The sequence below is a fragment of the Helicobacter felistomachi genome (assembly GCF_030296895.1).
Taxonomy (GTDB): domain Bacteria; phylum Campylobacterota; class Campylobacteria; order Campylobacterales; family Helicobacteraceae; genus Helicobacter; species Helicobacter felistomachi.
The window spans coordinates 519,045-576,133 of the sequence record NZ_AP028022.1 but is presented as its reverse complement, the minus strand read 5'-3'; the positions used below and the strand labels follow the sequence as shown (position 1 = coordinate 576,133).

Here is a 57,089-nt window from a genome sequence, read left to right as displayed (position 1 = left end):
ATCGCCTCTAGGTCTAGGTGGTTGGTGGGCTCATCTAACACTAAAAAATTGCCCTTTTCTAGCATGAGTTTACTTAGCACCATGCGGTGCTTTTCGCCCCCACTGAGTGCGCTCACGCTTTTTTCTTGCTCCGCGCCGCTAAAGAGCATGCGCCCTAAAGCGTTTCTCACCTCGCTACTCTCGATCTTTTTATTGAAGTTAAAGAGCCATTGGTACAGACTTTCCTCGCCTTGTATGCTCTCGCTCACATCTTGAGGGAAGTAGCCCCTTTGCACGGTCGCGCCCCATTGCACGCTCCCGCTATCTGGAGTCAACTCCTCGACTAGGATTTTACACAGCGTGCTCTTGCCCGCGCCATTAGGTCCAATGAGCGCGATCTTATCTTTGGGGGCGATTTTTAGACTGACATTTTTCAGCACCACCAAATCCCCATAGGCTTTAGAAATGTGGCTGCACTCTAAAGCCTCATTGCCGATCGTGCGGTTGGGTTTAAAAAGAATGCTCGGATCGCGCCTACTAGACACTTCGATACTTTGGATGTCTAGTTTTTCTAATTGCTTTTGGCGGCTGGTGGCCTGGCGTGCCTTGCTGGCATTGGCTGAAAAGCGCGCGATGAATCGTTCTAATTCCTCCTTTTCTTTAAGTTTTTTATTGCGCTCGGCTTCCTTTTGTTTAGCAATGAGCGTGGAGGCGATGTACCAATCATCGTAATTGCCGCTAAACTCTCTGAGTGTGTTAAAGTCTAAATCCAAAATATGGGTGCAAACGGCGTTTAAAAAGTGGCGATCGTGGCTGATGATGACCATCGTCCCCTCGTGGCGTTTTAAGTTTTCTTCTAACCACGCGATGGCGTTTAAATCTAAGTTATTGGTGGGCTCATCTAAGAGCAAAATATCGGGCTTAGGAAAGAGCACTTGGGCTAAAAGGATTTTAAATTTATCGCTGCTAGGCAGGCTTTTCATCAAGTCATTATGCCGCTGTGCGGGGATACCCAAATCCTCTAAGATTTTCTCCACGACCACTTCACACTCATAGAGTGGGTCTTCTTGCACACAGATCATCTCTAGCTCGGCTAGGCGGGCATTAACCCCATCATCGCTTAAATCCGCTTCTGTGTAGAGCTTTTCTTTTTCTTTGAGGGCGTTGTATAAAACTTTATTACCCATTAATACCGCGTCTTTGAGGCTAAACTCTTCAAAGGCGTATTGGTCTTGGCCTAACACTCCTAATTTTAGCCCCGCATTGACGCTCACCTCCCCACTGCTCGCCTCGATCTGTCCGGCTAAAATCTTTAAAAAGGTGCTCTTGCCCGCGCCATTTGCCCCGATGAGTCCATAGCGTTTGTGTGCGTCTAGTTTTAAATTGACATTTTCAAAGAGCTTTTTAGTGGCGTAGCGCATGCTAAGCTGGGTGGCTTGTAACATCACAAAATCCTATGAGTTTTTGCTTTAAGTATAGCTATTTTTGGTGAAAATAGGCTTTTTTAAGTCCAAAGCTTAAGAAACTAAAGGCACTTAAAGCAAACAGGGCGGCGCAAAGGCCGTTAAAATCAATGCTGATGTAATGTGCCACAAGCCCACCCATCAAAGACGCAAAGGTGATCCCCACATTAAACGAGGCCTCATTGAGTGCGATTGTGCTGTTTGGCGTGTTGGGCGTGAAGGTGCGGGCTAAATGGCCGCTAAGCATCTTTAGCGGGGCAATGCACGCAAAACCAAAGAAGCCAAAGGCCATGGCATTGAAGGCCACAAAGGGTTTAGGTAAATGGTAACTAAAACTCATGGCGGCTAGGGCTAAAATCTGCATGCTGAGTAAAAAGCGCAAAGCGCTAAACGAGCCCCTTAAGTCCGTGAGCTTGCCCCCAAAGAGATTGCCTAGCATGGCAGCAATGCCGTAGTAAAGGTAAATATTGGTGATGCTCTGCACGCTAAAGCCGTGCTCTTCTAGCAAGACGCGCAAGTAAATATAGACTACAAACATAGACCCGCACGAAAAGGCCGTAACTAAGAAACTCTGCCATAGGGGGGGGAAATGAAAGGCGATTCCTAAGTTTTTAAAGCTAGCGGGCTTGCTAGAAAATTTTGGCAAGACAAACAACGCCAAAAGAGCAGCTAAAGAAGCCAAAAAAGCCACCAACAAAAAAGGGGCTAAAAGCCCAAAGTGTTTTGCCACCAAAATCCCCAAAGGCACACCTGTAACAAGCGCCACGGTGAGGCCACTAGCCATAAGACTTCATGGCCATGCTGGTTTTAGACTTGGGGGCGGCCTTAAGACACACGAGCGTGGCGATGACAAAAAACAGGCCGTGCATGAGCCCCCCGATAAAGCGGGCAATGAGCGCGCTTAAAAAGCTGTGGCTAAAGAACATCAAAGCATTGGAGATGGCAAAAATCCCTAGCGTGAAAATGAGTTGGTTGCGGTAATTGAAGCGAGAAATCAGCACGCTCACGATGGGCGCGCCAATCACCACGCCCAAAGCATAAAGCGTGGCTAAATTGCCCGCCTCGCTCACAGACACTCCATAATACGCGCCAAGCTTAGGCAAAATCCCTGAAACCAAAAACTCCGCCACGCCCAAGCAAAAGCTAGACAGAGCCAACAAAGACACAATCCGTAAATAATGCCGCACAGGATACCTTTAAAAATGGCGCATTTTAACATGCTTTTTGCGCCGGACGTGTTTTTATCTAATGATGGGAGGGTGTAGCCTTGCTATTTTTTAGTAAAACAGACTTTTTAATGCCAAATGTCAGGATCAACAAAGCGCATAGGGCAAGAAGCGCAGCACAAATGCCGTTGAAATGGACACCCAAATAATGCACACTCAGCCCACCTACAAAAGAGCCAAGGGCAATCCCTTTAAACAAAGAGACTTCATGGAGCACGATGGTGCTGCTCATCGTAGTCGGGGTAAAAAGGCGGGCTAAATGCCCGCCTAGCATTTTAATCGGTGCGATGCAGGCATATCCAAAGAAACTATAGGCGATCACACTGGCGATTAAAAACATTTTGGACAGATGGTAACTAAAACTCATCGCACCTAAGGCTAAAATTTGCATGGTGAGTAAAAAACTCAAAGCAGCAAACAAGCCTTTTAAATCCGCGAGCTTGCCTCCAAAGAGAGCACCTAGCGTAGCAGCGATGCCGTGGCATAGATAAATGTTCGCGATGTTCTCTGGGCTAAAGTGGCATCGTTCTAACAAAACCCGCAAGTAAACATGCACGACAAACACAGACCCCCACGACAAAGCTGCCACAAAAAAGCCCTGCCACACGGGCGCAGAGCCAAAGGACACGCTTAGACTTTTAAACTTAGCGGGTTCGCTGGAGAATTTAGGCATGGTGAACAAAGTTAAAAGAGCCGCCAAAAAGGCTAAACAAGCCACCAAAAGAAAGGGCATTAAAAGCCCAAAACGCCTAGACACGAGAATGCCTAAGGGCACGCCCACCATCATAGCGGTGGTGAACCCAATAGACACTAAACTTAAAGCCATGCTCTTTTTTGCCTTAGGGGCGAATTTGAAGCAAATGATTGTGGCGATGACAAGGATCACACCGTGCATGAGCCCCCCGATAAAGCGGGCGATGAGTGCGCCCAAAAAGCTGTGACTAAAAAACATGAGGACATTAGAGAGGGCAAAGAGAGAAAGGGTTAGGGCAAGTTGGTTGCGGTAGTTCAAAGAGGAGATGAGCACATTGATCGTGGGCGCGCCCACCACCACTCCTAAAGCGTGGAGAGTTACTAAGTTACCCACTTGGCTGTCTGAAACGCCGTAAAACAGACTCAAGCGGGTTAAAACCCCAGAGACGAGAAACTCCGACACAGCCAAGCAAAAACTAGAAAGAGCGAGGATAAATACGATCCGCAAATAATGCCGCACACGACACTCCTAAAGTGGTGTATTCTAGCATGCTTTTTGTCCGCGTAGGTACATGATTTGTTTGCAAGACGTGTTTTTATCTAAAGGATGGGCGGTGTAGCCTTGCTATTTTGGATAAAAACGGGCTTTTTAATGCCTAGATGGAGGATCAATAAAGCACACAGGGCAAAAAGCGCGGCACAAATGCTGTTTAAATGGACATCGAAATGATGCACCATCAGCCCACCCACCATAGAACCAAGGGAGACTCCTTTAAAAAACGCGGCTTCGTTGAGCGTGATGGTGTCGTTTTTGGTGTAGGGCGTGAATACACGGGCTAATTGGAAACAGAACGTTTTAAACGGCACGATACTAGCAAAGCTAAAGAAACCATAGACGATCACGTGAGTGGCTAAAAAAACTTTGGGCAGATTGTAGCTAAAACTCATGGTGATCAAGACGGAAATCTGAATGATGAGCAAAAAGCTTAGGGCAGCAAACGAGCCTTTTAAATTTGTGAGTTTGACCCCAAAGAAATGTCCGAGCAGACCGGCAACACCGTAGTATAGATAAATACGCGTGATGCTCGCCGGGCTAAAGTGGTGCTGCTCTAATAAAACCCGCAGGTAAACGAAAACTGCAGATATGGACGCGCACGAAAAGGCGGTGATTAAAAAACCTTGCCACACAGGTCCAAAACTAAAGACCGCACCTAGATTTTTTAAACTAGCGGGCTTACTGAAGAATCTAGGCACGACAAATAGAGCCAAAAGAGCGGCTAAAAAGTCTACACACGCGATCAAAAGAAAGGGGGTCAAAAGCCCAAAGTGCTCGGACACCCAAATAGCTAAAGGCATCCCCACGGCTAATCCGGTGAGAAACCCGCTGACCACCAAGCTTAACGCCATGTGCTTTTTGATCTTAGATGCGGCCTTAAAGCAAATGATCGTGGCGACGATATCAAATCCACCGTGCATCAGCCCTCCAATGAATCGCGCGATGAGTGCACTTAAAAGGCTGTGGCTAAAAAACATGAGGACATTAGAGAGGGCAAAGAGAGTGGAAGTCAAAACCAGCTGGTTACGGTAGTTGAAGCGCGAGAAGAGCGTGCTCACAAAAGGGATGCCCACCGCCACGCCTAAAGTGTAAACGGTGACTAAGTTACCCACTTGGTCGTTTGAAACCCCGTAATACAGACTTAGGCTGGTTAAAATCCCAGAGATGAGGAAGTACGACACGGCTATGCAAAAGTTAGAAAGAGTGAGCACAAACACAACCCGCAAATAATGCCGCACACGACACCTCTAAAATAAGTGCATTTTAACATGTTTTTTTACATGTGTTGGTGTAAGTGTAGTTTTGATGCAGGAATACCTATGTCCTCAAATAGAATCTTTAATGCCCTAAATGATTTGATGGTGTGGTCTCACTATTTTTGGTGAAAATTGGCTTTTTTAATGCCAAACTTCAGGATCAATAAAGCACACAGGGCAAAGAGCGCAGCGCAAACGCTGTTCAAATGGACATCGAAATAATGCACCATCAGCCCACCCACAAAAGAACCAAGAGAGATTCCTTTAAAAAACGCGGCTTCGTTGAGCGCAATGGTGTTGTCTTTGGTGCTGGGCGTAAACACTCGGGCTAAGTGGACACAGAGTGTTTTAAACGGCACGACATTAGCAAAGCTAAAGAAAGCAAAGGCGATCACATTGGCGCTCAAAAACACTTTGGGCAGGTGGTAACTAAAACTCATCGCACCTAAGGCTAGAATCTCCATGGTGAGCGAAAAACTCAGGGCGGAAAACGAGCCTTTTAAATTCGTGAGTTTGACCCCAAAGAAATGCCCGAGCAGGCCGGCAACACCGTAGTATAGATAAATACGCATGATGCTCGCTGGGCTAAAGTGGTGTTGTTCGAGCAAAACCCGCAAATAAATATACACGATAGATAAAGATGCACACGAAAAGGCGGTGATTAAAAAACCTTGCCACACAGGCGCAAACCCAAAGGCCACGCCTAAGTTTTTTAAATTAGCGGGCTTACTGGAAAATTGAGGCACGATAAACACCGCCAAAAAAGCCGTCAAAAAGACCACGCACGCGACCAAAAGAAAGGGCACTAAAAGCCCAAAATGCCTAGAAACCCAAATAGCCAAAGGCACACCCACGGCAAAGCCAATAAGAAACCCACTGATCGCCAAGCCTAATGCCATGCTCTTTTTTGCTTTAGGTGCGGCTTTAAAGCAAATGACCGTGATGATGACAGAAAATACACCGTGTATGAGCCCGCCGATGAAGCGGGCAAAAAGCATGCCTAAAAAGCTGTGGCTAAAAAACATGAGGATATTAGCGAAAGTGAAGAGAAAAAGAGTCAAGATCAGCTGGTTGCGGTAGTTGGAGCGCGAGAAGAGCGTGCTCACAAAGGGCACACCTAGCATCACACCCAAAGTGTAAACGGTGGCTAAATTGCCTACTTGGCTGTCTGAAACCCCGTAATATAGGCTTAGCTTGCTTAAAATCCCCGAGACAGAAAATTCCGACACAGCTATGCAAAAGTTAGCAAGAGCGAGCACAAACACAATCCGCAAATAATGCCGCACACCGCGCCTTTGAATACTAAATGGTGTATTCTAACATGCTTTTTGCGCGCGTTGGTGTATCATTTAGTTTCTGTTAGAGAAACTTGATGTCTAATGATTTGGTGTTACAAGGTCCCTATCTTTGCCAAAAACGGGCTTTTTAATGCCAAAATGCAGGATCAATAAAGCACTCAAAGGGAAAAGCGCAGCACAAACGCCATTAAAATCGATGTCAAGATAATGTATCGTCAGCCCACCCACTATGGAGGCAAGGGCGACCCCTTTAAAAAACGAGGTTTCATTGAGTGTGATGGTGTCGTTTTGGGTGTGCGGCGTGAATATACGGGCTAAGTGGCTACAGAGCGTTTTAAGCGGTGCGGTGCAGGCAAACCCAAAAAATCCAAAGGCGATCACATTAGCGGTTACAAACACTTTGGGCAGGTAGTGGCTAAAACTCATAGCGCTTAAAGACAAAACCTGCATGGTGAGCAAAAAGCTTAGAGCAGTAAACGAGCCCTTTAAGTCCGTGAGCTTGCCTCCAAAGAGAATGCCTAGTGTGGCGGCAATGCCGAAGTATAAATACATGTCCGCGATGTTCTCTGGGCTAAAGTGGTGTTTTTCTAATAAAACCCGTAGATAGATATAAACCACAAACATGGATCCGAATGAAAGGGCGGTTACTAAAAAGCCTTGCCACACGGGCGCAAAGCCAAACGCCGTGCCTAGATTTTTAAGGTTAGTGGGTTTGCTGGAGAATTTAGGCATGGTGAGTAGAGCTAAAAGAGCAATCAAAGAGGCGACACAAGCAATTAAGAGAAAGGGTGTTAAAAGCCCCAAATACTTAGCTATCAAAATACCCAACGGCACGCCTGTAATTAAGGCGATGGTGATCCCACTGAGCACTAAACCTAGTGCCATGTTCATTTTTGTCTTAGGGGCAGCTTTAAGGCAAATGATCGTGGAGATCACGAAAAATAAACCGTGCATCAGCCCGCCGACAAAGCGGGCAGCGAGCACATTTGAGAAGCTATGACTAAAAAACATGAAGACATTGGAGAGGGTAAAGGTAGAAAGGGTGAAAACCAGTTGGTTGCGGTAGTTGAAGCGTGAAAGGAGCACATTCACAATAGGCATACTCATCACCATCCCTAAAGTGTAAAGGGTAACTAGACCGCCTACTTGACTGTTTGAAACGCCGTAATATCGGCTTAGCTTGGTGAGAATCCCGGAGATGAGAAACTCTGCCACACCTAAGCAAAAGTTAGACAGAGCGAGTAAAGACACAATCCAAAGATAATGCCGCACGCGACACCCTTAAAAAAAAGATAAACAGCGCATTTTAGCATGTTTTGTGGGTGCGTTGGTGTATAATCCAAATTTTGATGAAGGAGTGTGTTTGTCTATTAAACAGAAGATCAAGGCCATTTTAAAGGGATTTGTCCCTCATCGCTGACATCAATCTTACCGCTTACTTTGTCTATTTGTCAAAAATTTTCCCTCTTTTTGTATTTATCATCACCCCCAAAAATCAGAGGTCTTTGCCAAAATCGCATCTCTTAAAAACGAAGACTACATCCAAGCTAACCGCTTGTGCGGGGGGGTAACTCTTAAGCCCGATAGACACTAACTATTAATCCCCGATACGCCTTGACACAAGGGATATTTTGAGCACGACCCTAAGGCTAGCGATTCTAAAAGCCCGCTCAACCCTTGGGCATTTATCCATGTGAGAAACGAGATCGCCACTTTAGAGGCGTGTTTATCCTCCATTTTGTCCGCCATCCAGCGAGGCGTGATTGGCTATAACGATTGTGATGACGGGAGCGCAGAATACATCTTAGAGTTTTGCCAAAAGTTCCCCACTTTTATCCCCGTGGCTTACCCTTATGAAATTGTAACCCAAGATCCCCAAGATTTCCACAATCAATTTTACCATTATTGTAACTATGTCCTCTCTTTTATCCCCAAAAATGAATGGCTGGTTAAAATTGATGCAGATCATGTCCACGATGCCAAAAAGCTTTATCGGAGTTTTTATAGCGTGTAACACAGCCAGCAGGCCGTTGTTTATTCTAGAGTCCATTTTGCAATCAAAGATCAATAGCTTTATATTGAAAAATGCCATGATTTTGGTTTCCTTGAGAATTTTCATGATCACTGGCTGTTGCAAAACAAAGATGGTAAATTTGTAGAATGGCGCTATCAAGGCGGATCGTATGAAGCGGATTCTTAAATGCATTTCATACATAGGCGATCCAGAGTTGGCTTCATGGCATTTTCCCTATGTCAAAAAATCACGGACATGGGGATTTGCAGATCATGCAGAGTGGATCACGCTAGAAGAATTTAAAACCCACCACGCTAAATTACTAGGCCATAAGATTGATTTGGACATGTTAGACGAATCGCGTATCTTAGAGATTTATAGCCAGTTTAAACACCCTTAAATAAAATTTGCTACCATGCGCGAATCACTGCATAAGGATTTTTTCTCATGGACGCGCAAGGTTCTTCTAAGATAAATAGCGATAAGAGCCGTTATTTTAATCGATCTTTCCGCCTTAAACGCTATCTGATCTACATCGCCATCACTCTTTTTGCAATCACGCTGCCCTTTATCCACATGGGCGAGGGGCAAGTGTTTTTGCTCTCTTTCGAGCATAGACAAATCCACCTCTTTGGCAAGATTTACAGCGCTCAAGAAATGTATCTTCTGCCCTTCTTGGTGATCTTCCTCTTCATTTTTATTTTCTTCATCACCTCCATGCTCGGGCGGGTTTGGTGCGGGTGGGGCTGCCCGCAAACGATTTTTAGAGTGATCTATCGAGATTTGATCGAAACAAAGATTTTAGGCTTGCACGCCAAGATCAGCAACAAACAACGCCCCATACCCAAAACTTCAAGCAACCAACTTAAAAAGGTGATAGGTTTTTTGCTGTTTGCTCCCGTGCCCATCATGGCGATGGCGGTGTTGTTGTTCTACTTTGTCCCCCCCCATGAGTTTTTTAGCCACCTAGCGCACCCTGCCGATAACGCTTTACTCATTGGCATTTGGGCTACCCTTAGTGCGGTGGTGTTCTTTGATATTGTGGTGGTGAAAGAGCGTTTTTGCATTTACCTTTGTCCCTACGCAAGGGTGCAAAGTGTGCTGTTTGACGACAACACTCTAAATCCCATTTACGACACCGCAAGGGGTGGAGCAATTTACGATGAAAACAACGCTAAAATCCCCGGCTTACCCCAAAAACGCGACAAAGCCAACGAATGCGTGAGTTGCAACCATTGCGTGTTGGTTTGCCCTACACATATCGACATCAGAAAGGGTATGCAACTTGAGTGTATCAATTGTCTTGAGTGTGTGGATGCGTGTACGATCACAATGGGTAAGCTTAATAAACCTAGTTTGATTCAATGGTCTTCAACAAACGCCACGAACACGCACAGCAAGGTGAGATTGTGGCGGGCAAAAACGATCGCCTATGTGGGCGTGTTGCTCGTGGTGGTGGGGGCATTGGTGGTGGGATCGCTTAAAAAGGCCTCCATGCTTTTAGACATCACGCACGGGGGGCAACTTTACGCCATCCATAATGATTTTGTGGATAATAGCTATATCTTTTTGTTCCAAAACACGAGCAACAGCCCCCATGCCTACACTTTTAATGTGGACGATCCAAACATCAGCATTGTGCGCCCTAAAAACACTCTAAACATTGAGCCACAGGGCAAGCTTAAAGTTGTGGTGATCTTGCGCATGCCCTTAAAGATCGCCAAAGAAGCCTACGCAAAACACGATGTTACCCACGCTAAAAAAGAGATTTTGCCTATTGTGGTGAAAGCGTATAGTGTGGATGATCCTAAAATCTCTGTCAAGCAAGAGAGTATTTTTATTGTCCCCAGCAAAAAGACGCACTAAATCAAGGTGCATAAACTTGAGGGGGTGCGCTGATTTCATGGGGTGTTAGAGTGAAGACACCAACTTCAAAAGGCTGTGCTAGATCAAGGCTCGCGCGTTCACTCGCCTAAAGAGGTGCACGAAATCCTAAGTGAAAAGCCCTTAAGGTGGAGCTAACCTAAACCCCTTGCCCCCTTAAGCGGGGCCACCCACCTAGACTTAAGTTACTTTAAGCAAACTTAAGATTTATCCTCTTTTTCGCCCTCTAGGCCGTCTTTTAACGATTCTTTGGTGTCCCAAGGTAAGTTGGTGTTTTCAAATTGTTCCTGATAGCCTAAAATCAAATTACGTTGGCTTTGGATATGGTAGTTTTGTGCCTTGATGGTCTGCTCCAAGTAGGCAATGCGCTCTTGCAATTCTAAAAGATTGGGCGCACTGCCCCCCTCAACCTCCGCGCTTTCGCCCTCTAACTCTGTGTGTTTTAAACGGGCTTTGAGCTTCTCAATACATCTTTGTTGATTCTCTATGGCGGCTTTTAAACCCGCGACTTTGGGGCTCTCACGTCTTTGTTTCTCGTTGTTTTGTTGTTTGAGTTGCCCTAGCTCGGTTTTCACCGCCTTTAATTTGGTCGTGGTGTCAAAGAGGGCTTTCTGCTGGTTAGAGATTTTCTTGTCTTTCTCTTGCAACCTCGTGGCAAACTGCTTTTCAAGTTCAAGTCTTTCTTTTTCCAAGAGAGTGTTGAAATGGGCTTCAAAGCTAGAGGCTAGAACCTCTTTAATGTCGCTTAAAGCCTTCTCTAAGATCGCTTGTAACTGCTGTGTCTCTGGCATTTCACCCCTTTTGTTTTTAGGGGTATTCTAACATTAAAAGTTATAGCGGTAGCCCACATACAAGCTGTATTGACGGCGGTAGGTGAAAGACAAACCTTTTTTGTTGAAGTAATAGTCGTTGATGGTGGGGATTTTAATCCCGAAGTCAAATTCTTGGTGTTTGCCGATGGTGGTACGCATCCCTAAATTAAAGAGAAACTGGAACATGGCTGGGTCGATGGTGTTCTCAGCTGTGGCGGGGTAGTTGATTGTAATGAGCGGTCCGCCCGTGGTGTTGCCCCAGGAGTTGCCCGCAATCGCTGCACCTAAGAAAAACCCAAAGGTTACATCCTGCCTATTGATGACATCATAAAGGGTGTCGATGCCCCCACCGTAGGTGAACATGTCTGTCAAGTTGGCAAAAGTGCCTGCTCCGGGAACTAATTCATTCGCCCCAAAGACGGCATGCCCATAGTCCATAAAGCCGTAGTAACGCAGCCCAAACCATTTCTTTTTGCCAAAGAATTGTTTATACCCCGCACTAATGCCTAAACCCTGCATCACGGCTAAGTAGCTGTAACTGCCGGCGGGCAGTCTACTGAATTGGTATCTACCGCCCGTTACGGGGTTAATGGCAGCTTGATCGGGAGAGGGGTTTCTTACGGCCTGCCCCACTTGCCCGACTTCATAACTCGCGCCCACATACCACGCATTCCTCTCAGCCTGCAACCCTGTCGCGCCAAAAGCCAAGGCACTTGATAAAAAGGCATAAAGTTTTCTATTCATTGTGATCCTCTTTTAAGTTAAATGATTTGCGCTATTCTAGCATAATTTTTTTAACATGTGTTGTTATAAAAAAATAAAGCTAGACTCTGCTCAGACTTTTGTCTAAAAGTTCTAAAGGGTGCAAGAATTGCACGGGAGCGTCGATCTGTGCTAGAGCGTTGTTTAACTGCATCCGACACGCCGAGCACTCCGCACTCACCACCTGCGCTTTGGTGTTTACAATGTCTAGGGCTTTGGGCGCGCCCGCTTTTAAACTGAGTTTGTAATGTTCGCTTTGCATGGTAACCCCCCCAAAGCCACAGCAGCGGTCGCTCTCTTGCATTTCGATGATTTGGTGGTTGATGCTTAGCAAACTTCTAGGCTCTTTGTAGATGCCCAGCACCTTTTTGGCGTGGCATGGGTCGTGGTAAGTAACACCAATGGGGCTTTGGGAGCTTTTTTCTAAGTGCTTTGCTAGGGGTGTTTGTGTAGCTAGAAAATGCGATGCCATTTGCAATTTGGCTTGAATCTTCTCAAACTTTTCAGTCCAAAGGGCGCGCTCCTGGCTGTCCTTTAGACTCTCGATCAAGTGTTGGTAGTCCTTTTTAAGCATGCTGATACAGGTTGCCTCTGGGACTAAAATCGCCTCCACCTCAGCGGCGAGCGTGGCTAGGCTTTCAATATTTTGTTTCGCCAAAAACCAAGCGGTGTCAAAATCGCCTGTGAAATACGCCGGTGCGCCGCAACAAACCTGTTTAGGGATTGTAGTGCTAAAATTGAGCTTGTCTAGCAAGGACAAGAGGCTTTTACCCACCTGCGGGTAATTGTAATTGCCTAAACAACCGATGAAAAGCCCAACCTTTCTTAAAGGCTCTTTGGGCTCTAAAGGGGCTTTAGGGGCGATGGTGCCTTGATAAGTTTGTAAAAAACTCTTAGCCACAAAAGGAAAAAATGCCCTTTTTTGCCAAGAAAAAGAGCCTTTAAAACGCCACTTTAATTTATCCCCCTCTTGTTTAAAGGCACAGGGGGCTAGGGCATAGCAGAGCCTAAAGACCATATCCATGAGTCTAGGGTGTCTTAGCAAATAAAAATAGACCCTTTTATGCCAAGTGATGCCGTGCTTATGTGCGCTTGCTAGGCGGATTTTTTCAATCATGGAGTCGATGGGCAAGTGGAAGGGGCAGACTTGCACGCAAGTGGTGCATAAAAAACAGCTTTCAAAGATTTTTTTAAGGCTTTTGTCTAGCTCTAGGCTCTCTTGTTTGACCTGTGCCATCAGGTCTAAAAAGCCCCTAGGCGATGTGCTCTCGTCCTTATGTATCCTATAAATGGTGCAACTAGGCACGCATTTAGCGCACTTCACACATCTTTGCGCCACCTCCTGCAAAGAAGCATCAATGTCAAAAGGACTAGAGTGTTTGGCTAAATCGGCGTGCGCCACTTTGCGCCCCCAAATAGGCATCAAAGACCATGGCCAAATTACGCACAAGCATTGCCCCCGTGGGGCTGGTTGTGAGTCCCTCCTCGCTGATCGCCACCAAGCCCTCTTGTTCATAGGGTTTTAGGGCATCTAACGCGTCTTTAAAATGCGTTTTAAATTCAATGTTAAAGACCCTTTCAATGCTGCGAAAATCTAGCTCCAAATTATTCATTAGGTGCATGATCACCTCTTTTCTTAGGCAATCTTCTGCGCTAAGTTTAATCCCCCGCTCTACGGGCAAATGTCCGCTGTCTAGGGCTTGCTCGTAGCGTTTCAAGTCCTTAAAATTTTGCGTGTAGTAGTCTTGCCCCTCGCCAATGCTGGTAACGCCCACCCCGATGGTTTGGGAGAATTTTTTTGTGGTGTAACCTTGAAAGTTGCGCCTAAGTTGCTTGTTTTGTAAGGCCAAATACAGCTCATTGTCCTTTTTGGCAAAGTGGTCCATGCCAATCATCTCATAGCCATGCCCTTTTAAAAACCCGATCAAAAATTGCAACAACGCTAACTTTTCTTGCGGGCTAGGCAGGGTTTTGGGGTCAATTTTCATGGTGTGCTTGACCCAGGGGACATGGGCGTAATTAAAGACCGCCAAACGATCGGGGTTGAGCTTTAGCACCTCTAATAGGGTGGTTTCAAAGCTTTTAATGGTCTGCAAGGGCAGACCGTAGATCAAGTCAAAATTAATGGAGTTGATCCCAAAATCCCGGGCGATTTGCACCTTTTGGGCCACTAAATCCACACTTTGCAAACGATTCACCGCCACTTGCACCTGTGGGTCAAAGTCTTGCACCCCAAAGCTTAAGCGGTTAAAGCCGTGCTTTTTTAACACCTGCATCTGCTCTAGGCTGAAATGTCTCGGGTCAATCTCACAGCTAAGCTCCGCCTCTTTAGAAAAATTAGGAAAAGTTGCTTGAATGCTTGTGATGATGCAATCCAACTGCTCGGCGTTGTAAAAGGTGGGTGTGCCTCCGCCAAAGTGCAGTTGCACGACCTCCCTTTTTGTGTCTAAATGGGACTTTAACAGCTCAAGCTCTTTAGCCAAATACCCAATGTAGCGTTCCTTTTTGCTTTGGCTATTTGTGTAAATCACGCTGCAAGCGCAAAAATAGCACGCACTCTTGCAAAAGGGCAAATGGAAGTACAAAGACAAAGGGACCCTTTGATCCGCCCGCTCAAACGCCTCCAACAAGTCAGCTTCTTGAAAGCTCGGGTTAAACTCCACGGCAGTGGGGTAGCTCGTGTAGCGTGGACCGGGCTTAGAGTAAGAAGCGTATTTGTGAAAGTCTAACTCTTGCACGGCTAAAAGGGCAGAGCTAAATTATCAAGGTCCAGCTCTTGGCGTTTGCTCTCTAAAAACTCGGGCAGATTAAAAAACAAATTGGGGTGTTGCTTTTTAATTTGTTTGACAAAGTCAAGCGAGCTGATTTTTGGCAAACTCCCATCCTTGCCCCGCAAACCCTCTAACTTCTTAAACACCACCGCCATCGCATCTGCAAAGTCAATGGGTGTTAAAGTTGCCATGTCGCGCTCCAACTCCACCATCACTTTATCCTCATACGCCCTTTGGATCACCCGCACAATGTGTTGCAACAGCACTTCGGGGATCACCACGAACTTTTGATCCTGCTCGTCTTTGACAAACCATGCCTCTTTCGCATTAAAGCTCCCCTCTTCCAACTCTAAAAGCACTTGCTGGGCAGAAAGTTGTTTGGCTTGGATTTTATTTTGTCCGGATTCTAGACTTCTGTAAATGTCTTGCATGCCCGTCTCAGTGGTTTTTTTACTTCTTGCTCTTGCCATACACACCTCTCTTTTTTGGGCTATTCTAGCATAAAATCACATTTGCCGATAAAAAGCCCGCACACTGGCAAGCTTAACGGGCATATTTAAAAGCGCAAAATCCGCCACCACTAGAGCCAACAAGCTCTCACAAACCACACTCCCTCGAATGGCGATACACGGGTCGTGCCTGCCCTTTAGCTCCAAAGTGATGGGCTCGTGGGCGGTGTTGATGGTGCTTTGCGCCTTAGCAATGCTTGCCGTGGGCTTAAAATACACCCACACCACCAAATCCGCCCCACTGCCTATCCCGCCCAGCACCCCCCCGGAGTGGTTACTAGCAAAGCCTGTGGGGCTTAAAGGGTCGTTGTAGGCACTGCCATTTAGATGAGCCACGCTAGGATCGCCGATAAACACCCCCTTGACCCCATTTAAGCCCATAAACACGCTGGCTAACCGCGCATCTAATTTGTCATACAAGGGCTCACCAAGCCCCAGCAAATGCGCCCCACTGGCTTGCACCAAGACCACACCCCCCACGCTATCACCCTCAGCCTTTGCCTTTAAAATTGCCTCTTGTTGTTGTGACTCTATATTTTTGTCCAGGCTAAAAATGGGGCTTGTTTTGGCGTGCTTAAAGTCTATGTTTTGCGCTTCAATCCCAGCGACACTAAAAACCCCACTAAACACTTGTATGTCTAGCTCTTTTAAAAGCATTTTGGCAATCGCCCCTGCCGCAACCCGTGCCACGCTCTCTCTGGCCGAAGTGCGCCCTCCACCCCTAAAGTCGCGTACGCCATACTTTGCTAAAGTCGTAAAATCTGCATGCCCGGGCCTAAAGGCTTCTTTAATGTTGCTGTAATCCTTGCTTTTGACATTGCGGTTATAAACAAGTAAGCCGATGGGTGCGCCCGTGCTAACCCCCTCAAAGACCCCGCTTGCCACCTCCACAATGTCCTCTTCTTTTCTAGGCGTGGTGTAGGCGTTTGTGCTCTTGCGCCGATTCACCTCAGCTTGCAAAAACTCTAAATCAATTTTGAGTCCTGCGGGCACGCCCTCTAAAACGCCCCCAATCAGTACTCCGTGCGACTCGCCAAAGGTGCTTAAGCGCAAGCACCGCCCAAGCGTGTTCACTTAATGCCCCCCGTAAGCTGTGTGAGTGCCTCTTTAGCGCAGAGTTGTTGCGCCTCTTTCTTGCTCTTAGCCGTACAGGTGGCGTACAACTTGTCTAAAATGAAAATTTGCATCTCAAATTGTTTGGCGTGATCGGGTCCGCTCTCGCTCTTTAAGGTGTAGGTGGGGATGGTTTTAAAACGTTCTTGGGTGAGCTCTTGCAGGGCACTTTTATAATCTGTGAAAAGGGCTTGCAAGGATAAATCCGGGTAGGCTAAATCCAATAAATCCTGCATTAAGGCCTTCACCACTTCTAACCCACTTTCTAAATAAACCACCCCCATTAAAGCCTCAAAGGCACTTGAGAGGATGGAGGGCTTGCGCTGCCCATGGTTGTGCGCTTCAGCGGACGAAACGACAATGTGTTTTTGCAAGTCTAAGAGCAGAGCCAATTGATAAAACGCCTTTTCATTGACTAAAGATGCGCGTATTTTAGACAAGTCCCCCTCTTGCAGGTCTTTAAAGCGCTCGAAAAGGATCTCAGCCACCGCTAAATCCAAGACGGCATCGCCTAAAAACTCTAGCCTTTCGTTATTTGTGGGCGATTGCGTACTTCTGTGGGTCAGGGCTTGTTGCAACAAGCCCTCGTCCTTGAAGTGGTAGTTGAGGTTTGCAAACTTCAGCACGTTTGAGCCTTTTGTTTGTAGCTTAGGGCTTCTTCTTTGGCGAGTTTATCGCAACGCTCGTTTTCGGCGTGTCCGTCATGTCCCTTGATCCAATGCGTGGTGATGGTGTGTGCGCCTTTAAACTTTAAAAACTCTTGCCACAGGTCTACATTTTTCACTTTGACAAACTTTTTTGCTATCCATGTTTTCAGCCACTCGCTAATGCCCCGACAGACATAGATGGAATCGCTGTAAAGGTGTATGTTGCATGGCTCTTTTAGGACTTTGAGCGCTTCTATGACAGCGGTGAGCTCCATGCGGTTGTTCGTGGTGTAAAGCTCCCCACCTTTAATGATTTTCTCCACGCCCTTGTAGCGCAGAATGGAGCAATACCCCCCATAGCCCGGATTGCCTAAAGCCGACCCATCGCAAAAAATCTCAATGCTTTTCATGAAGCCTCCTAGTTTAAATTGCTCGCCTTGTGGTCGCTGGTGTGCTTATCTAGACTTAAAACCACCTCTTTGGGCCCGATTTTAGCGCACACCAAACAGCGGTAGCTCTCAAAGGGCGACACACTCTTACACGCCATGCACTGGTAGCTGAAGTTTAAATCCAAGTGGTAATCGGCGTGCAAGGTGCGAAACACCTCTAGCTCCAAGGTTTCACACCGCCCCCTAGTGTAGCCCTTTGCAATGAACGTCTCCAACACACTGGGGTGCAACTCGGTTAAATAAGGGGCAATTTCGTCCTCTTCAATGTCCCAAAGCAAATCCACCAACGCCTTGCCCTCTGTCGTCTCAGCGATTTCTTGCAAAAAAAGGGCTTTGTGGTGAGTCTTTAAATGCTTTAAGGCACTTTTATAAAGCTTGCTCTGCTCCTTGCCTAGCTTTAAAATCGCCCTGCTTTGATCTTTGAGCCCCAAATCTTCTTGCATGAGGATTTGCATTTGTAGGTAGTGGTAATTGTCTAACAAGCCGCTTTCGCCCAAAGCGTCCAAACACTCCAAAGTTTCTAGGGCTTTTTGCGGTTCACACATGGTTTCGTAGACTTGCACCATTGAGTGCAAGGCGTGGGTGTTGCGTGGGTCGATACGCAACACCTCGGTTAAAATGTCCCTGGCCTTTTGCACATAGCCTAGGTCAATGTACGCCTTTGCTAAGCTCTCAAGCAAAGCGATGCGCTCATTTTGGTATTTAGGCAACAGGGCTAGGTAAATTTTAATTGCCTGCTCGCTGCTGCCATGTTTGGCGTAGTGTTTGGCAAGAAAGAGCCAAGTTTTAAAGCCCAGCACCTCCAGAGGGTTTTCCTGCTCTTTTTGCAAGAGTTGTTGTACCTCAAAGGCAAGTTCGACTTGGGCGTAAGAGTGCGACAGCGCATTTAGGGCTCTTAAATTGCGCCTGTGGGCGAGGGTGGAGCGCAAATGGTCGATTAAAATCACCCCGCCGATGATGAACGCCAAAATGGCGACACTGAAGAGCGAATCCTTGTAGATAAAGGCTAATTGCTCCACAGCCCATAAGCCCTAGCGCAAAAATTTAATCTTGGCTTTGACGCGTAATTTTTCATAATATTCGGCAAGGATTTTGTCCTGTTGCTCCTCAATCAACTTATTGGCAATAAAACCACGAGCTTGGCTGAAAGACACCTCCTCTTTGCCGAGTTTTTGCTGGATGTAAAAGGACACATAATTGCCCCCGCCCGCATTGAGAATGGGCGTGAAGGTGTGTTCTTTGGTGGATAAGAACATTTGGGCGATTTGGGGGTTTAAGGATTTTAAGTTGATCTTTTCCTCACTCTTAGACACTCCGGGGATTTCAATGTTCCTATTCTCTAGGGCTTGCGTCAAGACTTTGGTGTCTTTGGCGGTGTAGCGGGTGGTCATAATCTCGCTAGGCACGCTAAATTCCTCTCTGTGGGCGTTGTAGTACTCACGCATTTTGGTTTCGCTATTCGTGTTGACATTAAACAGCAAGATGTTGCGCAAAAGCTCTCTAGTTTCTAGCTGTTTTTTAAGCTGTTTTCTATAATGTATGGGGTCGATCCCCTCATTGGCTAGAGTGCGCATAAAATCATTCACACCCATGCCATTGTGCTTGGCGATCTCTTCAATTTGGGCATCGATTTTATCGTCCTCAATGTCGATCTTCAAGCGTTTGATCTCTTGGGCTTGGATGCGCTGGATAATGAGGGAGTTGATCGCCTGTTGCCGATTCATGTGGTTTTCTTTTTCTAGCGTTTCAATTTGATAAAGCGTGATCGGGTCGTTGTTTACCGTTACGGCGATCCCACCCACAATGCCGTCTTTGCGCTCTTCGACCAAATCCTCAGGAGGGATTTTTTTAAAGGGCTGGACGGATTTGGATGTTTCTGGTTGTTTTTGCTCTTCGAGGGTTTTGGGGGCAGCTTGTGTGGCTTGACCGGGTTTTTTAAGAGCTTTTTTAATCTGTTCATCTAGGCTTTTGGCGTTGTGTTTAGCACCGCCAACCCCCCTGCCCGTTACTGACTCCACATTAGAGCCAGAGTCGGCATGTGCGTTTAAAAAGACAAGACATAGACAAATAAAAACCCGTTTTAAAAATTCAAGACTGCTATTCACGTGCACAGAGGTCAAATTTTTCTCTTTGTTTTTTTATGATAGGGCAAGTATAGTGCAGTGGGGCTAAGAGCAAGATTAAGTTTTGGGCGTAAAATTACACAAGGGCGTTATAATACCCCGTTTGAATTTAAGTTTAAAAGGAAAGACAGACATGCCCGCTAGTGTTTTTGAAAAACTCACCAACCATTTAAAAGAGAGTTTAGATCAAGCCCTCTCTTTAGCCCTGCACGCTAAAAATCCCGAGATTGAGCCGATCCATTTGTTTTGGGCACTGCTGGCCAACACCCACTCGCTCTTAAGCCAAGCCCTCTTAAAAATGGGTGTGGAGAAGTCCCCCCTAGAGCTAGAGGCCCGCAGTTTAGTCGACAAATTGCCCAAAAGTTCGAGCGTGAGTGCCCAGGGTTTAGGCGTGAGCAAGGCTCTGTTAGACGCACTACACGCAGGCCTAGGGCTTGCCGTGCAAAGGGGGGATAGTTATGTGGCGATCGACACTTTTATAGAGGCCAACCAAGAGCTGTTTAAAAACCACTTTGGCAAATTTGTCGATGTGCGTGAGCTCGTTAAGACCTTTGAGAGTTTGCGTAAGGGGGCAAAGATCGAGCAGCCAGGCGATGATGCCACCCTAGAAGCCCTTGAAACCTATGGGATTGATTTGACCGCTAAAGCCACTGACAATGCTCTAGACCCTGTGATTGGGCGTGATGAAGAGATTTTGCGCATGATGCAGATTTTAATTAGAAAGAGCAAGAACAACCCCATTTTGCTCGGCGAGCCGGGGGTGGGTAAAACCGCGGTGGTGGAGGGGCTAGCGCAAAGAATCGCTAAAAAGGAAGTCCCCCTATCCTTGCAACACAAACGGGTGGTGGTCTTAGACATGGGGATGCTCATTGCGGGGGCGAAGTATCGGGGGGAGTTTGAAGAACGTTTAAAAAAGGTGGTCGAAGAGGTCAAAAAAGCGGGTAATGTGATTTTATTCATCGATGAAATCCACACTTTAGTGGGGGCGGGCGCAAGCGAGGGGAGCATGGACGCGGCCAACATTTTAAAGCCCGCTTTGGCGCGGGGTGAGTTACACACCATCGGGGCGACCACGCTCAAAGAGTATAGAAAATATTTTGAAAAGGACAGCGCGCTTACAAGGCGCTTCCAGCCCATCCCCTTAAATGAGCCCAGCATCAACGAAACCTTACAAATTCTAAGGGGGCTTAAAGAAACTTTGGAGGCACACCACAATGTCAGCATCACCGACAGTGCTCTCGTGGCGAGCGCCAAACTCTCTAGCCGCTATATCCCCGATCGCTTTTTGCCCGACAAGGCGATCGACTTGATCGACGAGGCGGCGGCGGCACTGAAAATGCAAATCGAATCCGAGCCCTACGCCCTAGCCCACACGAAGAGATTAATCCAACAATTAAAGGTGGAAAAGCAAGCCCTTTTAATGGAGGAGAGCAGCGCAAATGCTGAGAGGCTTAAAGTGGTGGAAAAGGAATTGCAAAACGCCCTAGAGGAAAGACAACGCCTAGAGGTGCAATTTGGCAATGAACAAAAAGTCTTTAAGGACATTGCCGCGAGCAAGAACAGCATTGAGGGCTTAAAACGCGAGTCGCTCTTAGCCAAGCAGCAGGCGAACTTTAGGAAAGCCGCCGAGATCGACTACGACAAAATCCCCACCCTAGAAAAGGAAGTGGCGGCTTTGGAGCAAAAGCTCGCCCAAATGCAAGCCAATGGCAGCCTGTTGGAGTCGGCGGTTACCAAAGAAGGCATTGCGCGGGTGGTGAGCCAATGGACGCAAATCCCTGTGTCCAAAATGTTACAAGAGGAAAAGGAAAAGATTTTACACATCGAACAAGAATTGTCTAAAAGCGTGGTGGGGCAAGCAAATGCGATTAAAGCCATTGCAAGGGCGATCAAGCGCAACAAAGCGGGGCTTAGCGACCCTAACAAGCCCATCGGCAGCTTTTTATTCTTAGGGCCTACGGGGGTAGGCAAGACCGAGAGTGCCAAGACTCTAGCTAAGTTTTTGTTCGACAGCCAAAAAAATTTAATCCGTTTGGATATGAGCGAATACATGGAAAAACACGCGGCCAGCCGTTTAGTGGGCGCGCCCCCCGGGTATGTGGGCTATGAAGAGGGCGGGCAACTCACCGAAGCGGTGCGCCGCAGTCCTTATAGCGTGTTGCTCTTTGACGAGATTGAAAAAGCGCACCCAGAAGTGTTTAACATGCTCTTGCAAGTGCTCGATGAGGGGCGACTGACCGACAATAAGGGCGTGGTGGTGGATTTTAAAAACACCATCATTATCCTCACGAGCAACATTGCCAGCGATAAAATTTTAGAGCAACAGAGCGCGCACACCAAAAAGAAAGAGCAACAAGAGGCACTCAGGGCGAATGGCGTGGAGAGTGAGGGCATTTTAGAGCTGGGCGAGGCTTACGACCTGCAACAGGTGGTGCAAGAGGCGCTAAGAGTGTATTTTAAGCCCGAGTTTTTAAACCGCTTGGATGACATTGTGATCTTCAACCCCCTAGAAATGGCAAGTATCGTACAGATTGTAGATTTGCTCTTTGCCCAAATTGCCGATCGGCTCAAGGAAAAAGAGATTCATATTAGCCTAAGTGCTCAGGCAAGAGAGCACATTGCCCAAAGCGGGTTTGACCCCATTTATGGGGCGCGTCCGCTCAAAAGGGCGTTGTATGAGGAAGTGGAAGACAAGTTAGCGGCGTTTCTTTTAGAAACGGACACCCTGCATTTGGCAGGTAAAAGCCTTGAGTTTGTTGTGAAAAACGGCACAATTGTGGTTGAGGAACGTTAATGCGTTCGTTTTCTTTAGGCAAGCAAGTTGTTGCATTGTGGTTGCTAATGATTGTACTTATAATTGTAACCTTGCTGTTATTTGCTAGGAGCAATCACGAATCGGTCGAGCGAGTCAACATTTTGGTGAGCAGGGATTTGAAAGACTTTTTGGGTGAAAAGATTAAACTTGCCACGAATGTGACGGCGTATAATCTAGCCAGAGCCATTGAGGGTGCTAAAGACGATGCGACTAGACGCGCCATCGTCGCCCACATGTTAGGCAACTTCCGTTACGAACAAGACCATTCTGGTTATTTCTTTGTTTACCAAAAATACACCCCCTTTTATAGCCCCAACAACAAGGGAGGCTCGGGAGATTCCGATGAATATCTCAAGGATAAAAATGGGGTTTATTATATGCAAGAATTATACAAGGTACTAGATGAACGGTGGGGGTTTTGTGAGTTACATTTATCCAAAGCCCTTGCCCGGTGGAGGCACAAAAGACATGCTTAAAATCTCTTATGCGCAAAAAATCGATGGGGCTAAGGATTTGTGGATCAGCACGGGGCTGTATATAGACAATGTAACCGAACACACCAAAACCATTCGCCACAAGATCGAATCAGACATCAGGCACTCTTTCTATATCTATACTTTGATCGTGGGCTTGTTCATGTTCTTGGTTGTTGTGCCCCTTTATTACCTCTTTTACCGCAAGATCACGGGCAATATTGAGGCCTTAAATGGTGGATTGCAAGACTTCTTTACCTTTGTCAACTACGAGAGTCGAGAGGTGCCTAGGGTGATCGTGGTTAACTCTAAAGATGAGTTAGGGAAAATGACGCATGCTTTAAACACAAATGTTAAAAAGGTGTGCGACCATTTACAAGTGGATCAAAATTTTTCTCAAAACGCCTTAGAAATTTTAAACAATGTCCGTACGGGAGATTTCACACAAAACATCCAAACCGCCGCCTCAAACCCCCAGCTGCAGCATTTAGGAGGCAATCTCAATGCTTTCTTTAGCTTTTTAGACGACATCTTCCGCCAAATTTGCCAAACCATCCAAACCTACTCTAAAAATGACTTCACCAAGGGCATGGACACCACAAGCTTACAGGGGAGTTTCTTGCAGCTGGTGTGCGACATCAACACCTTGCAACAAAGCATCGTTACATCTTTAAAACACTCTTTGGGCTTTGCCCACGCCTTGAATACAGAAACACAGAGCCTCAACGAAACTGCCCACAAATTACAAGATGCCTCCAAACAACAAGCCCACTCTTTAGAGCAAGCCACACACACTTTAGAGCAGATCAGATATTCTATGCAGAGCATGAGCAGCAAGAGCCAAGAGGTGATCGAACAATCCAATGGGATTAAAAACATGGTGCTCATCATCAATGAAATCGCCGATCAAATTGGGCTTTTAGCCCTAAACGCCGCCATTGAGGCGGCTAGAGCCGGGGAGCACGGACGGGGGTTTGCCGTGGTGGCGGATGAAGTGAGAAAACTGGCTGAGCGCACCCAAAAGTCTTTGAGTGAGATTGAGGCGAACACACAATCGCTCACACAGGCGATCAACGAGTCGGCCAGTGCGGTTGAAGAGCAGGCCCAAAGCATCGCCCAAATCAATGAGGCGATGGAAAGTTTGGAAAAACCATGACACATAACATCCAAATCGCAACAACTTCCTTAGAAATCAGCGAAAATGTCCAAAGCATTGCACAAAATATTTTAAACGAGGCGAACAGTAAAAAATTTTGAGAGGTGTCCATGCGTTCATTTTCCTTAGGTAGACAAATTGTCGCGTTGTGGTTGTTGACGATTGCATTGATGGTCGTAACCTTGCTTCTATTTGCCAAAAGCAATCACGAATCGGTCGAGCGAGTTAACACTCTAGTGGGCAAGGATTTAAAACAATTGCTGGGTGAAAAGCTCCAACTAAGCATCGACTCGTTGGCCTATAGCCTCTCTAGTGCTCTTAAAAACGCCCACACCGACACAGAAAAACAGCAAGCCATCACAGACACGCTTAAGGGGTTGCGCTTTGAAAAAGATCGCTCGGGTTATTACTTCGTGTTTAAGAAATATGTTCTTATGTATACAGGCAATAAGGCGTACAAGATCGGCGTGGACGATGAAAATTTGCAAGATGTCAATGGGGTGCGCTACTTCAAAGAGCTGTATTTGCAGGCCATGAAAGGCGGCGGATTTGTGCAATACGTTTCGCCTAAACCTCTCCCTGGTGGGGGCAATAGGGACACGCCCAAAATCTCTTACGCCCAAAGGATCGAGGGGACAAATGATTGGTGGATCGGGGCTGGGTTGTATATGGACAATGTTACGAGGCGCACTTTTAAAATTGCCGATGAAATCGAATCAGGCATCAAGCACTCTTTTCACATTTACGCTTTGATCATATCCTTGTTCATGTTCTTGGTCGTTGTGCCTTCTTATTACCTTTTTTACAGCAGAATCACCCGCAATATCAACATCCTAAACAAAGGCCTCAACGATTTCTTTGCTTTTGTGAACTACAAAAATAAAAATGTCCCGCAAGTGGTGGCGCTGCACGCAAGAGATGAGTTAGGGCAAATGGCACATGCTTTAAAAAATAATGTGGACGAGGCGGTGGTGCACTTTCAGGCCGATCAAGTCTTTTCTAAGGACGCGCTTAAAATCTTAGAGAGCATGCAAACGGGGGATTTTAAACAGAGCATCCAAGCCAACGCGGCTAATCCAGAATTGCAGAATTTAGGCACACACCTCAACAACTTCATGCAATTCGTGGATAAAATCTTCCAACAAATCAGCATGGCGATTCAAACCTATTCTAAAAACGACTTCCAAGCAGGGGTTACTACAACGGGGCTACAAGGCGGGTTTTTGCAGCTGGCTAAAGACATCAACACCTTGCAACAAAGCATCGTTACATCTTTAAAGCACTCTTTGGAGATTGCCCATGCCCTAGACAAAGAGACAAACACCCTTAATGACACCACGCACCGTCTCCAAGAAGCGTCCAAACAACAAATGGAATCGATCGAGCAAACCGCCAGCGCACTAGAACAAATCAACGATTCGATGCAGAGCGTGAACACCAAGAGCCACGAGGTTACCGAGCAATCCGAAAGTATCCAAAAAATTGTCACCATCATCAATGAAATCGCCGATCAAATTGGGCTTTTAGCTCTAAACGCCGCTGTTGAGGCGGCCCGGGCGGGCGAGCACGGGCGGGGGTTTGCCGTGGTGGCTGATGAAGTGAGAAAACTGGCTGAGCGCACCCAAAAGTCTTTGAGTGAGATTGAGAGCAGCACACAGGCTTTGAGCCAAGCCATCAGCGAGTCGGCCAGCGCGATTGAAGATCAGACAAAGGGCATCACCAAAATCAGTCAAGCCATGGAAACTTTAGAGCAAACGATGGCGCATAACGCCGAGATCGCCACAACCTCTTTAAACATCAGTAAAAATGTCAAAGGCATCGCCCAAAACATCCTGAACGAAGCAAACAGTAAAAAGTTTTAAGCGTAATCTAGCAGATCTTGTGTGGTGCGCACATAAGCGGGCAAACAGCGCAAACACACTTCAAACACCCTTAAAGAGCCGAGTGCATCGGCGGCGGCGCGATGGGCTGTGGGGATGTTGATCCCCAAGAAGGTGTTTAAAAAGCCTAGCCCGTGTTTGGGGCTTAAAATGCTTTTGCGGCTCAGGCTCAAGGTGCAGAGTTTGGGATTTAATAGCCCCGCGCCCAAGTGGTGGGCGCAACACTCGCTCAAATAGGGGAAGTCAAAGTCGGCATTGTGCGCCACAAACACACTATCACCCAAAAATTCTCTAAATTTTTTAAGGACTTGTTTAAAGGGGGGGGCGTGGCGCAAGTGCCTTTCGCTAAGCCCTGTGAGCTCGACAATTTTAGGAGGGACATGCTCGCAGTAAATCAGGCTAGAAAAGCTTTTAACCACCGCGCCAGAGGCAAAGGGGTCAAGAGCGGGTTTGTAAAGCAGGGCGGCGATTTCTATGATTTGGGAGGTCTTGGGGTCGGGCCCGTTTGTTTCAATGTCGATGAAGCAGTAGAGGGATTGCTGGTAGGGGATTTTAGTGCTTAACTCTAATTGTGTGGTGTAGGCGATGGGGAAGCCACAAGCCTTGAGGTATTCGTAAGAGAGTAAGGGGTCTTCACAAAAGGGCAAATTCAAATCTTCTAGGGGGAGGGGGGCTTGTCTTAGGGCTTGATACAGGTCTTCGGGGCTCATACCTTTTTCAATTCTTGCAAAGCTAGGATGGGGTTTTTGTGGCCAAACAAAAAACTCCCCACCACCAATAAATTCGCCCCCACAGAGGCAAGTAAGGGTGCGTTGTCGGCGTTGATCCCCCCATCCACTTCAATTTTGCCGCTGTAAGTGGGGAATTTTTGTTTAAAATGGGCGATTTTATCCAGCACCAGGGGCAGGAACTTTTGCCCCCCAAATCCCGGATTCACGCTCATAAACAGCACTAAATCCACATCGGCAATGATGTACTCTAGCCCACTTAGGGGCGTAGCGGGGTTTAGGCTCACCCCAGCTTTAAAGCCCAAATTTTTAATGTGGTGGACGAGCTTATGCAGGTGGGGGGTGCTTTCTAGGTGGATGGTCATGTAGGCGGGGTTTAGGTCTTTAAACAATTCAATGGCAAAGAAGGGGTTGTCTGCCATAAAGTGTATGTCTAGAGGGGTGTTTGTGTGCTGGCTTAAGTTTTGCAACACACAGGGGCCAAAGGTGAGGTTAGGCACAAAATGCCCGTCCATGACATCTATGTGTAAAAAGTCCACGCCCGCCACTTGTGCGAGGCTATGCTTTAAATCCATGAAATCTGCGCTTAAAATGCTCGCTGCTATTTGCATAAAACCCTTCCGCCCCCAACAAATTTGGAGCAAACGCTAAGGCATTTGTTGCACCCCAACGGGGGGTATTCTAGTCGTTTCGGGCTTATTTGTCAAACATTTTGGGGCTTTGGGAGGTGGTGGATTCTGTAGGACTTGAACCTACGACCAATCGGTTATGAGCCGAATGCTCTAACCAGCTGAGCTAAGAATCCCCCTTTGCGGTAAGAAGGGGGATTATAACCAAATCCAAACTTAAATGCAAGTAAGTTTTCAAACACCGCAAAAAGGATGATGAAGGTGATGAAGCTGCTCCCCCCATAGCTAAAAAGGGGTAGGGGCAAGCCCACCACAGGCGCAAGCCCTAGGGTCATGGCGACATTCACACTCGTGTAGACAAAGAGCAAGATCGCAATGCCCCCCGTGATGGTCTGTAAAAAGCGATCGTGCGGATCACTATTGAAGTAAGAGAGAAAATGCAAGATAAAACCCATATAAAACGCCAAGAGAAAAAACGCCCCCAAAAATCCAAAGCGCTCCACAAAGTAAGCAAAGATAAAATCACTTGTAGCAATGGGGAGGAATTTTAACTTCGCTTGCGTGGACTCTTCTTTGGATTTTCCTAAAAGCCCGCCCGAGCCGATGGCGATGATGGATTGGCGGACATGGTAGTTGGGCTTTTCGGCGATGAAATCGTGCAGGCGTTTTTTTTGGTAATCGTGTAAAGAGCTGTAAATGAGTGGAGAAGCCACAGCAAAGACGAGCCCAATGGTGATCCAAATCTTAGGGTGCACGCCAACTAAGAACAACACCCCAAAGCCCATGATGAGCACCACGAGAGCCGTGCCTAAATCGGGTTGTTTTAAAATGAGTGCCGCAGGGATGGTGATGTATAAAGCAAGCTTGCCAAAGATCTTCCAGCCATAGCCCCCGGGGGGGATGGGGTGCGTGCTGATTAAATGAGCTAGGAGCAACAAAATGGCGATTTTGACCGGTTCACTAGGTTGCAAGGATAGAGAAGTCCCCGGGATGGTGAGCCAACGCTTAGCCCCCAGCTTGACAGAGCCAAAGAAAATCACCAACACCAACAAAAACACACAAAACCAATAGAAAAAGTGAAAAATGCGATCCAGCTGCCGAAAGGGAATGAAAAAAATCATCCAAAAGACCACAAACCCCACGCTGAAATAGAGGATTTGCTTGAAGCTTAGAGCGGTGTTGGCTTCGTAGATGAGAAAGAAGGACAGCCCCATTAGAGGAACAACAAAAAAAAGCAACAAGAAATCAAAGTGTGTTAAAATCTTTCTGTTAACCATAGGCTCGCTTCTTTGTATTTGGTTATTTTAGCATAAACTTAAAGGGTTAGAGATGGATTTCTTAAACCATGCTTTGTTTTTATTGCTCGGGGGTGTAACGGGGATCATGGCGGGGTTTTTTGGCATAGGGGGGGGGGATGGTGATTGTGCCCGCCATGCTTTTGTCGGGGTATGGCTACGACAGCGCGGTCGGCATTTCTATTTTACAAATGGCGTGCTCGTCTGTGGTGGGGAGTGTGGCGAACTTCAAAAAGGGGTTGTTGGACCTGCATGTGGGCTTTTGGGTGGGGCTTGGTGGGCTGGTGGGGGCGGGCTTTAGCGGCGCGATTTTAACCCACATCCCGCATAAAATCTTGCTCGGGCTGTTTATTTTAATGACCTTTTACTCCCTTTTGCGCTTTTTTCTCAAGTCTAAAAAATCCAAAGATACGGACAAACAAGCCAAGGGGTTTGTCCTCAATCTAAAAAGCAAGTGCATTTTAGTGGCGATTGGAGCATTGACGGGCATTTTTGCCATTTCTCTTGGCATCGGCGGGGGTGTGTTAATGGTGTCTCTTTTGTCTTATTATTTGGGTCTAAGCCCCAAACAAAGCGTGCCTTTGAGTCTGTTTTTTGTGGTGTTTTCCTCCATTAGCGGGGTGGCTTCGCTTTACCAAAGCCACATTTTGCAGTGGCAATACTTACAATGGGGGCTATTGGTGGGGATGGGCAGTGTGCTAGGTGTGCTTCTTGGTGTGAAGTTAGTCATCAAAGTGAGCGCACAATTACACCGCTATTTGCTCATCAGTGCCTACACCTTGTCCTTAGTCGTTTCGATCTATAAGTGGTTTTAGCTTAAAGCTGTGGCGGTGCTCTTTGGTGTAGCCGTACTTTTTTAAGGCCAAGATATGCCCCTTTGTGCCATAACCGCAGTTCTTGGCAAAACCATACTCGGGGTAGAGTTTATCTAGCTCTAGCATCTCTAAATCTTTTTGCGCTTTGGCTAAGATCGATGCCATGGCGATTTGGGGGATTTTATCATCGCCCTTGATCACCGCCTGAAAACTCTTTAAATGGGGGAAGTGCAATTTAAAAAGCGTGTTGCCATCCACACAAACGCTTAAGACTTGCGGCAAGCTTAAGACAATCTCTTGAATAGCCTCTTGCATGCATAAGCTCAAGCCCTTTGCGTCTATCTCTTGGGCGCTCTTGCCTACCACCACGTTTTGTATGTCCTTGTGGGCTTGGATTCTTTGCGCCCACTCAAAGCGTTTATTGCGGCTTAATTTCTTACTTTCTTTCAAGCCTTGTTTGCTAAATTCTTGGGCTAAAAGCTCCGGGCAGGCGACGCCTGCCGCAAACAACGCCCCACACCAGCACCCCCGCCCCGCTTCGTCAATGCCTAGCAACATAGCAAAACCCTTTTTAAACATGCTATCATAGCACTTTATGACAAGTAAGGATAGCCATGCAAAAACCTTTTAGAAAGATTTCGGACTATGCGATTGTGGGCGGGCTTAGTGCGCTTGTGGTGGTTACGCTGGTCGGGTGCAAAGGGGGGGACAACAACCAAGAGCAAAAACCCCAAAGCAACACCTCCACGCCCATTAAAAAAGGGGCGTTTGTGATTTTGCAAGAACAGGCAGACAAAAGCTACAAGGTCGCTGAAGAATACCCCAGCGATAAAACCCGTGTGGTGGTGCGCGACTTGCAGGGCAAGGAGCGGATGCTAAGCGATGAGGAGATTCAAAAACTCATCAAAGATGAAGAAGTTAAAATCGATAAAGGCACAAGCCAGCTCACCAAGCCCGCTGCTGAAGGTGGGGGTTCTGGGCTTGGCATCGGGGCGGCGATCTTAGGCAGCGCGGCCGGGGCGATCTTAGGCAGTTACATCGGCAACAAGCTCTTTAACAACCCCAACTACCACCAAAACGCCCAAAGAAACTACACTTCTCCGCAGGCCTACCAAAGAAGCCAAAACAGCTTTAGATCACCCCCCGCTAGCCCCACAAGGAGCGGGTTTTTTAGCCCCCAAAACCAAAGTGCGCCCGCCACCACAAGTCCTAGTTCTAGCCAAACTAGACCCCTAGCCACACACAGCACCCCCAACCCCTGCCAGCACGACCACACACGGGCAAAGCGGGTTTTTTGGCTCTCATCGTGGCTCTAACATCTCTTAAAGGACACCCATGCAAGTGAAAACTTTAAACCCCCTAAGCAAACAGGCCCTAGAAGAAATTGGGCTAGAGTGGCACACAGATCCGGACAACACGGATTACATCAGCACGGATTTAATCACCATCAACCAAGCGCAGGCGGACGCTTATTACGCGGCGTGCAACGAGCTTTACGACATGTGCGTTCAGACAGCGCAAATGGTGATCGAGCAAGAACGCTTTTTTGAGCTAGACATCCCCAATAGCATTGTGCCTATGATTAAGCAAAGCTGGGAAAACGATATCCACTGGCACATTTACGGCCGTTTTGATTTAGCGGGGGGGTTAGAGGGACAGCCCATTAAACTCTTAGAGTTCAATGCCGACACCCCGACCATGCTCTATGAAAGTGCCTTAGTGCAGTGGGCGTTACTCAAACACAATGGCTACAACGCCGAGTTGCAATTTAACAATATCTTTGAGGCTTTGGGGGAGAATTTTAAACGCTTGGTAACCTTGCAAGAGGACACGAGCGCGTTCGCCCAAGAATACGAAGGCTGGAAAATTTTATTCTCTTGCGTGCAGGGCAGCAGTGAAGAGGAGCGCACCACGCGGTTTTTACAAGAGTGTGCCAAAAGTGCCGGTTTTCACACACATTTTGCCTACATTGATAAAGTGGAGTTCAACGCCGAAACCGGGGTGTTTTATGAGGGCGTGAATTATGAGTTCCTTTTTAAATTAATCCCTTGGGAGAACATTGCCATTGATGAGCCCGAGCTAGCCATGCTCATGCAAGGCATGATGGAAAATCAAAACACCATTTTTTTAAATCCCGCCTACACCTTGATTTTCCAAAGCAAGCGGTTTTTAAAGTTACTTTGGGAGTGCTACCCCAACCACCCCCTGCTTTTGGAAACAAGCTACGAGCCTTTGCGCAACAAAAAACAAGTGCGTAAAGTTGCCTTTGGCAGAGAGGGGCAAACACGCAAATTTTGAACCCTGATTTGAGCGTGGTTTACGAAACCAAGGGGATTTATGGCAACCACAAGCCCATTTATCAAGAGTTCGCCCCACTCAATCAAGTCGGGGAGTTCTACTACCAACCCAATGTCTTTTACGCCTACGAGGCTTGTGGACTGGGCTTTAGAAAGGGTGGTTTGGTGATGGACAATTATTCTAAATTTGTAAGCCACATCATCCAGTGATGCGTCTTCGAACGATCTATAGATTCCACGCTTACACGAGCGTGTTTTTCCTGCCTTTGGCGTTGTTGTTTGCCTTAAGTGGCGTGGCGTTTTTGTTTGGGATTAACCCCAATAGCGGGGCCAAAATTCAAAAATGGCATGTCGACAACCCTATGAAAGATGATTTAGAATTTTTACTAGATTTTTTAAAAACACAGAAAATCCCTGTGCCTAGCCACTTAAATCCTAGAAGACATAAGGGGGATTTAATCGTAGGCACGCCTGTCTATGAAATTGAGTTTGACCCAAAACACGGTGTGGTGAGTGCCGTCCACCGCTCTTTTTTAGGCGTGCTGATGCAGATACATAAGGGCAGGGCGGGGGTGGCTTTGCAGACTATGGGAGTGGCCTTTGGGGTGTTTTTGTGTTTCTTTTACATCAGCGGGCTTTTGATGGGCTTTAGGCACAAAAACACCACCTCCATCATCAGCGCATTTTTGCTAGGCGCATCGGTGCTGGGCGGATTTTTAGCCATAGCTCTTTAGAGCCAACCCTTCTTTTTAAAGTAAATGATGGGCAAAATTGTAGAAACGATCATGGCAAGCACCGCCATCGGGTAGCCAAACTCCCAACGCAGTTCTGGCATCACTTCAAAGTTCATGCCATAAATGGTGCCAATCAAAGTGGGGGGCATCATCGCTAAGTTCGCCACGGTGAAAAGCTTGATGATTTTGTTTTGTTCGACATTAACCTGAGAGGTAAAGAGGTTTTGGATATTGTCTAGAGCGTTGAGGTTGGCGGTGCTAAACTCCACGAGCGAACTAAAATCCTTGATGATGATGTTAAAATCTTTTTTAGTTTCACTATCCACTTTATTGCTTTTAAGCAAGGCCGTGATGATCCGCCGTTTGTCAAAGAGCGAGTCGCGTAGTTCCATATTAAACTCTTGCAAAAAAGAGAGAGAGATTAAAGTTTCTTCGTGTGTGCAAGCTTCGAGATCAAAGACAATTTGCTTTCTAAGCACACTGGTTTCACGATTCACTTCTTCTAAACAATCCGCCCCCTTCTCAAAGTAAAGCTCCAAGATTTTTGCCAAAATGTCAAAGCCATCGTAGAATTTCTTGGGGCTAGCCAAGACTCGCCCTTGCACCTCTTTAAAAATAGGGAAATCCCCATAATAGAGTGTGAAAAGGATATTGTTAGCAATAAAATAGGTGATGGCTTCTGTGTGGAAGGCTAAAGGGGTGTCCTTGTAAATAAAATAGGTGTTGATGGTGATGGAAGTGCTGTTCTCCCAGTACTTCACCACCGCGCTTTTTTCGGGGTCTTCATAAAGGTTTAAGTCGTAATTGCGGGCAATGCAAGCAAGCTCGGTAAAGGTGGGATTAACCAACTCAAACCATAAAATATTTCTCTCTTCAAAGGGAAAGTTTTTAAAGTCTTGAAACGCAAAAATCTCGACAAGCTCGTTATTCTTGGTAAAGACATTGATCATGCCCACTCCTGCAACACGATGGGCATGGCGTGCCTGCTGTCATGGGCGGCGATCCAAGACTTCAAAGGCGACTAAAATTTTGCCCTCCAAAAGTTCTAAGCTCGCCCCTCCACCGGTGGAAATGAAGCTGACACTGTCTTTATAGCCTGCCCTTGTCAAAACATCGATGGTGTCCCCTCCGCCGATGAGTGAAAACGCATAGGTGTTAGAAATGCTGTGCGCAATTTGGCTAGACCCGCGGCTAAACAAAGGCACTTCATACACTCCAAGGGGGCCGTTCCAAATGATCGTTTGACTGCTTTGAATCACCAAAGAAAAGAGTTTAGAAGTGGCGGGGCCAATATCTACTGCCATATAATTTAGGGGAATGTCTTGAGCCGGGGTGATTTGGACTTGATCGGTGTGCTCGATATGCGGGCTACTCACCACATCCACGGGCAAGTAAACATGCACGCCCCTTTGTTTGGCTTTGTTTAAAATATCCAAAGCATCTTGGATCAAATCTTCTTCAACCAAAGACGCTTGCATGTTATAGCCCAAAGCCTTTAAAAAGGTGTTGCTCATCGCTCCACCGATGATGACCTTATCCACACGCTCTAGGATATTGTGTAAGAGCGTGAGTTTGGAGCTCACCTTTGACCCACCCACCACCAAGAGCACAGGGCGCAGGGGATTAGCTAGAGCCTTGGCAAAAGAGTTGATCTCTTTTTTCAGTAGAAAGCCGGCGACCTTTATAGGGACATAGCTCGCGATTCCATAGGTGCTGGCATGCTTTCTGTGGCTGGTGCCAAAGGCATCGTTGACATAAACATCGCACAAGTCAGCGAGGCACTTGGCAAACTCAGGATTGTTCTCCTTTTCGCCCTTATAAAAGCGCAAATTCTCCACTAAAATGATGGGGTTTTCTTGACTCTCTTGCAAACCTTTAGCCATTTCTGGGGAGCTGGCAAACAAGACTTCTTTATTTAAAAGCCTCTCTAACCTTTTTAACAAATGTCTAAAAGAGTATTTCTCTTCTCTTTGCCCCTCTATTTGGGGCTGTGGGCGGCCCAAATGCCCCACCAAAACCACAGACTTTGCCCCATTGTCAATGCAATAGTTGATTGTGGGGATGCTCTCACGCATGCGCGTGTCCTCGGTGATGTTAAAATCCTTGTCTAGGGGGACATTAAAATCCACGCGGATCAACACCCGCTTGTCTTTCACGCTGACATCTTGAATCCCCACGACCTCTTGCATGCGTTTAATCCCTGCTAGCATATCCATCCTTTTGGTAAATATAAACTGCCATATCCACCAAGCGGTGGCTATAGCCCATCTCGTTGTCATACCACGCAAGCACTTTGGCGTGGTGCTGGTCTAAAACCAAGCTTTGATCCTCAATGTAAATAGCGCTAAAGGGCGATCCAATGAAATCGCTAGACACCCGTTTTTCTTTATCTATGCCTAAAATCCCTTTGAGTCCTTGTTGGCTGGCTTGCTCCATGCCCATGTGCAGGGCTTCTAGGCTTAGGGGTTTTTGGGTGTCAAAACCCAAATCCACCAAACTCACATCAGGGGTGGGCACTCTTAGAGCTAAACCCGTGATTTTATGCGCCAAATGGGGCAGGACTAGAGCGATCGCCTTATTCACCCCCGTGCTTGTAGGGATTACATTGAGTGCGGCGGCTCTAGCGCGGCGCACATCTTTATGTTTGGAGTCTAGGAGATTTTGGTCATTGGTGTAGCTGTGGATGGTTGTCATCATTGCATGCTGCACGCCAAAGTTTTCATCGAGCACCTTTAAAAGCGGGGCTAGGGCGTTGGTGGTGCAAGAGGCGTTAGAGATCACCGCCTCGCCCCGATAGCTTGTATGATTCACCCCATAGACAAAGGTCGGGGTGTTTTTAGCGGGGGCGGAGATCACCACCTTTTGCACGCTCCCCTTGATGTGTGCTTGGGCTAAACGCGCCTCGTTAAACTTGCCCGTGCATTCTAACACCACCTGCGCAGGGCTTAAATCTAATTTATGTGGGTCGCGCTCACCAAGCACCCTAACCTTTGGACTATGCCCGATACGTAAATGCGCGCTGTCTAAAATTTCAATGGGCAGATCGTGTTTATGTAGGGAGTCGTGGCGCAAGAGATGCGCTAGGGTTTCTACCCCGTAAGTGGCGTTGATTGCCACCAACTCTAAATCTTCTCTTGCCCCCACAACCCGGCACGCACACAGCCCGATTCGCCCAGCTCCATTCACAGCGACACGCAACACAACCCCTTGATGACCAAAATAACTTTTTATCATACAAGTAGCTAGCTTGCATGGCTCTTAAGGGAGCATAAAATGGGGATTTTTTGTGAGGGCAAACGCAAAATAGGGCGCAGATTGTAGATTTTGTAGTATAATGACCGCCTTATGCGCCACATTTGGAGCAAAATTTGGAAAGGGTGCCTATGAAAAAAGCGGAATTTGTCGAGTTGATGAAGGAAGAGGGGGGCTTTGAAAGTCGCAAAGAGGCGGAGTTTGCCCTAGATGGCTTTGTTAAAGCTGTGCAAAAAGCTCTAAGTAAACACGAGAGCGTAGAGCTTGTGGGGTTTGGCAAATTTGAAGTGGCGTTGCAAAAGGGCAAGAGCGGCAAGGTGCCCGGCAGCGATAAAACCTACGCCACAGAGGATAAAATGGTGCCCAAGTTTAAACCCGGCAAGGTTTTAAAAGATATGGTGGTGAAAGACAAAATCAAAGGCAAAGCCGCCAAATCTAGCAAGAAAAAGTAGCTTAAGTTCTTTTTTCTTTGAGTTGTTCTAGACAACTCAAACCTTCCGGGTTTTAGTTTTTTCAGTGTCCTTGTAGCTCAGTTGGATAGAGCGCATGATTCCTAATCGTGAGGCCGTGGGTTCAAATCCCGCCAAGGACACCACGCTTTTTAAGCATTGGAGTTCTAACATGCGTTTTTCACAAAGGAAATTTTTTTTAGGAAGCTTAACACTTTTTTTGGGTTTTAATTTACAGGCTTTAGAGTTACAAGAATACGCCCCCGCCCCCGCTGACGATGATTTTAGCCTGAGTTTAAAGCGGCTAGAGCGTCTAGAAGACAAGGGCGAGACCACGCAAGGGCATGCCCTCGGGTTAGCCGACTTGATTAGGAACGCCGACAACAACTACTCTTTGCAGGCCGCCCGTTTGCAAGTGGCGCAGGCGTTAAAAAACCACAGCATTGCAAAGGCAAAGTTCCTACCTAGCTTAACGAGCAATTACACTTTTAACCGCAGGGATAGGGACACGCCCTTTTACCCCAACTACAACATGCAGTTGCTCAACACAAATTTAAAACTCAATCTCTTCAACGGCTTTAGCGATATCAATAATGTGCGCGAAAAAGCGGCGACTTACCGTTCCAACAGCGCCAACATGGAATACACCAAGCAAAACATCTACTTGCAAGTGGTGCAGCAGTATTACCAATACTTCAACAACATGGCGCAATTAGTCGCTTTGCAAAAGAAGCTGGCTGAACTACGCTCCAACATCAAGCGCATTCGCGACCTTTACAACGAGGGCCTGACCACGATTGATGATTTGGAGAGCGCAAAAGCCCAGGGGGCCCTGAGTGAAAACGACATCACGGACATGCAATTTTCCATTGAGCAAAACCGCTTGACTTTGGAGTATCTCACCAACTCTAAAATCCCCTCTTTGCGCCGTACAACCATACTTCCGCCCACGCTGTCTTTAAGAGAGCGGGCGGATTTAAGGGCACTCAGGGAGCAAATCACAGCGATTCACTACCAAAACAAAGCACTCAACTACTACCCCACGGTGGACATCAACGATGACTGGCAATACTACATCGAAAAACCTGCCTATGCAATGGGTAAGGATAATCGCCTTGCCAACCTCTATCCAGACCAACAAAACACTTTCGGGATTGCCGTGGGTTTAAACATTTTAAGCGACATTGGCCTTAATCTACAAAAGCAATATTTGCGTCTAAACCAACTCTCTCAAGAGAAAACCTTGATGTATAAAAAAATGGAGCAAGAAAAGGACGAGCAGCTTTACCGCAAGTCTTTAGACATGGCAAGGGCAAAAATTAGAAGCTCGGAGGCGAGTCTCAAATCGGCCACCATCTCTTACGAGAGCATTAAGAAAAAATACGCCGCTAACCTTGTGGATTTCACGACCTACCTGCGGGCACTAAGAACCCGCTTTGACGCGGAAGTGGTCTACAACCAATCGCTCAACAATTACGAAATGCAAAAGGCCAACTACATTTTTTACAGCGGACACCATATCCAAGACTATGTACGCTAAAGGACAATGATGAAATATTTTTTATGTGCCCTGCTCTTTGTGGCGGGGCTGTCGGCTAAGGAAGTCTATGCCATTTTCAATGTCAGGGCTTTACAAGACGCGAATTTGACTCTAGACTCGGCGGGGATTGTGGATGCGATCTATGTGGATGTAGGCAGTCAAGTTAAAAAGGGAGATGTCCTTTTAAGTCTTTACAACAAGGATAAAAAATCCCAAGTCGACTCCATCATCCAACAATACGACTTTATGCGCAAGCAATACGAGCGCTACAGCAAAATCGGGCGGGCGATCGATAGAAACACCCTAGACAAATACTACTCAGATTATAGGAAGCTAGAGTATGATCGTAATTACTCCCAAGCGGTGGTGGATAAAACCATTTTACGCGCCCCCTTTGATGGGGTGATTGCGAGCAAGAACATTGAGCTAGGCGATGGGATGAGCGCGAACAGCACGATTTTATTTCGGCTCGTGAGTAAGGGAAGAAAAATGGTGATCGAGTTTGACTCCAAATATCTGCCCGATGTGAAAGTAGGCGACACCTTCGTTTACAGCATTGATGGCAAACCTGAGAAACAAAAAGTTAAAATCACCAAAATTTACCCCACCATTGATGAGAACACCCGTAAGGTGAGCGCAGAAGCCTTGCTGCCCGCTAATAGCCCTCTAGTCCCCGGTGTATTCGGGGATGGCTTTATCCAGTAGGGAGTTTTCGTGTATAAGTTTGCGATCCAAAGGCCCATCACGACTTTAATGTTCGCGTGCATGATCGTTTTCTTTGGGACGATGGCGCTGAAAAAAATCAGCGTGGCGCTCTTTCCTAACATTGACTTCCCCATCATTGTGGTCAAAACCGCTTACCCCGGGGCGAGTGCCGACATCGTAGAGAGCAAGGTTACCGACAAGATCGAAGAAGCTGTGATGAGTGTGGATGGGATCAAAAAAGTAACCTCCAACAGCGCACGCAATGTCAGCATTGTGGTGGTGGAGTTTGTGCTTGAAAAGCCCATCATGACCGCTTTAAACGACATCATCAATAAGGTGTCTTCGGTGAGCTTTAACGACCCCAACATCCGCCGCCCCTCCATCGATAAGGTGGATACCAGCGGGCAGGCGATCCTCTCCATCTTTCTTGCCAGCAAAACCAAGACCCCGGCTGAGCTCAACGACCACGCGAAAAACATCATCAAGCCCATGTTGCAAAAGGTGGAGGGCGTGGGTAATGTCCAGTTGCAGGGCTATGAAGAAAAGCAAATCCGCATTTACGCCGACCCAAGCTTGATGAATAAATACGGCCTCACCTACAACGACCTTTACAACACCCTTAAAACCCAAAATCTCGAAATGGACGGGGGCAAGATCATCAGCCCTAAGAAAAACTATGCGATCTTGGTGGACGGCAACAGCTACACACTACAAGAGCTGGGCGACATCCAAATAGGTAACCATGTCCGCCTAAGAGACATTGCCACGATTGAAAAGGGCATCGACCCAGACATCACCTACGCCAGCTATGGGCACGATCAGGGCATTGTTTTAGAGGTACAAAAGATCGCCGGGGCTAATGAGATCAAAATTGTGGACGCGATCTATAAGGAATTAGATGCCATGCGCGCCGTGAGCCCGGGCTATGAGTTGCGCCCCTTTTTAGACACCACAGACTACACCCGCCACTCCATTAAAGATGTGCGTTTTGACTTGATCTTGGGGGGGATTTTGGCGGTGTCGGTCGTCTTTGTGTTTTTACGCAGTTTCTCCATCACCTTTGTGTCGGCGATGAGCATCCCCATCTCCATCATGGGGACTTTTGCGCTCATTAAGTGGATCGGCTTTTCTTTAAACATGATGACGATGGTCGCCCTCACTCTGTCCATCGGGATCATCATTGACGATGCGATTGTGGTGATCGAGAATATCCATAAAAAGCTAGAAGCCGGGATGGACAAAAGAACGGCCAGTTACGAGGGCGTGCACGAAATTGCCTTTGCGATCATCGCCATTTCTGCCATGCTCTTGTCTGTGTTTATCCCCGTAGGCAACATGAGCGGGGTGGTGGGGCGGTGGTTTCAGAGTTTTGGGATCACCGTCGCCCTTGCCATCACGATCTCTTATTTTGTGGTCGTTACGGTGGTCCCTATGCTTAGCTCGCTCATCGTATCCCCCGAGCAATCCGCCCTTTACAAGCGCACCGAGCCCTTTTTCCAAAAAATGGAGAAATCTTACGCTAAATTGCTCGGCTGGCTTTTAAACCATAAATTGCTCGTGGGGCTGGTGGTGGCGGGTATTTTTGCCGCCTCCTTGCATGTGGCTGGCAAGCTGGGGATGGAGTTTTTGCTCAAAGAAGATCGGGGCAAGTTCTATGTCTATGTCAAGGCACAAACCGACATCAGCTTGAAAGCGATGCTCGCCAAAATGAAGGCCTTACAAGCCGTGATTGAGAAAGATCCCGATGTGGAATTTGACTCCATGCAAGTGGGTTATGGCAATATCCAAAGCACTTTTAAGGGCAAATTTTATGTCAAGCTGAAAAAAGACCATAAAAAGAACCAATTTGTCATCATGGAAGAGATGCGCCAAAAACTAAGAGCCATCCCCGAAGCTAAGGACCTGCAATCCATCAACCTCGCCGAAGTGCCTTTAGTGGGTGGGGGGGACAGCTCGGCGTTTCAGGTGTTTGTCTATGCCCCCACGCAAAAACTTGTGGATGCTAGCGTGGCGAAGTTGCGACACTTCTTGCTTGAGAGCCCTGAGATGAAGGGCAAAGTTGCAGGCTACCACACCAACACCTCCGACTACCAAACGCAGTACCAACTACGCATTTTAAGGGCAGCCACGGTGAAATACGGGGTTACAGCACAGGATATCGCCAATGTGGTGAGCAACGCCTTTTCTGGGGAGAATCGGGTGAGCTACTTTAAGGAAGCTGGCAAAGAATACGACATCATCATCCGCGTTCCACCGGATAAAAAAATGTCTTTAGATGACATCAAACGCCTACAGATCAAGAACAAGAGTGGCAAGTTGATGTTTTTAGATGGACTGATCGAAGTGGTTGAGCGCAAAGTGGCTTCCAACATCACCCGCTACAACCGCCAAAGAAGCGTAACGGTTTTAGCGCGTCCAGCTAAGGGAGCAAGTTTGGGCGAGCTTTTAAGCCAAGTAGAAAAACACAAAGATCAGTGGCTTGCCAAAGGGGCGGCTTTCCGCTTTACAGGCGAGTCGGACCGACTTAAAGAAAGCAACCAAGCCTTTGGCGTGGCGATCGTGACCGCCTTTATCCTCATTTACATGATCCTAGCCGCCCTTTACGAGTCGCTCTTAGAGCCTTTGATCATCATGGTGACCATGCCCTTAAGCTTCTCCGGGGCGTTCTTTGCTCTGGGGATGGTGCACCAATCCATGAGCTTGTTCTCTTTAATGGGGCTGATTTTGCTCATCGGGATGGTGGGTAAGAACGCCACGCTCATCATCGACATTGCCAACGATAGGCGTAAAGAAGGGCACAGCATCGAAGAAGCCATCGTTTTAGCTGGCGAGTCACGCCTACGGCCCATTTTAATGACCACCATTGCGATGGTGTGTGGCATGTTGCCCTTAGCCATCGCCGTGGGGCAGGGCTCGGCGATGAAATCGCCCATCGGCATTGCCATGAGCGGGGGGCTTTTGGTGTCTATGGCACTTAGTCTGTTGGTTGTGCCCATCTTTTACCGCTTGCTTGCTCCCCTGGATGATAAATTAAAAAAATTCTATCAGGGCAATCGATGAAAAAATGGGTTTTAGGGGTGTTGGGGTTGGTGGGTGTGGTGGTGGCGCAACAGCAGGCGTTGCCTAAGAGTCAAATTTTTATCGGGGTGAGTACGGGTTTTTCAACCTACAATGTGGTGAAACAGCCCTACAACAACGCCTTTTTGTGGGGGCTGAAGGCGGGGTATCAATACAATGTTAACCGCTTCGTGGCCCTACGCGGACAGATGGATTACATCATGACTTTAAAACCCACCGCCTTTAACACCGATGTCTACTCATTCATGGATGTGCACCTAGACATGGTGAATGACTTTTACCACAGCAAGAAGTTCAATTTTGGCACCTTTGTGGGTGTGGGTTTTGGCTACTTCCAAAGCGCCATGACTTTACACAGCTACGTGGGCGATCGCTCTTTTATGGGCTATAACGGAGTGGTGAACTTTGGCGTGGGGGGCACCATTGCAAAAAAGCAGAGAGTGGAGCTAGGGGTCAAAATCCCTTTTGGCAAGATTCAATCTACACACCCTAAACCCCTTGCCATGGACTTTTATTATTGGCTCGTGTCTTACGCTTACTTGTTTTAGTTCTGTATGAACTCTAGACTTTGTTGTAAAAGTTGCGCCCCCTTGAGTGTTAAAATGCTCTCGGGGTGGAATTGGTAGGCGAGGGCTTTATCTTTGGCGTGGTAAATCCCCATTGCGATACTTTCACAATGGGCGATGACTTGTAGGCAAGGGGGTAAATTGATCGCCATTAAAGAATGGTAACGCCCCACCTGTAAAGAGTTGCCAAGCCCCCTAAAGGCTTCAAAGGGCTCTAGGGTGATGGTGGAGCTTTTGCCATGCACAATTTCAGGGCAGGGCACAACCTTAGCCCCATAACTTTGGGCTAGGGCTTGCAAACCCAAACACACCCCCAAAATGGGGTATTTGCCCTTAATAGCCTGTATTATCTCTAAGAGTTGCCCCGAGTGGGCGGGATCGCCTGGCCCTGGAGAGATAAACAACAAGGGTTTTTCACTCTCATCTTGCATGCGCTCTAAGAGCAAGGGGGCGGGGGTGGTGTTGCGTAAGACTAGGACAGAGTGTCCTAACCCTTCTAAGTCATAGACAAGGTTGTAGGTGAAAGAGTCAAAATTGTCAATGAAGTAAATTTTCATGCATGTGTCTTTAGTATGGCAGAAATCACAGCCTTAGATTTTGCCTTGGTTTCGGCGATCTCGGCTTCCACCACGCTATCTAACACAATCCCCGCCCCTGTTTGCACCACAGCCCGCCCCTCTTGCACGAACGCCGCGCGGATGATGATACAGCTATCCATCGAGCCATCGGCACATAAATAGCCCATAGAACCCCCATAAGAGCCTCGCCTCTTACCCTCTAGTGTGGCAATGAGCTTCAAGGCGGCGATTTTGGGCGCACCGCTTAAGGTCCCTGCATTCATAAAGCTTTGGTAGGCGTGCAATGCGTCTAAACCCTCCTTTAACTCCCCTTGCACGGCAGAGGTCAAATGCATCACATGGGCAAATTTCTCGACTTTTAAGAGTTTTGACACCACACGGCTTAAGGGTTTTGCCACCCGTGCAATGTCGTTACGGGCTAAATCCACCAACATGATATGCTCCGCCCGCTCTTTGGGGTCGTTTTGCAAGTCTAGCTCTAGGCGGTTATCTAAATCTAGGTTAATGCTCCCATCGGGGTTTTTACCCCTAGGGCGGGTGCCGGCAATGGGGTAAATTTGGGCTAAATTGGTGCTGGCATCATACTTTAAGGCACTCTCAGGGCTCGCGCCAAAGAGCGTAAAATCCTGTGTCTGCATGTAAAACATGTAGGGGCTGGGGTTTTGCTCTTTTAAGTGGTGGTAGGCACTTAAAGGCTCCTTGCACTCCAAATAAAAGCTTCGTGAGGGCACGGCTTGGAAAATCTCGCCTTGTTTGATTTGCTCTTTTGTGGCTAGAACAATTTGAGCAAAGTCTTCATCGGTGCAATTTGTGCCTAAATCGCTGTTTTGAGGGTGCGTCTTTGGGCTAAATGGGGGGGGATTTAGGCGGGCTAGGTGGTCTATCTCGGATTGGATTTGATCTTTAAGAGATAGATCAAAACAAGAGCCAAAAATTTGGGTTGTTTGGGCTTGGTGATCTATTAAAATCAAATTTTGCGCCACAAAAAAGATAAAATCGGGAGCGGTGTTGTCCTTTGCCTCTAGGTGGGGCAAGTCCTCAAACGCCCCAACAAACTCAAAGCCAAAATACCCCCCACAAAACAGCCCAAAGGGGGGTGTGTTGGAAGTATCCACGCTTTTAAACACAGCCCTTAAAGCATCTAGTGGGCTAGCACTTTTAAGCTTACTAAACTCATCGTTTAAGCTGGTGTCTTTAGGGTAGTGTTTTTCTAACACCCCTTCTTTGGGCTCTAGACCTAGCACTGGTGCCATTTTGCCGAGCAAGGCTTGCCCGTTAGTATTTAAAGCCTCTAGGCGTGTGTTTGCGTTTTGACAAGTCATTTTTAAACACGCTTTTGCCAAAATGATGGATTTGGTGTGCTTTTTATTTTCTACTTGTGCGCTCTCTAGTAAGAGCGTGTTCGCCCCCTGCAAGTGGGCGTAAAGGGCTAGGGGGTGTGGGGCGTAGGGGGCTTTTTGCTGTAGGCTTAACATGCCTTGCTGCTGTAATTGGCTAGGGCTTTTTTAAAGATTTCTTCTGCCTGTGCTTTGTCGCCAAAGTCCTTGACCTTGACCCATTTTTCGGGTTCTAAATCTTTGTAGGTTTCAAAGAAGTGTTTGATTTTTTGCAGCACAATGGGGGGCAAGTCGTGCAAGTCTTTAATGTTGTTGTAGCGGGGGTCAATCTTGTTTAAGGGCACGGCTAAAAGCTTTTCATCAAGTCCGCTTTCATCCTCCATGACAAGCACCCCGATCAAACGGCATTTAATGACACTGCCGGGCAACAAGGGGTCTTCGTTCAACACCAACACATCCGCAGGATCGCCATCCTCGCTTAAAGTGTGGGGCACAAAGCCGTAATTGGCCGGATAAACCATAGACGGGTAAAGCACTCGGTCGACCAGCACCGCCCCGCTGTCCTTATCCACTTCGTATTTCACCTTAGATTGGTAGGGGATTTCAATCACGGCATTTAGGGCTTGTGGTGTGCCGGCTTTGATTTTATTTAAGTCCATTGCTATCCTTTTAAGTGATTTTTGATGTAGCTTTCAATGTCGGCGACAATCTCTTCAATGCTGCGCTCGCCATTGATTTGTTGGTGCACCTCTAGGGCTTTGTAAAACTCTACAATGCTCTCTAGGGGCTTTAAATACACTTGCATGCGGTTGTTGAAAACTTCGATATTGTCATCATCGCCCCTTGAGCGCCCCAGCACCCGCTCTCTTGCCACCGCCTCGCTTACATGCACCTCAACCACGCCCCTTAACTTCACTTCTTCTTGGGCTTTGAGCACTCTATCTAAAGCGTGCATTTGCTCTAGGGAACGGGGGTAGCCGTCAATGATAATGACCTCTTTAGGGGCGTTTTTAATGGCGGTGATGATGGTGTCGATGACAATCTCTAAGGGGACTAACTCCCCCTTGCTCGTAAAACCCGCAATCAGTTGCCCCCGCTCACTTTGCTTGGCGATCTCGGCCCTTAGCAAATCCCCTGTAGAGTAATGCACCATGCGATCGCTGTTGCGCTCAGCAATGAGCTGTGCGTCCGTGGTCTTGCCACTCCCGGGCGCGCCGATGATTAAAAATAACGCTTTCATGTCTGTTTATGTCCTTTAGTGTTTTGGTTAATGCTTGGGGTTTCTTAAGCGGATATGTAGTTCCCTTAATTGCTCTTCGCTGGCGGGGCTGGGGGCTTTGCTTAACAAACAAGTCGCCTTTTGGGTTTTAGGAAAGGCAATGACTTCGCGAATGCTGGGGGCTTTGGCTAAGAGCATGATGAGTCGATCAAAGCCGATGGCAAAACCGCCATGGGGGGGTGCGCCATAACGCAAAGCCTCGAGCAAAAAGCCAAATTTTTCTTGGGCTTCTTGGTCGCTAATACCAAGTAGGGCAAAGACTTTTTTCTGCAAGGCTTCTTGGTGCATACGCAAACTCCCCCCGCCTAGCTCCACGCCATTTAATACAATGTCATAGGCGATGGATTGCATCTCTTCGGGGTCTGGGTTGTCGATGTCCTTTGGCATGGTGAAGGGGTGGTGCATGGCACTGAGTTTGCCCTCTACCCTCTCGAACATGGGAAAATCCACGACCCATAAGAAGTTATAGGCATCCGGGTCGATCAAATTTAAATCCTGCCCGAGTTTCAAGCGCAAACGCCCCATGTAATCTAAAACAACCGCCTTCTCGCCCGCTCCAAAAAAGAGCAAATCCCCCTCTTTAGCCTCTGTGCGTTCCAACAACTCCTTTAAAGCGTTAGGTTCCAAGAATTTCACTAAAGGCCCTTTAGGCCCCTCTGCCTTCATTTGGAGATAGGCAAGCCCCTTAGCCCCAAATTGGCGCACAAAAGCCTCTAGTTCGGCTAAATCTTTACGGCTAAGCAAGGTGTCGCCCTTCTCGACCTTCAATGCCTTAAAGCGGTTGTTCTTGGGATCGCTGGCAATGGTTTTAAAAATCTCATTGCTAGAACCCACAAACAAATCCCCCACCTCCACAAGGGGCATGCCAAAACGCAAATCGGGTTTATCGCTGCCATAGCTCTCTGTGGCTTCTTTGTAGGTCATGTGCCTAAAGGGGGGGTTAATGTCAATGCCCACGACCTTAAAGACGGCTTTTAGCAAGGTTTCGGCAACTTGCATCACATCCTCTTGGTTGCAAAAACTCATCTCCACATCGATTTGCGTGAACTCGGGTTGCCTATCTGCCCTCAAGTCCTCATCTCTAAAGCATTTGACAATTTGGTAATAGCGATCCATCCCTGCCACCATGAGGATTTGTTTAAAAATTTGGGGGCTTTGGGGCAAAGCGAAAAACTGCCCATCGTGAATGCGGCTGGGGATTAAAAAGTCGCGTGCCCCCTCGGGCGTGGTTTTAGAAAGCATGGGCGTTTCGATCTCTAAAAAGTCTAAGCCATCTAGGCAATCGCGCACCGCCTTAGCCACTTTGCTACGCATTTTAAAAATGCTGTAGGCTTTAGGGGCGCGTAAATCTAAAAAGCGGTATTGTAGGCGCAAATCCTCATTAACACTGGGATCGCCGATGGCAATGGGGGGCGTTAGGCTCTTATTCTCAAGGCGCAAATCTTCAAGCACCACCTCAATTGCCCCTGTGGCAAGTTTGGGGTTTTCTAGCCCCTCGCCCCTAGGACGCACCACCCCCTCAATGATCAACACATCCTCATGCCTAACAAGGCTTGCCTGCGTATAAGCCTTAGAAGTGGGATCACACACAAGCTGGATTAATCCACTTTTATCTCTCAAGTCAATGAAAATCACGCCCCCGTGGTCGCGGTAGTTATGACACCACCCACAGAGCTTCACCTTCTTTTTCACATCACACAGCCCCACCTTGGCACATAATTGCGTTCTTAACATGTTTTGCCCTTAGTGTTTTAAATATTCTTGTAAAAGTTCTTGGATTTCATTAGGGTGTGATTTGATCACAAACCCATCGGCATGCAAAGAGTCTGCTAATTGCTTGTTCGACTCGCTGCTCATGGAAGAATTGACGATCACGGGTAAATGCTTGGCCCTTGCGTCGGCTTTAATGCGCTTTAACACTTCAAAGCCAGACATAACGGGCATTTCCAAATCCGTGATCACCGCCCCGACTTGCTCGATCATGTTTTCGTTGAAAAGCCGCTTTAATAAGGCATCGCCATTGGGGAAAGCTTCGTATTTGAGCTTTAAACCTTCAATAATGCGCTCTAAATTGTGCATCGCCACTTGGGAGTCTTCAGCAATGAAGATCAATTTATCGCTTCGAATGGCATCCACAAATTGCTCCTTGAGTTGGTCTAACTCTTGCATGGTGGGGAAAGTGTCTACCAACATCCTTTCCACATCCAAAATTTGGATCACCCGATCCTGCTCGAATCTTGTGATCGCATTGACCTTGCCTCCCGTGCTAAAACCCTGTTTGCCCCCCACACTGATTTCGCCCCAGTTTTTATGCACGATTTGCTTAATGGCAAAAATCCTAAGCCCCACGACACAGCTCGAAAACTCACACACAATGACTAAATTCTGATCACTCTTGATAGAGGCTTTGCTCAAATCCTTATCGGGGTTATCAGGGTCAAAATAGATCCAGCGATTCACATCAATCAAAGGCACAGACTCGCCCCTAATGGTGAGAAAGCCTAGCATCATGCTGTCATTGCCCCCCACCGTTTCGGTAACATCGCCCTCATAGTGGATGATCTCGCGGATTTTAAAGATATTGATGCCATACAGCTCGGCATCGTTGTTCTCATCGCTACTCAAGGTGAAACACAAAAACTGCGCTTCGTTGTTAAGGTGTAAGGAAATGGTGCTGTCAATGTCGCTAATCAATCACGCCCCTTATCTTAAGCTCATTTAATCTAAAATCCGCAAGAAACCCCATTATAGCAAAGACTGGCTAATGATACAAACCCTACAAGACTACCACCGCTTGGTCGACAAGCTTTGCACTCTAGCCCACCACTACTATGTGTTGGCAAAACCCCTAGTGAGCGATGAGATTTACGATCAACTCTACCACGAAGCCCTAGCCTATGAAGAGGCGCACCCCGCCGACATTTTAGCCCACTCGCCCACCCAACGCGTGGGCGGCGAAGTTGTGCCCTTTTTACCCAAACAAGAACATAAGGTGCGTATGTGGAGCTTAGACAATGTCTTTAATTTCAAAGAGTTGCAAGAGTGGCTCAAACGCCTAAGCGACTTTGCCAAAGCCCCCCTAGAGTCCTTCGTCTGCTCACCCAAACTAGACGGGGCATCGCTCAATCTCTACTACGAAAACGGGCATTTGGTGAGCGCGAGCATGCGGGGTAATGGCGTGGTGGGTGAGCTCGTGACCCACAACGCCAAAACGATCCGCTCCATTCCGCTTAAAATCCCCTACACCAAGCCCATTGAAATTAGGGGCGAAGTGGTCTTATTAAAAGAAGACTTTAAAGCCTTAAACGCCCAAAGACTGGCGCAAAATTTAGCCCCCTTTGCCAACGCCCGCAATGCCAGCGTAGGCAGCTTGCGCCAATTAAACTCCCGTGTGAGCGCGCAAAGAAAACTCACCTTTTACCCATGGGGGCTGGGGCTTTGCGCTCAAGAATTTACAAGCTTTAAACAAGCCATGCAAGCTGTGTGTGAATGGGGCTTTTTGGGCTTAGACTTTGTAGCGTGTGAGAGTGCTGAAGAGATACAAAATACTTTTGAGTCTTTTTGTGCTAGCCGCGCTAGCGCTCCCTATGAAGCCGATGGCATGGTTGCCATGCTCGACAATCTAGCCTTACAAAATGCGCTGGGTTTTACCATCAAAGCCCCCCGTTTTGCCATCGCCTATAAATTCGCCACCGCCCAAAAATGCACCAAACTTTTAAAAGTGATCAACCAAGTGGGGCGCAGCGGGGCAATCACCCCCGTGGGCGTTTTAGAGCCCGTGTCCGTGCAAGGAGCGTTGGTGTCGCGTGCCACCCTAGACAATTACACCCAAATAGAGCAACAAGACTTACAGATCAACGACATTGTGGTGGTGGTGCGCAGTGGCGATGTGATTCCTAAAATTTTACGCCCCCTAAAAGAGTTGAGAGACCACACCCAAGCAAAAATCACCCCCCCACCCATTGCCCCAGCTGTGCCACCGCCTTGCAAGCCCAAGCTTTAAATGTCTGCCCCGCCTGCAATTTAGCTTTGCTTCTTAAAAACAAGCCCAATTTCTGCCCCAAGTGTGTGAAATTTTTAAAGGCCGCTTATTGCCCCGCCTGTGCCTCCCCCTTAAGCTCCCAACAGCAAAAATGCCCCAAATGCGCCCACAAAGTCGGCATGCCAAGCGTGTGTCTAGATTGTGGGGGGGATTTAATCTATCAAGAATATTGCACCCGCTGTGATTTGGACTTAAGTCATCGGGCTAGGGGGCTTGTTTGCCCCAATAGCGCATGCCCTGCAAGGGTGCAAGAGAGCCTTGTTTATTTTGCATCCAAGCAGGGGCTAGAGATCAAGGGGCTGGGTGATAAAGTCGTGGCACAACTCTTGCGAGTGGGGCTCATCAAGGGCGTGGCAGATTTATACACCCTGCAAAAGCAGGATTTATTAAAACTTGAGGGCTGGCAAGAAAAAAGGGCAGATAATCTCATTAAAGCGATCAATGACACCAAGCACACCCCCCTTTGGCGCTTTCTTTGCGCTCTAGGCATTGAGCATGTCGGCAAGGGGGCGAGCCAAATTCTAGCCAATGCCTTTGGTCTGCAAGTCTTTAACGCCACACAAGAGCAAATCACTAAACTTAAAGGCTTTGAAAGCACCATCGCTGCCGCCTTTATGGGCTTTTTGCAAGAAAACAAAGAGCTGATCAAGACGCTTTTAAGCCACATTGCCCCTACGCCCCCTACGCCTAACCTTAAAGAGCCAAGTACGGGCGGATTTTTTGCGGGTAAAAATGTCGTATTGACAGGGACCTTAAGCCAACCAAGAGCCACCATTTGCCAACAACTTGAGCAACAAGGCGCACACATCCAAACAAGTGTTACGAAGAACACCGACTGCCTAATCTGTGGCGACAACCCCGGTTCAAAACTCACAAAGGCGCAGAGTCTAGGGGTGCAAATTTTAGATGAAGAGGCACTTTTTAGCCACCTAGACTAGCTTAGAGTTTGGTGTTTTCTCTAAACTAACGGGACTAGGCTTAGGGCGCTAGGGCACGCTCTTTAAGTGAGCGTGGGCTTTTTGGACTATGGTTTGGCTAGCTTGCCCTAGTGCGCGCAACCGCACCCGCCGCCACAACATTGCTTGCTGGAAGGTTGCCCCTTCAACACTTCTTGTTCTGTGGCTTCTCTTAAGCCCAAAAGCGTGAATTGGAAACTGAGCTCTTTACCAGCTAGGGGGTGGTTGTAATCAAGCATCACCATTTGCTCGCTAAAGTCTTTTACACTCACTTGCACGCTCTCGTTGTTTTCACCCTGTCCAAATAAGGTCATGCCCCTTTTAAGTTCAATGCCTTCAAATTGATCCCTGGGCACTTCTTGGAGGTAGTCGGTGCGGTATTCGCCATAAGCGTCTTGGGGAGCAATGACGATATTTAGTGTCTGCCCCACTTGGGCTTGTTGCACCGCCTTTTCAAGCCCGACAATCACTTGCCCTGCCCCCACTAAGAACTCTAGGGGTTTCTTGCCAATGTTAGAGTCTAGCACTTCTTGCGTGGCGTGGTCTCTAACTTCGTATTCAATGGTGGCGATTTGGTTTTGCATTCTTGTCCTTTCTTTGTAAGTTGAGGGGTTATTTTAGCGTTTTTTTAGGCTTTTGCTCTAAAAGATTTTTAGCCTTTTTGCCCTGTTCGCTCTCAGGGTAGAGCCTAGAGAGAGTTTGCAAGAATTTTTTATAGTTGGCGTGGTCTTTTAGGTGCTTGAAGGCTAGGGCGGTATGATAAAGTAGGGTGGGCATGTAGCTTGCCTTATCATCGAGCATTGCACTCTTTTTAAAGGCGTTGATGGCGCTTTGATAGGATTTATTGAGGTAAGCCGACTCGCCTGCCATGTAATGGGTGTAGGCACTCTTGTAGGGCAAGCTAGCCAGCCACGCAAAGCGCGCCTGTGCCTCTTTGTAGCGTTTTTCTTTGAAGAGATGATGTGCCTCTTGCTCGATGGCTTCCTTGTGAGCGGGGTCTTTGTTGAAGTCTTGTTCTTTTTTGGCTTGCAGCATTTGGGCTTGCAAGGCGGCGAGTTCTTTAAGTTTTTGATTGTTGGTGTTGGCCTGGCGCTCTATCGACTTTTGCAAATCTTGTAATTTCTTGGTGAAGTCGGCACGCATGTTCTCTAAGAGTTGTTGGGTTTCTTGATTCTTTTTTTCAAAGTTGGCTAGGGTTTCTTGGTTGGTTTGGATTTGGGCTTTTAAGGTGTTGATGAGATCGGCTTGTTGTTTGATGAGATCGGCTTGGGTGTCTTGGGTGCTTTTTAAGGCTCTTAATTGATCGCTGTGGGCAGTTAGGGTGTCTGTGGCTTTTTTAAGCCTCAAGCCCTGCCCCTCCACAAGACTTCTTAGGCCATCCTGTCCTTGCAACAAACCATCGGTCTGCCCTTTGAGTGTGGTTAAAATGTCGCCTAGATTTTTATTGCTGCTCTTTAGGGTCTTTAACTCTTGCTTGGTCGCCCCGCTTTGCAGCTCAAAGGCCGAGGGCTCAGCACACAAGAGCCCCCCCGCAAGCAAGGCTAAAAAGCGCACTTAGTCCACAACTTTGATGTCAACACGGCGGTTTTTGTGGTAGCACTCTTTGGTTTTTTCTTGGCAAATGGGTTTAGTTTCCCCAAAGCTCACCACTTTAATGTTGTCCGCACTGATGCCCTTCACGGTGAGCACATCTTTCACGCTGAGGCCGCGTTTGTTGCCTAGCGCAAAGTTGTATTCGCCTGTGCCAAATTCATCGGTGTTGCCCTCTAAGAGCACCTTCATGCCATATTCTTGGATTTTTTTCACGGCTTCATCGATCGCGCTTTGCATGTCCTCACGCACATTGTATTTGTCGAAGTCAAAGTATACCTGCCCGACAATCGTGCCGCTCTCGACATGGGGTTTGGGTTTTTCTACGGGCTTGGCCTGGGCCTCTTCTTTAGGCACGGTGTGTTCTTCAGGTTTGGGGGCAGGCTTGGGGGCAGGGGCGGCTTCTTGGTACCGAGGGGGGGTTGGTGAGTCGCCTCATCCTCGTGGCTACCTGCACACCCTGTTATCAACACACACGCCACAACCGCGCCGGCTAAAAACCACTTTTTCATAACACTCCTTCAATTTTGATCAACAAAACAAAGCTTGATTATACACCCCTGTCTTTTTAATAAGCCTTAAAACACTACCAGTCAAAGGACTGGATGTTGAGATTTTCAAGTGGAAATAAGTAGCTTTGGTTGGTTTCTAGCAAAATCACGCCCAACGCGTTTTGCGCCGCCGCCTTTTTTAAAAACATCACTGCCTTGCCATCTTTGGAGAACCTAGGCATTTGATTCACTCCGCTGGCAGTCAAGCGGCGCACATAATCGCTCTTTAGGCTAATGAGGTGCAAATTAAAAGGGCTTTGCCCGTTGGCATCCCTCTCTTCGCGGCTCACATAGACCAAGTAATCCCCAAAGGCTGCCACCGAGTCGTTGTTTTTAGAGTAAAAAACCACCTGCTCCACAGGGGCATCTAGGCTCAGTTTTTTAAGGTAGATGTTAGGATAACCCGAGCGATCCGACACAAAGACCATCGCTTTTTCATTTTGCACGAAGTTGCCCAAGACATCGATCCCACTGTAGGAAGTGAGTTGTTTGAGCTCTTTATCCTTGGTGTCGTAAAGGTAAATGTCGGTTTGCCCATTTGGCGCAAGAGAGAGCAATAACCTACGCCCATCTGCGCTCACACTAGACACGGCTGCCATGCCATCGCTTTGGGTGATCACTTCGCTCGCCCCGGTGCGGACATTGTATTTAACGATGGTGGGCTGGCGCAAATACTGGGTGTAGTAAATCGCGCTTTGCTCGGCATTAGCCCACTTGGGGAAAACATTGAGGAGGTTGTTTTTAATGATCTCTTGCTGGTAGGTCAGCGTGTAATCGGCCACAACAATGCTCGTAACCCCGGGGCGCAAAAATTTAGAGAACACCACCATGCGCGCCATCCAATCAATGGGGGCGGCTTTTGTTAGGTTGTTCGCATCAATGGCGATTTTATGGGCGATGAAGGGGTACAACTCTTTGGTGTTGAATTGGTAATCTTTATTGTTCTGCACTTCTTTGCTGCTGGTGTTGTAAAGCTTGGCATTGATGACATTGGGTTGGCTCTCTTGTAACTGCACCACCAACTGCGCCTCCTGCGCTTGATTTTGGGAGACATTAGCCCCCAGCGCGTTGAAATGCCCGCTCACTTTAAAATCCGCCACCAACAAATCCGCAATTTTTTTCAAATAGGGATCTGTGCCTGTCGTGGTTACTAGGACTTTAGGCAAGCTTTCAATGGTTTTGACAATGTCTAGGGTTGCATCCGCCGCCCTTAAAAACCCTAAGCTCACGGCGATGAAAAGCCACACAATCCGCATCATTTGTCCTTTGTTTTAAAATTAACTTTTAAAGTGATCGCGCGTCCCTGCGGGTAGGGGGGGAATTTTTGTTTTTGCAAATTTAAGAGCAAGTCTTCAATTTGCTGGTTGAACTCTCTAAAGGGCGAGAAGTCCACAAGGCTAAAGCGCATTTGCCCGCTGGGGTAAATGGTGATGAGCGCGCCCACTAAAGCTTTTTGATCGAAATTTAATTTCCACTCCGAGTATAAAATTTTATAAATGGCAGTAAACCACGCCTTGTCTTCTTTTAAGGTGTTTTGCTCTTCTTTGGGGACTTGCACTTCCATTTTTTTGGTTTGCAAATCTTTGATGTTCTCTAATTGCGCTAGACTTTCTTGTAGGTCTTTAAACGTGCTGTTGTCTAGCTTATTAAATTGGATATTGCGCAACAACTCTTGGGCTTTTTGCCAGTCTTTAGCCTCTTGTGGGTTGGTTTCAGGGGCTTGTTTATCGGGGATCGTGCTAAACATGTCCTTGACCCCTAGGTACTGCTATCAGTTGGAGTGGGGCTTGGGGGGGGCAGGCTGTTGATCAAATCCACTTCTAAGGCTAGGGCTTTGGGGGGGATGCTCGCTTGGGGTTTAAAAAGCACAAGGCTTAAAAGCAAGCTGTAACACACAAGGGCGCACACACCCGAACCTAAAAAAAGACCCAGCCGCATTAGGCACTTGTGACTAGAGAAACCCTGTAAAACCCTGCTTCTCTAATGCTCTTGAGAAGATAAATGATTTTGTCGTAGGTTAGGCGTTTATCCGCACGCACATGCACGGCCATGCTTTTGTCAAATTGCTTGGCCAAAAGCTGAAAGGAATCGGCAAAGGTGGCAAAGGAGTAGGTACGCTCATTGACATAAATCTTGCCCGTGATGTCCATACGCACTTCTAAAAACTGGGTTTTGGGTGCCCGGGCGTTTTTAGAACCGTGCGGGAGTTGGATGTTTTCTTGATAGGTGATTGTGGGCGTGGTGACCATCAAGATGGCGAGCAACACCAGCATAATGTCGACTAAAGGCGTGATGTTGAGCTCAGGTTTGTCGTTGTCCCAAACTTCAAAATCCACCATGTGCCTTTGCCATGAGAAAATCGATCTGCATTTGGGCGTAAGTGGATAAATCGTAGACTTTGCGCTTCAAGATCAAAAAGAAAGAGTAAGCCGGGATCGCCGTTAAAATCCCCGCTGCGGTGGCGACCAAAGCCTTAGAGATCACGGGGGCGATCACATCAAAACTCACCTGTCCGCTCAAGTGGCCGAAAGTTTCTAGAATTTCCACCACCGTGCCAAACAGCCCCACAAAGGGGGCAGTGGAAGCGATGATGCTAAGGACCACCAGTCCCGTGGTGTTTTCTCTTAAAAGCTGGCTTTTCCACATAGCAAGCCACTCTTTTGTGAGCGGATCGGGGGCATCATTTAGTGGCGCGCCCTTTAAGCGTAAATCCTTGCGCGCACCGGCCATGATCGCTTCTAAAGATTGTTGTTCCTTTAAGACATTGCCTTTGATAGAAATATATTTGTAGAAAAACACCCAAAGGGTCAAAATCAAGTAGCAAGAGAGCAAGCCGAGCACAAACAAGGGAACAACCCCACTCGTGGCCAAGAAGTTTTGGATCGCTGCCACGCCTACCTCAAGCCATGCGTTTCAATGCGCGCAATCACGCTAGAGATCGCCAGTCGATCCGAGCTGGCATCTTCTAAGAGTTTTTTAGCCGCATACACGGTGTCATCGCCCTTAATAAACACCGCCCCATCGGCTAGGATATCCACGTTACCGCTACGCACCTCCACATAGCCCCAACTGATGGCGATCAAGCTCACTTGCCCCTCTCTTATGATCTCAATCACCCCGCTTTTGAGCAAGGACACCATATTGCTGTGCCCATTTAACACCCCAAATTCGCCCTCAATGCCGGGCAAAGTGATTCGATCGACTTGTCCCGAAAAGATCAAGCCCTGCGGGACAACAATACTCACAGCTAAATCCATTTGCAATCCTTAAGAAGCGTTCTTTTTGCCTTCTGCCTTCATTTTTTCGTATTTTTCCACGACCTCTTGGATATTGCCGACCATGTAAAAGGCGTTTTCGGGGATTTCGTCATACTTGCCCTCTAAAATCCCAGCAAAGCCCTCTAAAGTTTCTTTAAGGGTAACATACTTGCCCGGACTACCGGTAAAGACTTCTGCCACAAAGAAGGGTTGGGATAGGAACTTTTCTACTTTACGGGCGCGTTCCACGATTTTTTTATCTTCCTCAGAGAGTTCGTCCATCCCCAAAATCGCAATGATGTCTTGCAAGTCTTTATATTTTTGTAAGATCTGTTGAATCCCGGTCGCCACGCGGTAATGCTCGTCCCCGATCACTTGTGGGTCTAGAATGCGCGAAGTGGAGTCGAGCGGATCGACTGCGGGGTAAATCCCCTTTTCAGCGATTTTGCGGTTCAACACTGTGGTCGCATCCAAGTGGGCGAACACAGAAGCGGGGGCGGGGTCAGTAAGGTCATCTGCGGGCACATACACGGCTTGCACGGAGGTGATCGAGCCGTTTTTAGTGGAAGTGATGCGCTCTTGCAGTTTACCCATTTCGCTCGCCAAAGTGGGCTGGTAACCCACGGCTGAGGGGATACGCCCTAAAAGTGCGGACATTTCCGCCCCCGACTGGGCGTATCTAAAGATGTTGTCAATAAACATGAGAATATCCAAGCCCTTCTCATCTCTAAAATACTCTGCCATAGTTAAACCCGTAAAGGCAATGCGGTTTCTTGCTCCCGGGGGCTCGTTCATTTGCCCGTAGCACAGGGCGACTTTATCCAAAACACCCCCCTCCTTCATTTCGTGGTAAAGGTCGTTGCCCTCCCGAGTGCGTTCCCCCACACCGGCAAAGACAGAGTAACCGCTGTGTTTGTAAGCCACATTGTGGATAAGCTCCATGATGATCACGGTTTTACCCACACCTGCACCCCCAAAGAGCCCGACTTTACCGCCCTTAGAGTAGGGTGCCAGCAAGTCCACAACTTTAATCCCCGTTTCAAACATTTCGGTCTTGGTGCTTTGTTGCTCAAAGGCGGGGGCATGGCGATGGATGGGCCATTTTTGTGTTGTTTCTTCTAGGGGGGGCTGGTTGTCGATGGGCTCGCCGATCACATTAAAAATGCGCCCCAAAACCCCCTCGCCCACGGGCACTTCGATCATACTGCCCCGTGCCACGACCTTTTGTCCCCGTGTCAAGCCCTCTGTCATGTCCATCGCAATGGTGCGGACCCGGTTGTCGCCCAAATGCGCGGCGACTTCGAGCACCAAATGCTTTGCCTCCCCATCAAAGTCATAATGCACATCCAAAGCTTCGTAAATGGCGGGCAAGTAGTCTTTAAAATCCACATCCACCACAGGCCCCATGACCTGAATGATTTTACCTTCCATAGTTCTCCTTTATTTGATCGCTTCCACGCCAGCGTTGATCTCCACAAGCTCGGTGGTGATCGCCTCTTGGCGGGCTTTGTTGTAAGAAATGGTGAGACTGC

The 57,089-nt window shown here is 47.5% G+C and carries 54 protein-coding genes, 2 tRNA genes and 5 pseudogenes (2 of these 61 cut by a window edge); 19 read left to right on the top strand and 42 right to left on the bottom strand.

Translation table 11 applies throughout. From position 1 onward, the window contains the following. From QUE23_RS02910 to QUE23_RS02880, 7 genes are all read right to left on the bottom strand, one after another. On the bottom strand, window positions 1-1,424 hold the 5' portion of the coding sequence (locus QUE23_RS02910; RefSeq protein ID WP_286349156.1) for an ABC-F family ATP-binding cassette domain-containing protein. 181 nt of this gene lie to the left of the window's left edge; the window shows 1,424 of its 1,605 coding nt (coding positions 1-1,424); its start codon is at window positions 1,422-1,424; its stop codon lies beyond the left edge, outside the window. A 34-nt stretch (window positions 1,425-1,458) separates the two neighbouring features. Further along, on the bottom strand, window positions 1,459-2,226 hold the full coding sequence (locus tag QUE23_RS02905) for an MFS transporter (protein ID WP_286349155.1): 768 nt from the start codon (window positions 2,224-2,226) through the stop codon (window positions 1,459-1,461). After that, the gene (locus QUE23_RS02900; protein WP_286349154.1) at window positions 2,219-2,629 is read right to left on the bottom strand and encodes an MFS transporter; all 411 of its coding nucleotides are present in this window, start codon (window positions 2,627-2,629) and stop codon (window positions 2,219-2,221) included. Before QUE23_RS02900 ends, QUE23_RS02905 begins: the two co-directional genes overlap by 8 nt. A 58-nt stretch (window positions 2,630-2,687) precedes the next feature. Further along, window positions 2,688-3,881, bottom strand: coding sequence for an MFS transporter (locus QUE23_RS02895; protein ID WP_286349153.1), 1,194 nt, complete (start codon window positions 3,879-3,881; stop codon window positions 2,688-2,690). Between the two features lie 80 nt (window positions 3,882-3,961). Next, window positions 3,962-5,155 (bottom strand): MFS transporter, encoded by a 1,194-nt coding sequence (locus tag QUE23_RS02890; protein WP_286349152.1) that lies wholly within the window; start codon window positions 5,153-5,155, stop codon window positions 3,962-3,964. 134 nt (window positions 5,156-5,289) lie between these two features. Then, window positions 5,290-6,459, bottom strand: coding sequence for an MFS transporter (locus QUE23_RS02885; protein ID WP_286349151.1), 1,170 nt, complete (start codon window positions 6,457-6,459; stop codon window positions 5,290-5,292). A gap of 90 nt (window positions 6,460-6,549) precedes the next feature. Further along, complete coding sequence (locus QUE23_RS02880) at window positions 6,550-7,743, bottom strand: MFS transporter (protein WP_286349150.1); 1,194 nt, start codon at window positions 7,741-7,743, stop codon at window positions 6,550-6,552. Between the two features lie 406 nt (window positions 7,744-8,149). On the opposite strand from QUE23_RS02880, the pseudogene QUE23_RS10125 reads away from it, so the two are divergent. From QUE23_RS10125 to ccoG, 3 genes and pseudogenes are all read left to right on the top strand, one after another. Next, a pseudogene (locus tag QUE23_RS10125) lies at window positions 8,150-8,485 on the top strand (beta-1,4-N-acetylgalactosamyltransferase); the annotation flags it as partial. Between the two features lie 169 nt (window positions 8,486-8,654). After that, window positions 8,655-8,885 carry a hypothetical protein gene (locus tag QUE23_RS10120; protein WP_434801999.1) on the top strand — a complete coding sequence of 77 codons (231 nt, stop codon included), beginning with the start codon at window positions 8,655-8,657 and terminating at the stop codon, window positions 8,883-8,885. Between the two features lie 47 nt (window positions 8,886-8,932). After that, window positions 8,933-10,351, top strand: coding sequence for a cytochrome c oxidase accessory protein CcoG (gene ccoG / locus QUE23_RS02870; RefSeq protein ID WP_286349149.1), 1,419 nt, complete (start codon window positions 8,933-8,935; stop codon window positions 10,349-10,351). A 218-nt stretch (window positions 10,352-10,569) separates the two neighbouring features. On the opposite strand, the gene QUE23_RS02865 is transcribed toward ccoG, so the two are convergent. The 10 genes from QUE23_RS02865 to QUE23_RS02820 form a co-directional block, all read right to left on the bottom strand. Continuing rightward, the gene (locus QUE23_RS02865; protein ID WP_286349148.1) at window positions 10,570-11,160 is read right to left on the bottom strand and encodes a hypothetical protein; all 591 of its coding nucleotides are present in this window, start codon (window positions 11,158-11,160) and stop codon (window positions 10,570-10,572) included. 33 nt (window positions 11,161-11,193) lie between these two features. Continuing rightward, window positions 11,194-11,925 (bottom strand): outer membrane protein, encoded by a 732-nt coding sequence (locus QUE23_RS02860; RefSeq protein ID WP_286349147.1) that lies wholly within the window; start codon window positions 11,923-11,925, stop codon window positions 11,194-11,196. Window positions 11,926-12,004: 79 nt separating this feature from the next. Further along, on the bottom strand, window positions 12,005-13,366 hold the full coding sequence (locus tag QUE23_RS02855; protein ID WP_434801998.1) for a (Fe-S)-binding protein: 1,362 nt from the start codon (window positions 13,364-13,366) through the stop codon (window positions 12,005-12,007). Next, entirely contained in the window at window positions 13,314-14,681 is a 1,368-nt protein-coding gene (gene hemN, locus QUE23_RS02850) for an oxygen-independent coproporphyrinogen III oxidase (protein ID WP_286349146.1), read from the bottom strand. Before hemN ends, QUE23_RS02855 begins: the two co-directional genes overlap by 53 nt. Window positions 14,682-14,683: 2 nt before the next feature. Beyond that, window positions 14,684-15,184 carry a DUF2603 domain-containing protein gene (locus tag QUE23_RS02845; protein ID WP_286349145.1) on the bottom strand — a complete coding sequence of 167 codons (501 nt, stop codon included), beginning with the start codon at window positions 15,182-15,184 and terminating at the stop codon, window positions 14,684-14,686. 36 nt (window positions 15,185-15,220) lie between these two features. Next, window positions 15,221-16,297 carry a chorismate synthase gene (aroC, locus tag QUE23_RS02840; RefSeq protein ID WP_286349144.1) on the bottom strand — a complete coding sequence of 359 codons (1,077 nt, stop codon included), beginning with the start codon at window positions 16,295-16,297 and terminating at the stop codon, window positions 15,221-15,223. Then, window positions 16,294-16,962, bottom strand: a complete 669-nt coding sequence (rnc, locus tag QUE23_RS02835) for a ribonuclease III (protein WP_286349143.1) — start codon at window positions 16,960-16,962, stop codon at window positions 16,294-16,296. Before rnc ends, aroC begins: the two co-directional genes overlap by 4 nt. Then, window positions 16,956-17,393 (bottom strand): ribonuclease HI, encoded by a 438-nt coding sequence (gene rnhA, locus QUE23_RS02830; RefSeq protein ID WP_286349142.1) that lies wholly within the window; start codon window positions 17,391-17,393, stop codon window positions 16,956-16,958. The genes rnc and rnhA overlap by 7 nt, the downstream gene beginning before the upstream one ends. Window positions 17,394-17,401: 8 nt before the next feature. Next, window positions 17,402-18,451, bottom strand: a complete 1,050-nt coding sequence (locus tag QUE23_RS02825) for a tetratricopeptide repeat protein (RefSeq protein ID WP_286349141.1) — start codon at window positions 18,449-18,451, stop codon at window positions 17,402-17,404. A 12-nt stretch (window positions 18,452-18,463) separates the two neighbouring features. Further along, entirely contained in the window at window positions 18,464-19,552 is a 1,089-nt protein-coding gene (locus QUE23_RS02820; protein WP_434801997.1) for a SurA N-terminal domain-containing protein, read from the bottom strand. A gap of 136 nt (window positions 19,553-19,688) precedes the next feature. On the opposite strand from QUE23_RS02820, the gene QUE23_RS02815 reads away from it, so the two are divergent. From QUE23_RS02815 to QUE23_RS02805, 4 genes are all read left to right on the top strand, one after another. Next, window positions 19,689-22,349 (top strand): ATP-dependent Clp protease ATP-binding subunit, encoded by a 2,661-nt coding sequence (locus tag QUE23_RS02815; protein ID WP_286349140.1) that lies wholly within the window; start codon window positions 19,689-19,691, stop codon window positions 22,347-22,349. 47 nt (window positions 22,350-22,396) lie between these two features. Beyond that, the gene (locus QUE23_RS09935) at window positions 22,397-22,846 is read left to right on the top strand and encodes a cache domain-containing protein (protein ID WP_353622237.1); all 450 of its coding nucleotides are present in this window, start codon (window positions 22,397-22,399) and stop codon (window positions 22,844-22,846) included. After that, entirely contained in the window at window positions 22,773-23,999 is a 1,227-nt protein-coding gene (locus QUE23_RS02810; RefSeq protein WP_353622236.1) for a methyl-accepting chemotaxis protein, read from the top strand. The genes QUE23_RS09935 and QUE23_RS02810 overlap by 74 nt, the downstream gene beginning before the upstream one ends. 110 nt (window positions 24,000-24,109) lie before the next feature. Then, complete coding sequence (locus tag QUE23_RS02805) at window positions 24,110-25,861, top strand: methyl-accepting chemotaxis protein (RefSeq protein ID WP_286349139.1); 1,752 nt, start codon at window positions 24,110-24,112, stop codon at window positions 25,859-25,861. On the opposite strand, the gene QUE23_RS02800 is transcribed toward QUE23_RS02805, so the two are convergent. The 4 genes from QUE23_RS02800 to QUE23_RS02785 all read right to left on the bottom strand — a co-directional run bounded on the left by QUE23_RS02800 (window position 25,858) and on the right by QUE23_RS02785 (window position 28,513). Then, window positions 25,858-26,589 carry an exonuclease domain-containing protein gene (locus tag QUE23_RS02800; RefSeq protein ID WP_286349138.1) on the bottom strand — a complete coding sequence of 244 codons (732 nt, stop codon included), beginning with the start codon at window positions 26,587-26,589 and terminating at the stop codon, window positions 25,858-25,860. The two genes, QUE23_RS02805 and QUE23_RS02800, sit on opposite strands and share 4 nt — an antisense overlap. Then, on the bottom strand, window positions 26,586-27,218 hold the full coding sequence (gene rpe / locus QUE23_RS02795) for a ribulose-phosphate 3-epimerase (protein WP_286349137.1): 633 nt from the start codon (window positions 27,216-27,218) through the stop codon (window positions 26,586-26,588). Before rpe ends, QUE23_RS02800 begins: the two co-directional genes overlap by 4 nt. A gap of 117 nt (window positions 27,219-27,335) precedes the next feature. Beyond that, window positions 27,336-27,412: transfer RNA gene (locus QUE23_RS02790), tRNA-Ile, on the bottom strand. After that, window positions 27,374-28,513, bottom strand: coding sequence for an FtsW/RodA/SpoVE family cell cycle protein (locus tag QUE23_RS02785; RefSeq protein WP_286349393.1), 1,140 nt, complete (start codon window positions 28,511-28,513; stop codon window positions 27,374-27,376). The genes QUE23_RS02790 and QUE23_RS02785 overlap by 39 nt, the downstream gene beginning before the upstream one ends. 52 nt (window positions 28,514-28,565) lie before the next feature. Here QUE23_RS02785 and QUE23_RS02780 point away from each other — a divergent pair. Then, window positions 28,566-29,346, top strand: a pseudogene (locus QUE23_RS02780) (sulfite exporter TauE/SafE family protein). Here the strand turns inward: QUE23_RS02780 and QUE23_RS02775 are convergent. Next, complete coding sequence (locus QUE23_RS02775) at window positions 29,317-29,904, bottom strand: ribonuclease HII (protein WP_286349136.1); 588 nt, start codon at window positions 29,902-29,904, stop codon at window positions 29,317-29,319. The pseudogene QUE23_RS02780 and the gene QUE23_RS02775 overlap by 30 nt on opposite strands. 56 nt (window positions 29,905-29,960) lie before the next feature. On the opposite strand from QUE23_RS02775, the pseudogene QUE23_RS02770 reads away from it, so the two are divergent. From QUE23_RS02770 to QUE23_RS02760, 3 genes and pseudogenes are all read left to right on the top strand, one after another. Next, a pseudogene (locus QUE23_RS02770) lies at window positions 29,961-30,672 on the top strand (UPF0323 family lipoprotein). A gap of 9 nt (window positions 30,673-30,681) precedes the next feature. After that, window positions 30,682-31,853 (top strand): annotated as a pseudogene (locus QUE23_RS02765) (glutathionylspermidine synthase family protein). Continuing rightward, the gene (locus QUE23_RS02760; RefSeq protein ID WP_286349134.1) at window positions 31,853-32,377 is read left to right on the top strand and encodes a PepSY domain-containing protein; all 525 of its coding nucleotides are present in this window, start codon (window positions 31,853-31,855) and stop codon (window positions 32,375-32,377) included. The pseudogene QUE23_RS02765 and the gene QUE23_RS02760 overlap by 1 nt, the downstream one beginning before the upstream one ends. Here QUE23_RS02760 and corA read toward each other — a convergent pair. The 3 genes from corA to gap are packed head-to-tail and all read right to left on the bottom strand — an operon-like array spanning window position 32,374 to window position 35,611. Continuing rightward, window positions 32,374-33,327, bottom strand: coding sequence for a magnesium/cobalt transporter CorA (gene corA / locus QUE23_RS02755; protein WP_286349133.1), 954 nt, complete (start codon window positions 33,325-33,327; stop codon window positions 32,374-32,376). The two genes, QUE23_RS02760 and corA, sit on opposite strands and share 4 nt — an antisense overlap. A gap of 39 nt (window positions 33,328-33,366) precedes the next feature. Continuing rightward, entirely contained in the window at window positions 33,367-34,587 is a 1,221-nt protein-coding gene (locus QUE23_RS02750) for a phosphoglycerate kinase (protein ID WP_286349132.1), read from the bottom strand. Continuing rightward, window positions 34,571-35,611: a type I glyceraldehyde-3-phosphate dehydrogenase gene (gene gap / locus QUE23_RS02745; RefSeq protein ID WP_286349131.1), complete on the bottom strand. Its 1,041-nt coding sequence runs from the start codon at window positions 35,609-35,611 to the stop codon at window positions 34,571-34,573. The genes QUE23_RS02750 and gap overlap by 17 nt, the downstream gene beginning before the upstream one ends. A 149-nt stretch (window positions 35,612-35,760) precedes the next feature. Here gap and QUE23_RS02740 point away from each other — a divergent pair, with 149 nt between their 5' ends. From QUE23_RS02740 to QUE23_RS02715, 6 genes are all read left to right on the top strand, one after another. Further along, on the top strand, window positions 35,761-36,081 hold the full coding sequence (locus QUE23_RS02740; protein WP_286349130.1) for an HU family DNA-binding protein: 321 nt from the start codon (window positions 35,761-35,763) through the stop codon (window positions 36,079-36,081). A gap of 66 nt (window positions 36,082-36,147) precedes the next feature. After that, window positions 36,148-36,224 (top strand) — tRNA-Arg (locus tag QUE23_RS02735). Window positions 36,225-36,250: 26 nt separating this feature from the next. Next, window positions 36,251-37,618 (top strand): TolC family protein, encoded by a 1,368-nt coding sequence (locus QUE23_RS02730; RefSeq protein WP_286349392.1) that lies wholly within the window; start codon window positions 36,251-36,253, stop codon window positions 37,616-37,618. A gap of 6 nt (window positions 37,619-37,624) precedes the next feature. Further along, a complete protein-coding gene (locus QUE23_RS02725) occupies window positions 37,625-38,323 on the top strand; it encodes an efflux RND transporter periplasmic adaptor subunit (RefSeq protein WP_353622235.1) in 699 nt (232 codons plus the stop codon). Window positions 38,324-38,332: 9 nt separating this feature from the next. Next, the gene (locus QUE23_RS02720) at window positions 38,333-41,383 is read left to right on the top strand and encodes an efflux RND transporter permease subunit (RefSeq protein WP_286349128.1); all 3,051 of its coding nucleotides are present in this window, start codon (window positions 38,333-38,335) and stop codon (window positions 41,381-41,383) included. Next, window positions 41,380-41,949, top strand: coding sequence for an outer membrane beta-barrel protein (locus QUE23_RS02715; RefSeq protein ID WP_286349127.1), 570 nt, complete (start codon window positions 41,380-41,382; stop codon window positions 41,947-41,949). The genes QUE23_RS02720 and QUE23_RS02715 overlap by 4 nt, the downstream gene beginning before the upstream one ends. Here QUE23_RS02715 and QUE23_RS02710 read toward each other — a convergent pair. From QUE23_RS02710 to QUE23_RS02685, 6 genes are read right to left on the bottom strand one after another with little or no spacing between them, the layout of a single operon-like run. After that, window positions 41,946-42,524: an aminodeoxychorismate/anthranilate synthase component II gene (locus QUE23_RS02710; protein WP_286349126.1), complete on the bottom strand. Its 579-nt coding sequence runs from the start codon at window positions 42,522-42,524 to the stop codon at window positions 41,946-41,948. The genes QUE23_RS02715 and QUE23_RS02710 overlap by 4 nt on opposite strands. Continuing rightward, entirely contained in the window at window positions 42,521-44,020 is a 1,500-nt protein-coding gene (trpE, locus tag QUE23_RS02705; RefSeq protein WP_286349125.1) for an anthranilate synthase component I, read from the bottom strand. Before trpE ends, QUE23_RS02710 begins: the two co-directional genes overlap by 4 nt. After that, the gene (ppa, locus tag QUE23_RS02700) at window positions 44,014-44,541 is read right to left on the bottom strand and encodes an inorganic diphosphatase (protein ID WP_286349124.1); all 528 of its coding nucleotides are present in this window, start codon (window positions 44,539-44,541) and stop codon (window positions 44,014-44,016) included. The genes trpE and ppa overlap by 7 nt, the downstream gene beginning before the upstream one ends. A 2-nt stretch (window positions 44,542-44,543) precedes the next feature. Next, the gene (locus QUE23_RS02695) at window positions 44,544-45,122 is read right to left on the bottom strand and encodes an adenylate kinase (RefSeq protein ID WP_286349123.1); all 579 of its coding nucleotides are present in this window, start codon (window positions 45,120-45,122) and stop codon (window positions 44,544-44,546) included. A 27-nt stretch (window positions 45,123-45,149) separates the two neighbouring features. Beyond that, entirely contained in the window at window positions 45,150-46,895 is a 1,746-nt protein-coding gene (gene aspS / locus QUE23_RS02690; RefSeq protein WP_286349122.1) for an aspartate--tRNA ligase, read from the bottom strand. A gap of 9 nt (window positions 46,896-46,904) precedes the next feature. Further along, window positions 46,905-47,855: a chemotaxis protein gene (locus tag QUE23_RS02685; RefSeq protein WP_286349121.1), complete on the bottom strand. Its 951-nt coding sequence runs from the start codon at window positions 47,853-47,855 to the stop codon at window positions 46,905-46,907. Window positions 47,856-47,925: 70 nt separating this feature from the next. On the opposite strand from QUE23_RS02685, the gene ligA reads away from it, so the two are divergent. Then, a complete protein-coding gene (gene ligA / locus QUE23_RS02680; RefSeq protein ID WP_286349120.1) occupies window positions 47,926-49,164 on the top strand; it encodes an NAD-dependent DNA ligase LigA in 1,239 nt (412 codons plus the stop codon). A gap of 65 nt (window positions 49,165-49,229) precedes the next feature. Further along, window positions 49,230-50,141, top strand: a complete 912-nt coding sequence (locus QUE23_RS02675) for a BRCT domain-containing protein (protein WP_286349119.1) — start codon at window positions 49,230-49,232, stop codon at window positions 50,139-50,141. Between the two features lie 107 nt (window positions 50,142-50,248). Here the strand turns inward: QUE23_RS02675 and QUE23_RS02670 are convergent, their stop codons facing one another. From QUE23_RS02670 to atpG, 11 genes and pseudogenes are all read right to left on the bottom strand, one after another. Further along, window positions 50,249-50,743 (bottom strand): FKBP-type peptidyl-prolyl cis-trans isomerase, encoded by a 495-nt coding sequence (locus QUE23_RS02670; protein ID WP_286349118.1) that lies wholly within the window; start codon window positions 50,741-50,743, stop codon window positions 50,249-50,251. A gap of 28 nt (window positions 50,744-50,771) precedes the next feature. After that, window positions 50,772-51,713 (bottom strand): hypothetical protein, encoded by a 942-nt coding sequence (locus QUE23_RS02665; RefSeq protein ID WP_286349117.1) that lies wholly within the window; start codon window positions 51,711-51,713, stop codon window positions 50,772-50,774. Next, window positions 51,714-52,261 (bottom strand): annotated as a pseudogene (locus QUE23_RS02660) (OmpA family protein). It abuts the gene before it with no gap. A 74-nt stretch (window positions 52,262-52,335) separates the two neighbouring features. Beyond that, on the bottom strand, window positions 52,336-53,556 hold the full coding sequence (gene tolB, locus QUE23_RS02655; RefSeq protein ID WP_286349116.1) for a Tol-Pal system protein TolB: 1,221 nt from the start codon (window positions 53,554-53,556) through the stop codon (window positions 52,336-52,338). Further along, window positions 53,556-54,047 (bottom strand): TonB C-terminal domain-containing protein, encoded by a 492-nt coding sequence (locus tag QUE23_RS02650; protein WP_286349115.1) that lies wholly within the window; start codon window positions 54,045-54,047, stop codon window positions 53,556-53,558. The genes tolB and QUE23_RS02650 overlap by 1 nt, the downstream gene beginning before the upstream one ends. An 11-nt stretch (window positions 54,048-54,058) precedes the next feature. After that, window positions 54,059-54,238 (bottom strand): hypothetical protein, encoded by a 180-nt coding sequence (locus tag QUE23_RS02645; protein WP_286349114.1) that lies wholly within the window; start codon window positions 54,236-54,238, stop codon window positions 54,059-54,061. After that, entirely contained in the window at window positions 54,238-54,639 is a 402-nt protein-coding gene (locus tag QUE23_RS02640; protein WP_286349113.1) for an ExbD/TolR family protein, read from the bottom strand. The genes QUE23_RS02645 and QUE23_RS02640 overlap by 1 nt, the downstream gene beginning before the upstream one ends. Next, complete coding sequence (locus QUE23_RS02635) at window positions 54,626-55,192, bottom strand: MotA/TolQ/ExbB proton channel family protein (protein ID WP_286349112.1); 567 nt, start codon at window positions 55,190-55,192, stop codon at window positions 54,626-54,628. The genes QUE23_RS02640 and QUE23_RS02635 overlap by 14 nt, the downstream gene beginning before the upstream one ends. Window positions 55,193-55,194: 2 nt before the next feature. Next, window positions 55,195-55,557 carry an ATP synthase F1 subunit epsilon gene (gene atpC / locus QUE23_RS02630; RefSeq protein WP_286349111.1) on the bottom strand — a complete coding sequence of 121 codons (363 nt, stop codon included), beginning with the start codon at window positions 55,555-55,557 and terminating at the stop codon, window positions 55,195-55,197. Between the two features lie 9 nt (window positions 55,558-55,566). Beyond that, on the bottom strand, window positions 55,567-56,988 hold the full coding sequence (gene atpD, locus QUE23_RS02625; RefSeq protein WP_285602307.1) for a F0F1 ATP synthase subunit beta: 1,422 nt from the start codon (window positions 56,986-56,988) through the stop codon (window positions 55,567-55,569). Between the two features lie 9 nt (window positions 56,989-56,997). Beyond that, a protein-coding gene (gene atpG / locus QUE23_RS02620; RefSeq protein ID WP_286349110.1) for an ATP synthase F1 subunit gamma crosses the window boundary here: on the bottom strand, window positions 56,998-57,089 show its end. Its footprint extends 811 nt past the window's final position; the window shows 92 of its 903 coding nt (coding positions 812-903); its start codon lies off the right edge, out of view; the stop codon is at window positions 56,998-57,000.

What these genes read in the sequence shown, in the direction of transcription:
- QUE23_RS02905 (WP_286349155.1), bottom strand. Translation starts at nt 2,226, where the DNA reads ATGGCTAGTGGCCTCACCGTGGCGCTTGTTACAGGTGTGCCTTTGGGG.
- QUE23_RS10120 (WP_434801999.1), top strand. Translation starts at nt 8,655, where the DNA reads ATGAAGCGGATTCTTAAATGCATTTCATACATAGGCGATCCAGAGTTG.
- ccoG (WP_286349149.1), top strand. Translation starts at nt 8,933, where the DNA reads ATGGACGCGCAAGGTTCTTCTAAGATAAATAGCGATAAGAGCCGTTAT.
- QUE23_RS02865 (WP_286349148.1), bottom strand. Translation starts at nt 11,160, where the DNA reads ATGCCAGAGACACAGCAGTTACAAGCGATCTTAGAGAAGGCTTTAAGC.
- QUE23_RS02860 (WP_286349147.1), bottom strand. Translation starts at nt 11,925, where the DNA reads ATGAATAGAAAACTTTATGCCTTTTTATCAAGTGCCTTGGCTTTTGGC.
- QUE23_RS02855 (WP_434801998.1), bottom strand. Translation starts at nt 13,366, where the DNA reads ATGCCTATTTGGGGGCGCAAAGTGGCGCACGCCGATTTAGCCAAACAC.
- QUE23_RS02845 (WP_286349145.1), bottom strand. Translation starts at nt 15,184, where the DNA reads ATGGCAAGAGCAAGAAGTAAAAAAACCACTGAGACGGGCATGCAAGAC.
- rnhA (WP_286349142.1), bottom strand. Translation starts at nt 17,393, where the DNA reads ATGAAAAGCATTGAGATTTTTTGCGATGGGTCGGCTTTAGGCAATCCG.
- QUE23_RS02815 (WP_286349140.1), top strand. Translation starts at nt 19,689, where the DNA reads ATGCCCGCTAGTGTTTTTGAAAAACTCACCAACCATTTAAAAGAGAGT.
- QUE23_RS09935 (WP_353622237.1), top strand. Translation starts at nt 22,397, where the DNA reads ATGATTGTACTTATAATTGTAACCTTGCTGTTATTTGCTAGGAGCAAT.
- QUE23_RS02810 (WP_353622236.1), top strand. Translation starts at nt 22,773, where the DNA reads ATGAACGGTGGGGGTTTTGTGAGTTACATTTATCCAAAGCCCTTGCCC.
- QUE23_RS02805 (WP_286349139.1), top strand. Translation starts at nt 24,110, where the DNA reads ATGCGTTCATTTTCCTTAGGTAGACAAATTGTCGCGTTGTGGTTGTTG.
- QUE23_RS02800 (WP_286349138.1), bottom strand. Translation starts at nt 26,589, where the DNA reads ATGAGCCCCGAAGACCTGTATCAAGCCCTAAGACAAGCCCCCCTCCCC.
- rpe (WP_286349137.1), bottom strand. Translation starts at nt 27,218, where the DNA reads ATGCAAATAGCAGCGAGCATTTTAAGCGCAGATTTCATGGATTTAAAG.
- QUE23_RS02785 (WP_286349393.1), bottom strand. Translation starts at nt 28,513, where the DNA reads ATGGTTAACAGAAAGATTTTAACACACTTTGATTTCTTGTTGCTTTTT.
- QUE23_RS02775 (WP_286349136.1), bottom strand. Translation starts at nt 29,904, where the DNA reads ATGTTGCTAGGCATTGACGAAGCGGGGCGGGGGTGCTGGTGTGGGGCG.
- QUE23_RS02760 (WP_286349134.1), top strand. Translation starts at nt 31,853, where the DNA reads ATGCGTCTTCGAACGATCTATAGATTCCACGCTTACACGAGCGTGTTT.
- corA (WP_286349133.1), bottom strand. Translation starts at nt 33,327, where the DNA reads ATGATCAATGTCTTTACCAAGAATAACGAGCTTGTCGAGATTTTTGCG.
- QUE23_RS02750 (WP_286349132.1), bottom strand. Translation starts at nt 34,587, where the DNA reads ATGCTAGCAGGGATTAAACGCATGCAAGAGGTCGTGGGGATTCAAGAT.
- gap (WP_286349131.1), bottom strand. Translation starts at nt 35,611, where the DNA reads ATGATAAAAAGTTATTTTGGTCATCAAGGGGTTGTGTTGCGTGTCGCT.
- QUE23_RS02740 (WP_286349130.1), top strand. Translation starts at nt 35,761, where the DNA reads ATGAAAAAAGCGGAATTTGTCGAGTTGATGAAGGAAGAGGGGGGCTTT.
- QUE23_RS02730 (WP_286349392.1), top strand. Translation starts at nt 36,251, where the DNA reads ATGCGTTTTTCACAAAGGAAATTTTTTTTAGGAAGCTTAACACTTTTT.
- QUE23_RS02725 (WP_353622235.1), top strand. Translation starts at nt 37,625, where the DNA reads ATGATGAAATATTTTTTATGTGCCCTGCTCTTTGTGGCGGGGCTGTCG.
- QUE23_RS02715 (WP_286349127.1), top strand. Translation starts at nt 41,380, where the DNA reads ATGAAAAAATGGGTTTTAGGGGTGTTGGGGTTGGTGGGTGTGGTGGTG.
- QUE23_RS02710 (WP_286349126.1), bottom strand. Translation starts at nt 42,524, where the DNA reads ATGAAAATTTACTTCATTGACAATTTTGACTCTTTCACCTACAACCTT.
- trpE (WP_286349125.1), bottom strand. Translation starts at nt 44,020, where the DNA reads ATGTTAAGCCTACAGCAAAAAGCCCCCTACGCCCCACACCCCCTAGCC.
- ppa (WP_286349124.1), bottom strand. Translation starts at nt 44,541, where the DNA reads ATGGACTTAAATAAAATCAAAGCCGGCACACCACAAGCCCTAAATGCC.
- QUE23_RS02695 (WP_286349123.1), bottom strand. Translation starts at nt 45,122, where the DNA reads ATGAAAGCGTTATTTTTAATCATCGGCGCGCCCGGGAGTGGCAAGACC.
- aspS (WP_286349122.1), bottom strand. Translation starts at nt 46,895, where the DNA reads ATGTTAAGAACGCAATTATGTGCCAAGGTGGGGCTGTGTGATGTGAAA.
- ligA (WP_286349120.1), top strand. Translation starts at nt 47,926, where the DNA reads ATGATACAAACCCTACAAGACTACCACCGCTTGGTCGACAAGCTTTGC.
- QUE23_RS02670 (WP_286349118.1), bottom strand. Translation starts at nt 50,743, where the DNA reads ATGCAAAACCAAATCGCCACCATTGAATACGAAGTTAGAGACCACGCC.
- tolB (WP_286349116.1), bottom strand. Translation starts at nt 53,556, where the DNA reads ATGCGGATTGTGTGGCTTTTCATCGCCGTGAGCTTAGGGTTTTTAAGG.
- QUE23_RS02650 (WP_286349115.1), bottom strand. Translation starts at nt 54,047, where the DNA reads ATGTTTAGCACGATCCCCGATAAACAAGCCCCTGAAACCAACCCACAA.
- QUE23_RS02645 (WP_286349114.1), bottom strand. Translation starts at nt 54,238, where the DNA reads ATGCGGCTGGGTCTTTTTTTAGGTTCGGGTGTGTGCGCCCTTGTGTGT.
- QUE23_RS02640 (WP_286349113.1), bottom strand. Translation starts at nt 54,639, where the DNA reads ATGGTGGATTTTGAAGTTTGGGACAACGACAAACCTGAGCTCAACATC.
- atpC (WP_286349111.1), bottom strand. Translation starts at nt 55,557, where the DNA reads ATGGATTTAGCTGTGAGTATTGTTGTCCCGCAGGGCTTGATCTTTTCG.
- atpD (WP_285602307.1), bottom strand. Translation starts at nt 56,988, where the DNA reads ATGGAAGGTAAAATCATTCAGGTCATGGGGCCTGTGGTGGATGTGGAT.